Raw genomic sequence first — 46,581 nt, 5'->3', positions numbered from 1 at the left:
TTTTAAATAAAAAAGAAACCCCTTATCCCCTCATGAATGAGGGGCAGGGGAGCTGAAGTGTCGAAGACACTTTTTTATGTTATTACAAGCACAGTTTAGGTTACATAATTATACTTATGTAACCTAAATGGAAATGAGCATTTTTATCTACATATCACCAAAGGTGATCTGGAATGGATTTTGACCAAGTTACTGTTCACAGTAACGATTTTATCATTTGACATCCCATCCCCAAACGTTTATAATATGACTGTCAATAAAATTAATTTACATTTTGCCGGAAAATTCAGTATTGATCATAACCGAATTCCTGGCAGAAAGTACGAAACAATTACAATATTTCTAATGCAAAGGCAGGTGAACAGAATGGATAGTTGTGATTCTCACGGGCGAAGTAGTAACACAGGATGGAAGAGAATAATAGTTTGTGATTTCATAACAGGTCACATTCTGTTTTAATCTTTATATTTTTCTATTTTTTTCTCTTTTTATCCTGTTTATCAAAATCCCTGAACACAATTTACAATCAAAACTAATTGACATTGACATGCTCTAAAAAGATCATGCCTTGTTTTGGTGTGCTCTTTTTTAAACAACAGTGAAAAGGAGAAAACAGGATGGAAAACAGAACACAGAATTATGCAAAAGAAATTCTGGATATCATCAAAAGCAATGTATCTCCTGCAGTTCTTTCCAAACGTCTGCAGGATTTCCATGAAAATGACCTTGCTGAGGTGTTACCGGAACTGTCTTCCGCAGAACGAAGCAAGCTTTACCGGATCTTTGATCTGGATACCTTATCTGATATTCTGGAATATACAGATGAGGAGACAGCAGTAACTTATCTTGAAGAAATGAATCTCAAGAAGGCTGCCGCAATTCTTTCCCGTATAGAGACAAATGTATTATCCGATATCCTGCAGCATTTTGACAAAGAAAAACGCAGACTTCTGATCGAACTTCTGGATGACGATGTACGTCATGATGTAGAAATGATCAATACTTTTGACGATGAAGAAATCGGAAGCCGGATGACCACAAACTGCATCATAATAAACAATCATCTTTCCGTAAAAGGTGCGATGAGCGCTCTGGTATCCCAGGCAGCTCAGAATGACAATATCTCTACGATTTTTGTGGTAAATGATAATCAGGAATTCTATGGAGCGATCGATCTGAAGGATCTTATCATTGCACGTCAGGATCATCCTCTTGATGAGCTGGTAGTCACCTCATATCCGTATGTATACGGAACTGCTCTGATCGATGACTGCATAGAAGACCTCAAGGATTATTCCGAAGACTCTATTCCGGTTCTTGACAATGATAATCGCCTGATCGGAGTCATTACCTCGGCAAACATTGTAGACCTGGTTGACGATGAGATGGGAGAGGACTACGCGAAATTCGCCGGTCTGACTGCCGAAGAAGATCTCCAGGAACCATTGAAGGAGAGTATGAAGAAACGAATGCCATGGCTGATCATTCTCCTCGGTCTTGGAATGATCGTTTCTTCTGTTGTAGGTATCTTTGAGAAAGTAGTAACTAACTTACCGATCATCATGTGCTTCCAGTCACTGATCCTGGATATGGCTGGTAATGTCGGAACACAGTCACTGGCTGTAACTATCCGTGTACTGATGGATGAATCCCTCACCGGCAGACAGAAACTGGAACTTGTATTTAAAGAGATGCGTATCGGTCTGTGCAACGGCGGGCTTCTTGGTCTTATGTCCTTTGTACTGATCGGTTTATATATCTGGTTATTTAAGGGCAAAACTCTTGTATTTGCCTATGCTGTTTCTGCATGTATCGGATGTTCCCTGTTACTTGCCATGCTGATTTCAAGTGCAGTCGGAACCTGTATTCCGTTATTTTTCAAAAAAATCCATATTGACCCGGCAGTTGCCTCCGGTCCATTGATCACCACCATAAATGACCTTGTGGCCGTTATCTCTTATTATGGAATGAGCTGGATCTTCCTTATCGAGATTCTGCATCTGGCAGGGTAAATGACAAGGACGTGTAAAAATGACTTTTCATGTTTACACGTCCTTTATTATATTTCCTTCTCAATCCTCACGCAGCCTGACAGCTTTTGCAGCCTGGCGGCGTCTTGCATCATCAATTGCCGCATAGTGTTTTTTTGTAGTATTCACGTCTTTATGGCCAAGAACATCCGCAACCAGATAAATATCACCTGTTTCCTGATAAAGTGTCGTGCCATAGGTACTGCGGAGCTTATGCGGCGTGATCTTTTTGGTAGTTGTGATCTGACTCGCATATTTTTTGACAAGATTCTCAACTGCCTGCACACCGATCCGACGACGCTGCGCAGAGTAGAAGAGAGCGTGCTCATGACCTTCCAGAGGAATGATATTTTCACGGACTTCAATATAACGCTTCAGTGCTTTCTCAACCTCCGGACCAAAGTATACAACCATTTCATTGCCACCTTTTCGGGTGACCTTAATTCCATTGTTTTTGAAATCCACATCCTCAATATCAAGCCCCACACATTCCGAAACTCGAATTCCGGTTCCAAGCAGGAGAGTAACGATTGCCAGATCGCGCTCCTTTGTCTTTTCATAATATACACGTTTCTGACCGGTCAGCTGATCCCCGCAATGTTCAATGTAATCAAGCAGAAGAGCAACCTCATCTGTATCAAGCCGGATGATGCTTTTGTCATGGATTTTGGGAACATCGATCAATACGGTAGGATTTGTCTCGATCATTTCCCTTTTGTAAAAATATGCATAAAAACTTCGAAGTGCTGAAATTTTTCTTTTCAGCCCGCGTTCTCCATTGGTTTCTGTTTTTTCACCAGCCTGATAAACCTTAAGATATTCCTGATATTCCTCAAGATCAAGAGCCTTGATCTGATCCAGAACATCAACCGTAAAATCTGTCATTTTATAATTCTTAAATGCGGGATTTTCATCGAGAAGAAACTGGAAGAAAATCCGGATATCATATGCATAGGAAATTCTGGTTTTGGTTGTTGTCGTTGTGTCAATGGCACGGAAATAATCCCTGCAGAACGGAGGCAGCGTTGTAAGGACTTCTCTGAGACGCAGAATATTTTCAACATCTTTTTGTTCATGATAGGTTGTTTTTTTCTCCATAATAATTAACTCCTTAATGATAAAATTGCCAAACAGCAGTTATCTCTATCTATACGACAAACCGTAGTTTTTCATATAGATAGATGTAGATTTCAGCCAGCACCGTAGATTTTCATTTTCAGCCTTTATTCTTCAAATTCCGCTGTTACAATAAATCCTCTCGGTGTATGTTCAATTTTTTTGATCACACCTGTTTTGGCTTTGATACGTTCAGAGTTTTTGTAACATCCGGACATTGCAACCGCCGGTTCAATAATATAACTGTAATTCATATAGGACTGAAACTCTGAGATCTCTACAACATCGCCGACCTGGATCAGTCCCTGACGTTCCATTTTAAATTGTTCCTGTCGCATAAAAATCCTTCTTTCTGTATTTATTATTCATTTTCCGGAAGATCCGCCCTTAATTTGATCATACTTCGAATACTTCTGGATGTTTCATCTATATAATCGCGTTTATAGCGCTTCAGATTATCCGGTGTGATACCCATTTCTTCTGCAACCCCTGTTGTGTCGGCACCGTACGCAAACATCGTATAGATACAGGAATTACGAAGCTGCTGTGCACTGTAGTTATGGATTCCTGCCTTTGCGGTATATTTTTTCAGCATACGGCTGATATACATGGTATTCAGCTGATTTCCATATTTATTATAAAACAAATATTCGTTCGGTTCACGTTCTGACATATACAACTCCAGAATTTTATAGACATCCTCCGGAATAAAATTAGCCTTGTCGCGTTTTGACATAAAGGCATAGGCTCCATTATTATACAGGCAGATATTTTCCGGCTTCATGTCGATGATCTCTGTAGAAGAAAAACCCATACGGTAAAGCAAAATTACGATACAATATACCATGTGATTTTCCTGTGCAGCTACAAGCAGCCTGTCGATATCCTCAACAGGAACTGCATTTGCATACATACTGACTTTCTGAACTTTTTTGACATAATCTGCAAAATGATTCGTATAATTATCACTAACACCAAATTCCAGGCGATTCTCATAGATATAATTTGCCAGTGAATTCAGTTCTCTGATCTTTTTGGCACAGGTACTCGGCGCCAGTGCCTTCTCTTCTGTTTTCTTTTCAAGATTTCTGTAAAATTCTGCTACATCTTCCGCATGAATATCCAGGAAATCTTTCTTCGTAAACCTTATAAATTCCAAAAAATCACTCTGATAGGATGCAATACTTTCTTCCTGGAACTGTCTGATAAAATGCTTCCATATTGTTCTGGTCTTTTCGCTAAAAGGATAATTTTCCATGAATGCCCTCCTTTCCTGATTACGCGAAGCATATGTGAGGTTTGTTATGTGTTTTTATATACTATAACATAAAAAGAGAAGAACTGCAACTACAGCAGTTCTCCGTCTTTGATTACTTTCTGAACATGAAGTTCCTGATCCATCAATACGATATGTGCTTTCTTTCCTGGACAGATTGAACCATATTCTGCATCAATTCCAAGGCTTTTGGCCGGATTGATCGTCGCACAGGCAACTGCCGTTTCAAGCGGTATTTTCATGGCTTTAACCGCTGTTTTCATGCAGTCCATAAGATTCGTCGCCGAACCCGCTATCGTCCCGTCTGAGGCCAGTGTAGCGCGATTTCCGACCACATTCACATCCAGCCCTCCAAGAGTATATGAACCATCCGGCATTCCTGTCGCCCGCATACTGTCACTGATCAGAATCATCCGATCTTCCCCGAGCATCTCAAAGGTTGCCCGTACTGCTGCCGGATGAATATGCACTCCATCACAGATGATCTCAGCCATCACATGCTTACTGTCATACACAGCTCCGATCACCCCCGGCTCCCTGTGTACAAACGGAGGCATCGCATTATAAAGATGCACCGCATGATCTGCCCCTGCCTCAAAAGCCTTCATTGCCGTATCATAATCCGCATTTGTATGTGCAAGAGAAACATTCACGCGATCTTTGACTGCCCGGATAAAAGAAACAGAATCCTCGCTCTCCTCCGGAGCGATCCCTATAAACTTTACCAGCCCCTCTGAGGCCCTTAAGAAACGGTCACAGACCTCCGTATCACATGGGATGATATTCCTCTCATCCTGAGCGCCCTTCTTGACACGGCTGATAAAAGGGCCTTCCATGTTAACACCGACAAGATCTGCCTCCTTCTTGCTGTGCACTCCGTTTTTGTAGGCTGCTGCCACACAAAGGATATGCTCCAGCTCCTCCACCGGAAGTGTCATCGTTGCCGGTGCAATCGCAGTCACCCCCACAGAAGCCTCATACTCCGCAATTCTTTTAAGAGCTTCCCTGTCACCGTCGCAGAAATCATCCCCCATACAGCCATGAAAATGCAGATCAATAAGCCCCGGTATCGCATACATTCCCTGTCCATCCAGGATTTCCTCTCCATCTGTTGCCGGACAATTCCCCTCTGTATAAACCTCAGCGATTCTGCCGTCCTTTATGACGATCCCGCCATCTGTAAACTTTTTATCCTCTGTAAATACCCTCACATGATCAAGAATCATTGTTCCTGCCTCCCATTCTTATATAACAAAACAATTCGTGCTGCTGTTCACTGTATTCGGAATAGTTACAACAATTTTTTATAAAATATGTTCATCCAGAATAACCGTAAACGGTCCGTCATTGATCAGAGAAACCTTCATATCCGCTCCAAAACTTCCATGCTGCACAACCGGAACCGTTTTTTTCGCCTCTGCGATCATATATTCATATAAAGCTTCTGCCTCTGCCGGGTCCCCCGCCTCAATAAAGCTTGGTCTGTTTCCCTTCTTACAGTTCGCATACAATGTAAACTGAGAGACCAGAAGCACTTCTCCGTCCACATCCTTGAGAGAAAGATTTGTCTTGCCGTTTTCGTCTTCAAAAATACGAAGTCCCAGCAGTTTTTTGAGATATTTATCCGCAATTTCTTTTGTATCTTCCTTCCCGACACCGACAAACACCAAAAGTCCTCTGTTTATCTTTCCTATACTCTGTCCATCCACCTGTACTTCTGCCTGAAGTACCCTCTGTACAACCAGTTTCATAAAATTTCTCCTGTTCTCTCTTTTGTTTTTTCGTTTTATTTATACACACCAGAAACAGATCTTCACTTTCTTTCCTTCCGCCTCCAGTGCATCAATCAGCTGCAGTGCCAGTTTCTTTTTCTTCTCACGCTCAATATGAAGTGCTGTATAATTTTCATTTAAGGCATTTCCAAAAAAGAAATTTATCTCCGTGGCCTCTGCGAACAACACCCGAAACAATTCTGCTGCCCCGTCCTTCTTTTTGATGATACGATTATAGCACAGTCTGTCTTCTTTAAACTCCTCATAATAATCAATCACCTTCTGAAGAGTCAGAAGTCCCTCTGTCACAAGATCAATTCCTTTGATCTTGGACATGGCAGGAACCTCTTTCGTTCCGGAATCCGCAATCCCGATCACCTTTTCCTTCAGATAGTCTGCAACCAGCTTTGCCGTAGTTCCTCCGCATACCACCCGCATCCCTTCCTTCTGAAAAAAGGTTTCAAAATAGCTGCGGTCATCTTCACGGTCCGCCGGAGGACCAACCATAATATTGACCACATTTTTCTGCATTCCTGTCAGAGTCAGTACCGTAAGGTCATCGTCTGTCTCGTCCAGATTCAGATCCTGTCCCGCGTTTGCGATGATCGACGACATCTCCTGGGCACTCATTCCCTTTCGATAACGCTGTTCACAGAATTTTACCACTTCTTCCCGTCCCCAGCCGCCATAGGTAGTTTTGCCCATTCCGGCATTAGTGACACCGTCACTCATAAGTATCAGCATATCTCCTGTCTGAAACCGCAGATAACTCTGATGGATCTCTTTCTCTCCGAAGATAAGGATCTCCCTTTGATATTCCACATTTTTTCCGTTCCGCAGCAAAACAGCATCCGGATTATCATACTGCAGCAGACAGATTTCCTCACCTTTTGCCACCAGCACCGTAAATGTAGCATAGGCCAGATTACGGACACTACATATCGGAAGCGTATCCGCAACAGCCTTTACTGCGGTCTGGATATCCATATTCCTTGCGATCATGATACTAAGCATCTGGGCTGTCAGCGTAGCCAGGATATTAGCCTTTACACCACTTCCCAGTCCGTCTGAGAGCACCAGTACCGTAGAATCCTGGTCTGTGATCACTGTATAGTAATCCCCACAAATTTTTTCTTTCTTTTTGTTCAGACTGACCCTTCCAAATCCCGTAGGGATCTCGCCTATCTTTTGTATCGTTTTGTATCTTTTCTCTTCCATCTTACTTTATCTCCTGCAGAATGGTCTGTTTCAGTTCCTCAATGACCACCTTGGTATCTGCTGCCGTTTCTCCCAGAAGACTGGCAATCTCATGTACGATCCGAAGCTGTTCCTCTGCCAGCTTATCGGCCATCCGAACCGCATCTGCCTTGGCACGGTTTTCCCTCTTTTCCCGCTCCTTTTCCTTTGTTACATCCTTCATGATGCACAGGATCAGTTTATTCTTTCTGTCATTGGTCAGTACACGTTCTATATATCTCTTCTGTTCTCCAAGATAAATGCAGTCCTGTATGATCTCCCTGTTAAAAGCGATCATATTTATCATAGAATAATCATCCATGATCTCCCCTACCGGCTTTCCAAGAAGATGCTTCTTTCTGGAAATATCAAACAGATCCTGTGCTGCTTTATTCATCTGTATGATATTAAAGTCATAATCAATGGTAACCAGCAGTCCCGGCATGGCATCAATGATGATATTGGCATAGTTTTCCTGTTTTTCTCTCATATAAGGAATGCACATGGACACCTCTGCCTTGCCCTGAATAACGGCGATCGCCTTTGCTCTGCAGGTATCATAACCACAAGCGCCACAGTTCAGCTCGTCTTCCTTTGTATATTTACCCATTTCATGCAGAACATGTGTTAATTGTTCTTTTGTGATTGCCTTTCCGGGATACAGTTCCTCCTGTATAAACCTTCTTTCCGGTATCTCCGGCACCTCCATATGATAATCCTTCTGATAATCCGGCTCTCCATCCTCCATGGAAAGCTCCTTTATGGCAATGAGTGCATCCAGAAGCTTTTTCTCCTGGTTCAGAGAGTATGAACCGCCACCGATGCAGCCATTCGTACAGGCATTCATTTCTATGAAATAATCTTCATATTCCCCTGTCTTTAGTTCCTTAAGGATCTTTTTGCATTGCTCTATACCGTCTACTGCCAGATATTTCTGTCCCTCTACAGGCTGCATTGCCTGGATCAGCCCTCCGCTTACTGCAGTCATTCTGGAAAGATATACCTCTCCTTTTTCTCCCGTACTTCGCTTTGGCTTCTCAGAAACATCCTTCATCCAGTTATTCAGTTCCCGGAATGTGATCACATAATCCATCTGTGCCTGACCTTCTTCTGCATCTGCCATCACTGAGATACACGGACTGATGTATACCAAAACAGCATCTGGATACTGCTCCTTGAGATAGACCGCGTGCATCTGTTTGATAGAATAAACAGGCATCAGATGCTCTGTCAGATGCGGATATTTCTTTTCTATCAATCTCACGACCACCGGACAGTTAGATGATATCCGCATTGTCTTCTGCTGCTGGTTCTTCAGAAACTGCGTATATTTTTCCTTCATCATAGCCGCACCCTCTGCTGCATCAACCACCTTCCAGAAGCCCATCTTCTTAAGACACTGTTCCAGATCATCAATGCTTTTCCATCCATATCTGGCAAAATACGCCGGATGTACGGATGCGATGACCTTTTTCCCGGAAGCGATCACTTTCTGGAGGTCCGGGATATCATTGTGCTCAACCTTTGCATGCTGAGGACAGACAGCAATACATTTTTCACAGAGGATACACTGTTCTTCTATGATCTGTGCCTGCTGGTTTGTTACCTTGATTGCCTTTACAGGACAGTTACGAATGCACTTATAACAGTTTTTACAATTGGCAGTACGAAACTGCAGGATTGATGTGTGATTCATGGTGATCTTCCCCCTAAGTCATTAACCTCTTTCGTGGAAACAGCGTTTTTTATCTGTATCCCGGACAAAGCGAACAAGTCCTCTGACACACATCAGAGGACTCACTTTCAAATTTTATTTATTTTTACTTTCATCAAAAATCTTGATTGCTTCTATGATTGTTTTTACACTGTTTTCGATGCCAAGCTTACCACTGTCAACACAGAGATCATAGCTCTTGGCAGCTCCCCACTTCTTATTGGTATAATAATTGTAGTAGCTTGCACGGCTCTTATCTGTCTTGTTGATCATATCCCTGGCTTCTTTTGGCGACTTATTGTGCTTTGCGGCGATGCGGCTGATACGGCAGTCAATATCTGCATGTACAAACACGCTGAAGCAGTCCTTCCAGTCTGCCAGTGCATAATCTGCACAGCGACCTACCATAACACATGGACCCTCATCTGCCAGCTTCTTGATCGCATCAAACTGTGCCAGAAAGATCTTGTGATTCATCGGCATATCCGAAAATCCTGCTGAAGAATATCCAAAGGAGTAAGTATCCATAACCAGAGAATACAGAAAACTGTTTGTCGGCTTCTCATCATGATTCTCAAAAAGCTCCTTGCAGATGCCACTGTCGTTTGCAGCATGCTCCAAGAGCTCCTTGTCATAACACTTGATCCCGAAATACTTGGCGATCTCCTGCCCGATCTGTCTTCCTCCACTTCCGTATTCACGTCCGATTGTAATGATTGAACTTGTACTATTCATAAGCTGTACACTCCCTTCTGCAAAACTATAAAACTATTATACATGATTTCAATAAAAAATGCCAATTATTTGTTACTGTAGATGCTTATTTTCGCAATTTTTCCAGTAGTTTCTCAAAATATTCCGGGAGCGGTGCAGTAAATTCCATATATTCTCCGGTTGCAGGATGACGGAACCCAAGGATCATGGCATGAAGAGCCTGTCCCTGCAGATGATAGGGGTTTTTGGATGAACCATAGACCGTATCCCCAAGCAGCGGATGCCCCAGGCTTGCCATATGCACGCGGATCTGGTGCGTACGTCCGGTTTCCAGACGGCATTCTATATACGTTGCATTCCCAAAACGCTCCAGCACCTTATAATGGGTCACGGCTTCCTTGCCGTTCTTATGATTGATGGCCATTTTTTTACGGTCGATCGGGTGCCTTCCGACAGGAGCGTCCACCGTTCCCTCGTCCTCCTTAAGATTCCCCTGCACAACTGCACGGTATCTTCGCTTAATGCTGTGTTCCTTGAGCTGCTCTGCAAGGTCTCTGTGGGCTCCGTCTTCTTTACAGATAAGAAGCGCCCCTGTCGTATCCTTGTCGATCCTGTGCACGATTCCGGGTCTTAAAACGCCATTGATCCCGGAAAGGTGCTCCCCGCAATGTGCCATAACCGCATTTACCAGAGTGCCCTCCATATGTCCGGCACTTGGATGTACCACCATATCCTTGGGTTTATTCACTACCAGAAGCCATTCATCCTCATACAGGATATCCAGAGCAATGTCCTCCGGCTGAATGTCAGGAGTCTGCATATCCGGCACCTGAAGCATGATCTCATCGCCTGTCTGCGTCTTATAGTTTGCCCTGACCGCCTTCCCATTTACAGAAACCATCTGTTCTTTCAGAAGCTTCTGAAGGTATGATCTGGAAAAATCCGGACATACATCCGCAAGATAACGGTCAATGCGAACTCCGGATCTCTCTGTATCCGCAACAAATTTCATTATTTCCATAAATTATTTATCCTTTTTATTTCTGTACAGAAAATCAAAATCTTCATCTTTATATTTAAAGATAACCAAAAGTACCAGTGCGATCCCACCACAGACCACATAAATGTCCGCAATATTAAACACCGGAAAATCAATCAGTGAGAAGTAAATAAAATCCACCACATAACCACAGTGCAGTCTGTCAATAAAATTCCCGACAGCTCCGGAAAACAGTACGCCTCCTGTGATGACAAGCGGCAGATAATATCGATTCTTTGGAAGTCTGACAAAAATCCAGACCAGTGCAATGCAGAACAGGACGCAGATTCCTATAAACAGAAACTGTCTGCCCTCAAGCATTCCAAATGCCATCCCCCGGTTTTCCACATAGGAAAGTTCCAGCACTCCCGGGATCAGAGGTATACTGTCCTGATGTCTCAGATGCAGAAATGCCTCATGCTTGGTGAACTGATCCAGAAAAAGCAGAAGCAGGATCAGACTGATCCAGAGCACTGCTGCCATTCCCGTCGAAAAGGTATTCTGCTTTTTCATTTAAGAATCTCCCTGATACCGGCAAGCATCTCCTCATCACTTACTGTATGATCGATAAAGCTGCCTCCGATTCCCTTCATCAACACAAACTTGACCTGTCCCTGTTCCATTTTCTTGTCTTTTCTGGTAGCGGCAAGAACTGCGGTCTCCTCCAGACCATCCACATGGATCGGAAGTTCATACAGAAGACAACCCTCTTTAATCTTGTTGTATTCATCCTCTGTAAGGAGTCCTCTCTGGTATGAGATATAAGCAGCTGCCACCAGACCGATCGCCACACACTGTCCGTGCAGGAGTTTGAAATCCTTAAGCTTCTCCACGGCATGTCCGATCGTATGACCCAGATTCAGAAGTGCACGTTCTCCCTTTTCCTTTGGATCACGTTCTACCACACCCGCTTTGATCTCACAGCAGCGGCGGATCATCCTTGCCAGGGCTTTGGTATCCAGTGCACGGATTGCTTTATGCTCAGCAAGTACATACTCATAGAAATCAGCGTCGCAGATCAGCCCGGTCTTTAAGACTTCTCCCATTCCACAGGCAAACTCTACCGGCGGCAGAGTTCTCAGTGTATTCATGTTCATATAGACCAGACGCGGCTGATGAAAAGCACCGACCATATTTTTATACTGATCAAAGTCCACACCCGTCTTGCCCCCGACACTGCTGTCTACCTGGGAGAGAAGAGTCGTCGGAATCTGGATAAAGTCGATCCCGCGAAGATAAGTAGCCGCTCCAAAGCCTGAGAGATCACCGACAACACCTCCGCCAAGTGCAACGACAAGGCTCTTACGGTCAAGCTGATTCTCGATCAATGCCTTGTATAGCTGCTGTACCGTATTCAGATTCTTGTTCTTTTCACCCGCTTCAAAGACAAAAACAGAGACCTTTGCTGCTACTCTTGTCAGAACACGCTTTACTTCTTCTGCATAGAGAGGCTCCACATGCGTATCCGTTACAATGCAGAGGTTCCGTCCTTCCAGTCCTTCTGTCCGTATCGCATCCTTTAGTCTGTCAAATCCCTCTTCAAAATAGATCGGATAATAAAATTCTCCACTTCTTTTTACCTGTAAAATTTCTTCTGTCATTTCTGCCTCCTGTGATATTTACTGGTAACGGCGCAGCCTGACACTGTTCCGCCCTTTTTTTGTCTGCCGGGAAACTCCGTCAAAGATAAAACGGCCTCTGCCGCGGACTGATATGATATCTCCCTCCTTCGGCTCATAGCCATTGGAAGTCACCAGCTTTCCATTTACAAATACCTGTCCATTCTCAATAAAAGAAACCATACTGCTTCTGGAGGCCTGAAAAGCAAGTGCGATCAGTGCATCCAGACGGACGGAAGAACAGGTTCCTGTGACCGGCATAAATGCAGGCTCCGGGTAATGTTCCGGATTATCCACTGCCGACAGTCTGACTGCGGTGTGCCGGACCCTGTCAAGATTCTCGATGAGAAAATCCGCGATCTTGTTATGACAGAAGATCCATGCGACATGATCCTGTATCAGAATATCCCCGATCACAGAGCGATCGATCCCAAGATTGAGTATCGCACCCAGATAATCCCTGTGACCCAGATCCTCCGAAAATTTCTTTGCCTTTGGTTCTGCCTTAAGACAGGTGATCGGATATTCCCAGGTAAAAGCAAGAGCATCAGGATGAAACGCTATCATCTGACGCTCTGCTTGCTCATAACCGCCGAAGCCTTCCGCCACTACACCAGGAATCTGATTCTTTCGGTTGTTTACAATATTTTGTTCGTTTAAATTAAGGAAATCCGAAAATGTGACAATATCTCTCCGATAGGAGAGATTTGCCAGTTCCCGGATTCTCTTAATGAAAAATTCTTCTTTTTCCATATTTATCAATAACCTGCTCTTACAGACGGAGTGGAAGAACTTCCAAGGATATTCTGAAGATCCCCTGTAATATCCACACCTTCCGGTCCAAGAATAAAGATATAGCTGGATACCTTCTGAAGGCTTCCGCCCAGAGAGTAGCATGCACCTGATGTAAAATCGATGATTCTCTGTGCAAGCTCTACGTCAATTCCCTCCAGATTCAGCACAACAGTAGATCTGTCAACAAGGGTATCCGCGATCTCACGGGTATCTTCCATAGAAGAAGGTCTGATCACACAGACTTCCATATTTACCGGAATGTTGGCTTTTCTGCTGCTTCTCATCGGTGTGATCTTGGAAGAAGTACGAACCGGCTTGTCCTGACGTACTGTCGCAGAAGCTTTCACGGATGCTTTCGGTGCAGGCTGCTTTGTCTCAGCCTTTACCGGCTCCTCGATCTCATCTTCCTCGTCATCATCCAGGAAATCATCCTCGTCTTTCTTCTTACCGAATTTCTGAAAGAATTTCTTTACTGGTTTCTCTTCATCGTCATCATCCAGGAAATCATCTTCGTCGTCTAAGATATCATCATCTAAGAAATCCTCATCATCATAATCATCATTCAGCTTTACAACATCCAAAAGTTTATCTAAAACGCCCATCTTATTCTCCAATCTTATTTGTCCTGTGCCTGCTTCGAATAATCTCGCTCACCAAATATTCCAGTCCCAACACGCACCATTGTAGCGCCCTCCTGCACAGCGACCTGATAATCCCCGGTCATTCCCATGCTCAAAACACTCATAGTAACATTATTAATGTTTTTGGCTGCAATGTCAACACTTAATTTTTTTAATTGACGAAAAACTGGTCTGTTTTCTTCTGGATTTTGTACATAAGGTGCAATTGTCATAAGTCCCTGTATCTTTATATGCGGAAACTCTGCGACAGATTCCACCAGCGGAAGAACTTCCTCCATCTTAAGACCGAATTTTGTTTCTTCCTGTGCCACATTGACTTCAAGAAGGATCGGGACACATACATCATGCTTTGCCGCTTCCTGCTCGATCGTCTGGGCAAGTCTCAGAGAATCTACCGAATGGATCATGGATACCTTATCCACAATGTATTTTACCTTATTTCTCTGAAGATGTCCGATCATGTGCCACTGAATATCCTCTGGAAGCTGCGGATATTTATCCACGATCTCCTGGACCTTGTTCTCACCAAACACTCTTGCCCCTGCATTATAGGCCTCCAAAAGCATAGACACCGGCTTTGTCTTACTGACAGCGATCAGCGTTACTTCCTTCGGATCACGCCCTGATACCTCACATGCCTCCTGTATGTTTTTTCTGACCTGATTCAGATTTTCTGTTATCATAAATATCAGCCTCCCTGATTCATATAATCTTTTAATGTAACTGTTCAGTACCCTCACAGTTACGAATCAAAATGCATTCCAATCAATACAAAATTTCCTGTTCACTTACCTTATCGGCATTTCTCACAATATGATCATATCTGGAAAGTCCGTAACGTGTTTCCTTGGATACAACCGCATATTCCTCATTCTGATCAAGAATCTCGATCCGGCGAAATACTGCGTACCCCTGATTGATGCAGTATGTTCCTTCAAGAACTCCAACCTCCCTGATCACATATTTACTCTGATCTTTGGGGTTGACTGCCACATCCCCTTCTTTGAAATTACTCATGTCAATATAGTAAATACTTTCGGAAGTTTTTTTATCGTCTTCTGCTTCCTGAGTGTCTTCCCCGTAAATCGTTGCCTTGACAAAAGTCTGGGAAGCATTCCCGTTCTTGTCTGTCTTCTGGATCATCACTCCAGCCTCCTGAGAATCATTGGTTGTCAGATACTCGGAAGGAAGTTTATAAAATTCTTTGGTTACAACCGATGACAGTGGGATCTTAAGCCCGGTAACTGTATTTGTTACCAGTTCGATTTCGAGGAAACGATCCGCAGCATAACGGATCAGACCTTTATTAAAATCTATCTTTCCATATTTGGCCTTATCGATCTCTACAATACTGAAATCTCCGCTCTGCGTCATACCGTCCTTCAGAAATTTGACTCTGACAGAAGTACGGTCTTTCAGCTTCGCTGCCTGCTTACCGCTGAGAGGGATCAAAAGACTCCAGTTTTCATCTGTCACCAGCGTATACATCGTATCTCCAGCACTGACAGTTCCCTGATTCTTAAGATCCGTCTCCACATAGGCATTCTGATCGAAATCCTGTGCTGTCAGATCATTCAGGGTCTTTCCCTCATATCCATCCACGCAATACAGTACAACACCATCCGAAGCTGCCTTATTCAGAGTCTGACCAGCATAAGATACCGGTGCCGGAGTAGGAGAAACAGTACTGTCCGCATCTTCGTCCGATGAAGTCACAACAGAAGTACTTCCTGGAGCCGTTGCATACTGGAGGATATCACCCTCAAGTTCATATTTAAAACTATAGGTACTGTTAAAATTACTGGAACTGAATCCCTTTGAAAAACTAAGCATGTTATTTCGGATCTGAGATAACTGCTCTGCACTCAATTCTTCTGTATTCTCCGTCGGCGCAGTACTGCTGATCCCATAGACCACGCCATTGGCATTGATCTTATTTCCCTCTCGTGCATAATAACTTACATATCCTCCGGTTTCTGCCTGGTAGACAGATTCCTCTCTGAGTGCAAGTCCTGTATAAGTTTCATTTCTTGACAAAGGTCCGGAAATGACCAGATAGGACTCTATATTCGTAGAGGTAAGATAAAGTACTGCACTGAACAACATATAAATCAAAAGACATCCAAACAGCATGGTTCCAATATTCAGACCAAAAATCTTTCGTATCTTAACCAGTGCTCCTGGATGATTCCCGGAATTTTTTGGATTATCAGGCAAAAAAATGCCTCCTTTATATCAGTCTTTGTATTTTACACCTGACTATTGTACCATTTTCCTCCCATAATGACAAGAAAAAGCATAGAATTTCTGTAACTGTCCAAATATTTTGTAACTGATCACCGAAAATATCCCGTGAATATTACGAACATATTTTCCGAATATTTGTTTGCTATTTCAAACAAATTATGTTATACTAGATTTATATATATTAAAGTATCGTGAACCCGGAGGTATCATTATGGCTTATGGCAGAATCAGTTCAAAACAGCAGGAGATTCTGGATTATATCAAAAACGAAATCCTGAACAGAGGCTTCCCTCCTGCCGTAAGAGAAATTTGTGAAGCAGTTCATCTGAAATCCACATCTTCTGTGCATTCTCATCTGGAAGCCCTTGAGAAGAACGGATATATCCGCAGGGATGCAACCAAGCCCAGAGCAATCGAGATCATCGACGATAATTTCAATCTTGCCCGCAGAGAGGTTGTCAATGTACCGCTTGTTGGTACTGTAGCAGCGGGACAGCCGATCCTCGCAGTAGAGAATATCGAGACTTATTTCCCTGTTCCGGCAGAATTCATGCCGAATGAGCAGAGTTTTATGCTCCGTGTCAAGGGGGACAGTATGGTCAACGCCGGTATCTTTGATGGTGATCAGGTTCTTGTCAAACAGCAGACATCTGCCGAGAACGGTGATATCGTAGTTGCTCTCGTGGAGGATTCCGCCACTGTCAAGACTTTTTATAAAGAAGACGGTTACTATCGTCTCCAGCCGGAGAACGATTACATGGATCCAATCTTGGTTCAGGACAATCTTCAGATCCTTGGTAAGGTTTTTGGTGTATTCCGCTTCTTTCAGTAAATCTTCAGGAACATTACAGAGTAATCTCCAACAAAGCCAAAAACGTCCCTTGTCTTTTCCAACCAGGGACGTTTCTCTTTGCTTCTCTTTGTTTACATAATATATTTATGGTAAACAATTATTTCAAGAATTCTTCTGCATCCACTTCTTTTCCATCTCTCCAGATTCTCTCCAGATCATAGAAAAGACGGTTTTCTTCATCAAACACATGGATGATGAGATCGCCATAATCCATAAGGATCCAGTTGGAACCTCTTGTTCCTTCCACCTGTTTCGGTTCATAACCGGCTCTTCCAAGCTGTTCTTCTACGTTATCTACCATTGCCTGTACCTGGTTTAAATTGCTTCCGCTCGCGATCACAAAGTAATCTGCAATCACAGAAACCTCATGGATATCGATCACTTTTATATCCAGAGCCTTTTTTTCATCCAGGGCCTTGCAGGCAAGACGTACCATTTCCAGTTCTTTGCTCATAAATTCCATTCCTTTCTGCATCAGGCCTGTTCTTCTGCAAACCTGTTCTTATGCAAAACGCTGTAATATTCAAATGCTTCTTTTGTTGCAGCATCAACGTCCTTTGGGTTTTCTTCAAAATAAGAAAGGGTATCTTTAAGAATCTCATACATACATTCATCCAGATCTTCAAAGGCAAGCTTGCGCACCTTTGTAAGATTCGGTGCTTTATTTCTTGCCGGCTCGATATAATCCGCAATATATACGATTTTTTCCAGGACAGACATCTCTGGCTTTCCTGTTGTATGATACGTAATGGAAGAAAGGATTTCCCTGTTCCTGATTCCATATTTAGCTTCTGCAACATATGCTCCTAATTTCGCATGAAGAAGAAACGGATGTGTTTTTTCAAATTCCGTAACCGGGATTTTATGTTCTTCACACATTTTAAGTTTTTTCTTATTTGGGATACATTTAGCACTGTCATGAAGCAGACCAGCAACCTGTGCATCTTTGAGGTCATAACCATGGACCATAGCCAGAGAAGCGCAGGTATACATAACTCCAAGTGTATGTGCAAAACGATCTTCATCAAGATATTTTGCCAGTTTCTTTTGCATTTTTATAAAATCATAATCTGCCATCTTTATAGTATCTCCCTCTGTCTGGTCAAAAACCGGTCCCATCTCAGAGAAGTGATAAATCTGATGCTTCTCAATGTAATCCACAACCGCCTCGGGCACATAATAATGAATGCTTTTACCTTCCTGGTGCCACTGGCGCAAAAGCTGGCTGGAAATATCAATATTCAGAGTATTCAGCCGTATAAAACATCCTCCGTATTGTCTGGAAAGATAAGTCATCTCCTGATCCAGATTCTTTACAGGCACATGATCTCTGGTCGCAACAACGATCGTACATGCCCTGCAGATCCGGGATGGCTCCATCCATGTTGTAAAATTATAGAGGGAATCCGCCCCTATGATAAAATAATAATCTGTATCAGGATTCTGCTCTTTTAATCTTTCCAAGGTACGGTAGGTATAGGTAAACCCCTCTGCATTCATTTCGATCAGAGAAAGTTCAAAGTGTGGATTTCCTTCAATCGCCAGTCTTACCATCTCTGTTCTCTGCTCATCTGTTGCTCTTCCGTTACGGTTCCGTTTATGCGGCGGATTTCCTGCCGGCATAAACAGAATCTTATCAAGCCCCAGCTGCTCATAGGCTTTTTCACCAAGAATCAGATGACCGACATGGATCGGATCAAAGGTTCCGCCCATGATGCCGATTTTTTTTCGTCTGTTCTCCATCCCTGTTCCTCCAGAAAATTACGGAAGAATGATTTTTTTCTTGTCTTTTTTGCCTTCTCGATACAGAACAATCTTTCTTCCGATCACCTGTACAACCTGGGCATGTGTTCTTTCTGCAAGGACTTCTGCCATCTGACGCGGATCATCCAGACAGTTCTGAAGCACACTGATCTTAATCAGTTCTCTTGCTGCAAGTGCCTCGTCAACAGCCGCTGTATTCTCCGGTGTGACAGAACCCTTGCCAAGCTGCATGATCGGTTCCATTTTCATTGCAAGCCCTTTCAGGTATGCTCTCTGTTTGCTTGTCATAAATTCAGACCTTTCTATTTATAATAATCAAAGTCAAAGCCGTACATACGGACTGTATTTCCTTCTTCAATACCGGCTTTCTCCAGTTCTTCCAGAATTCCGCCTTCTTTGAGGAAGCGCTGGAAGAAAGCAAAGCCCTTCTCAGAATCAAGATTTGTATATCCGAGCATCTTTTCGATCTTCGGTCCCTCCACGATAAAGAGTTCCGGATCCTCCGGATCCCTCTCCACTGTAAATGGAAGGTTCTCTGCAAACAGTTCCTCCTCCGGGAAGAATTCCTGTTCAAATACGATTTTCTCTGCCGGCACGCTGTCCAGAAGTTCCTTGATACCATAAAGAAGCTCTTTAAGTCCCTGGCCTGTTACTGCTGAGATCGGATAAACACGGATTCCCTGCGGCTCAAACTCAGCTTTGAGACGATCGATCGGATTCTCTTCACCGTCATCAAAAATACAGTCGATCTTATTTGCTGCGATCAGCTGTGGTCTGGCTGCGATTTCCGGATTATAGGCCTCCAGTTCCCTGTTGATCTTGTGGATATCATCCACCGGATCACGTCCCTCTGTAGATGCCGCATCTACAATGTGAACCAGAACACGGGTACGTTCAATATGTCTGAGGAATTCGTGTCCAAGTCCGACGCCCTCGGAAGCACCCTCGATCAGTCCCGGAATATCAGCAATGACAAAACCGCCGTTTTCCGTATCTACTACACCAAGATTCGGACTCAGTGTCGTAAAATGATAATTGGCGATCTTTGGCTGTGCATTGGTCACTCTGGAAAGGAACGTAGATTTACCCACGTTTGGAAATCCCACAAGACCTACGTCCGCGATCACCTTGAGTTCAAGCTGAACTTCCAGCTCCTGTGCAGGCTGGCCTGGCTGTGCATACTTCGGAACCTGCATGGTAGCTGTGGCGTAATGCTGGTTTCCCTTACCGCCTCTTCCACCTTTGAGCACGATCTGTCTGCGGTTTTCACCTGACATATCCGCAATGACTTTACGGGACTGTGCTTCCATAATAACAGTTCCCTCCGGAACCTTCAGGACAATATCCTCTCCATCTGCTCCGTGGCAGCGCTTCTTGCCGCCTTCCTGACCGTCCTGTGCTTTAAATTTTCTTTTGTGACGGTATTCTCCAAGCGTATTCTGACCTTCATCTACTTCAAAGATCACGTCCCCGCCTCTTCCGCCATCTCCGCCGTCAGGACCGCCATTCGGCACGTACAGCTCTCGGCGGAAGCTTACATGTCCATCTCCGCCCTTTCCTGAACGGATGATAATTTTTGCTCTGTCTGCAAACATATATGTCGCTCCTCTTTCTACTCTATTTTTAATTCAAAGAAAGGCTCCAAACCTGAACGATTTGAAGCCTTACGCTGAACTTGATTATTCTGCCTCTACCGGAACGATAGAAACCTGTTTCTTATCGCGTCCTTTTCTGGTGAATCTTACTACACCATCTGTCAGTGCAAATAATGTATAGTCTTTACCGCAGCCTACATTTTCACCTGGGTGAATCTTTGTTCCACGCTGTCTGTAAAGGATGTTTCCAGCTTTAACAAACTGTCCGTCTGCTCTTTTGGCACCTAATCTCTTAGATTCAGAGTCACGACCGTTCTTTGTAGAACCAACACCTTTTTTATGTGCGAATAACTGAAGGTTCATTTTCATCATGTCATTACACCTCCCTGACTTTTACTTTTAAATAACGTTTTGAATAACTATGCTCAATTTCTGTCAGTCCAAGAACAAGCGAATCCATCAGAAGAGTTCCTCCCTCTGAGATCGGACTGGTGAAAGTGAAAGATACGAAACCGTCACTCTCCTCCGCCTCTATCTGATCCTTCGTCAGCTGATCCAGAGAATTGACCGTGTTGATCACGAGGGCAGAAACAGCGGCACAAATAATGTCGTATCCCTCCTCCGCATATCCGGCATGTCCTTTGGATGTAAAACTGATATAAGAATTGTTCTTCTTACTGACTGTCACTGTAATCATGCAAACACCAGATTAAGCGTTGATCTTTTCGATTTTAACTTTAGTGAACTGCTGTCTGTGACCGTTTTTCTTGTGATATCCAGTTTTTCTTTTGTATTTGTAAACGATAACTTTTTTAGCTTTTCCGTTTTCAACTACAGAAGCGGTAACACTGGCATTAGCTACATCTGCTCCAACCTTTAAACCTTCATTGCTAACTGCAAGAACGTTATCAAAAGTAACGGTTTCACCAGCTTCAACACCGAGTTTCTCAACTCTGATTACGTCGCCCTCGGCAACTTTGTACTGTTTACCACCTGTTGCAATAATTGCGTACATCTGTGGCACCTCCTATAAACTTTACTCGCCAGATATGGTGGAATGAAGATTTTTGATTAAAATCTCATGCTCTTAAACCTCTCTGTGCGGCATCTTTTGTATATTAGCATGGGTTGTTTTTTTTGTCAAGTTTTTTAAGGAAATTTATTTTATAAAAATGCCAAAAATATACGAGGGGGAATACCTCAGAGTTGCGAACGGCCGGAATTCCCCCTCGCGCTCCCCCTTTTTGGCCACCGATGAAATCGTGTTTGGTTTACATAGTAAATGTTATGTTAATCATGTTAAAGATCTTTGAGTTCTTCGATCAGGGGGCGGCGAATTTTCTGGCGGGTCATTTCCAGGATGTGTAAAGGAGTGATATCTATGGCTTTGGACTTGACCGGATCTTTACGCAGATGTTTCTTGAGAACGTGAAACAGTTCGTCCTGATGGTCGGGATTCTGCATGTTAATGAAATCGATCAGAATGATTCCTGAAAGATTCCGCAGGCGAAGCTGTCTGGCAATTTCCCCTGCTGCTTCAAGATTGATCTTTCGATAGGTTTCTTCGGCCTTTTTCTTGCCGGTGTATTTCCCACTGTTGACATCTATGGAGACGAAAGCTTCTGTCTGCTGAATGACAAGGAAGCCGCCGCTTTTGAGCCAGATTTTTTCATGCTGGATTTCTTCTATGGCACCTTCCAGATTATAGAGCTTATATAATGGAAGGAGTTTATCCTCATACAGGCGCAAAAGGGTCTGTTTTTCTGGCTGGAACTCTGCCAGATAGTCCTGGATTCTGCTATGGATCTCCGGAATGTCCGTAACGATTTCTTCCAGATCTCTGGTATAAATATCGCGGACTGCTGCCAGATAAAATGCCTCAGCCTCATAGAGAAGACTGAAACAGGTTCGGTTTCTTCCGTTTACCGCCACTTTCTGATACTGTTTTTTGAGAAGTTCCAGTTCATAGAGGAAATCCTCTTTGGAGGCATCTGCCGCATTTGTACGGACGATCAGCCCATACTCTCTCTCCGAAAGATTCCTCTCTTCTTCCAGCCATTTATTCAGAAGCGTACTCTCTTCTTTCGTCAGTTTATTAGAGAAGCCGATTTTTTTGTTCCCTGTAGTCAAAACCAGATACTTCCCTGAAAAATTCAGATTGGCTGTCAGTGCGGGAAGTTTTCCCTTCATGGCTTCACGGTTGATCTGAACCAGAAGTTCATCGCCCGGGCGAAGGATGGAATCTCCCTTCCGTCCACTTGTAAAAATAGCCTCTTTTGCCTGCTCCAGCGGAAGATAGCCATTGATTCCATCCCCGATCCGCACAAAAGCGGCCTGAATGTTCGCGGCTGTCTTTTCTATCTGCCCCACATAAATGTTATTTAAGGTATTCTTCTTATCGGAAGGTTCCAGACGGAGTTCCATGATCTTCTGTTCTTCTGCTGCTGCACAGACAATGCATTTACGTCCGCGGATCACCATCTCGGTGAGGATCAGCTTACTCAACTTCATCACCCAGTGCTTCCAGCGTTACAAGCCTGCGGTCTTCTTCCGTTCCCTTGTTTGCATAAACTTCACGGCGTTCGATCATATAGGCAAAAGGAAGCGGCTCCTCACCCATCCACTGAAGAAAAGTGTCCATAACCAGCTCCGGTTTGGTATAGTTGGAGCTCGCAGAGGCAAGCTGCATAAAAACACCTTCTCCATCTAAGTGCATTTCATATATATACGGACGAATGTCCACCGTCTTTTCACTGCGCTTCGTCTTCTTGGTTACGATGATCTCCTTCTGAGAAAGAAACGCATCCAATCTGGAACGCCAGTCAGCAGCAGGCTCTTTTCCCTCACGGAACTGTACAGAATAATCTGCTGCTGCCACAAGAGACATGGCTGTGCTGGCCTTGCCATCCTCTACCTGACGGGCAGAACATACGGAAACACCATCCACCATAACTGCGTTCAAACGGTTTTCAATCTCTTTGGTTGGAACGGTTTCAGTAAGTTCCATATCAAAGTACTCACCAAGACTGGTTGTACCAACACCAAGTGGTGCTGCAAAGGACATGATCATGTGTGGGCTGTATCCACCAGAGAAAGCAATCGGAAGCCCGGCACGGCGGACTGCCTTCTGGAAGTAACGCATCGTATCCAGATGTCCCACAAATTTCATATGACCGGTTTTGGCAAATTTAATTCTTACTTTCACAGCACACACCTCCTTTGTATTTAAGCACACCGCAGCCGGAACATTTCTGGCGGCAGTTCGGTGTCACAGTTTCTGCTTTGGCCTGCTCCCACTCACGGATCAGGAATTTCTTTGTCACGCCTGCATCAATGAAATCCCACGGAAGGATTTCATCCGTGCTGCGTTCACGTAAGGTGTAAAATTCAATGTCCACACCGGTTTCTCTGAATGCTTCTTTCCAGATATCATAATCAAAGCTTTCGGACCATGCATCGTAGAGAGCACCCTTTTCATATGCTCTTAAGATCACTTCTGAACAGCGGCGGTCACCTCTTGCAAGGAAACCTTCCAGGACAGTAACATCCGGCTCATGCCAGTTGTAACGGATACTTCTCTGGTTCAGCTGGGAACGGATCTCATTCTTAACCACTTTGGCCTTCTCGATGAAGTCTCCCTCGCGGAACATCGGTGCCCACTGGAACGGGGTAAACGGCTTCGGCACAAAGAAGGATGTACTGACATTGATCTGTACCTTGCCTTTTCTCTGTTCCTTCGGAACGACTTCATAGTAAGTTTCCGCAATCTTCTGTGCAAGATGCGCAATTCCCTTCATGTCATCCTCAGTTTCTGTAGGAAGACCAAGCATGAAATAAAGTTTTACCTGATTCCATCCACCCTTGAAAGCTTCTCCGGCACCGTGCAGGATATCCTCCTCGGTAAGTCCCTTGTTGATGACATTACGCAGACGCTGAGAACCTGCCTCCGGCGCAAAAGTCAGACTGCTTTTTTTGACATCCTGTACTTTACTCATAACATCCAGTGCAAAGGCGTCGATTCGAAGAGACGGCAGAGAAATATTTACTGCCTCCTCACGGAATTCATCGATCAGAAAATTTACGATCTCCTTGAGGTCACTGTAATCACTGGAACTTAAAGAACTTAAGGAAATTTCCTCATGTCCTGTGTTCTGAAGCATGATCCTTGCAGATTCCTTCAGAGTCTCCACATCACGCTCTCTTGTCGGCCGGTAGATCATGCCCGCCTGACAGAAACGACAGCCGCGGATACAGCCTCTCTGGATCTCCAGAGTGACACGATCCTGAGTCGCCTTGATATGCGGCACAACTGGTGCTTCCAGTTTGTTATAATCTTTGTCCATATCGATGACGAGCTGTTTTTCCACCTTTTGAGGCACTCCTTCGTATTTCGGACAGAAAGATTCAATCGTACCATCTTCTTTATAGGTAACTTCATAGAGAGACGGCACATAGATTCCCGGGATCTGTGCTGCTTTCAGAAGAAAATCCTGTCTGCTGCCACCATTCTTCTTATTGGCCTTATATGCATCAAACAGAGCATCATAGACAGTTTCTCCCTCTCCAATATAAAAGAGATCAAAAAACTCTGCCAGCGGTTCCGGATTGTAGGCGCATGCACCGCCGCCAATCACCAGCGGATCATCCTCAGTACGCTGTACTGCCCGAAGCGGGATTCCGCCAAGATCCAGAAGCTGAAGAACGTTTGTGTAACACATCTCATAGCCCAGTGTGATCCCGAGGAAATCAAATTCCTTCACCGGATCCTGGGATTCCAGAGTAAACAGAGGAATTTTCTCCTCTCTCATAATCTTATCAAGATCTGTCCACGGCGAAAAGAGACGCTCGCACCATACGTCGTCTCTTTTATTGAACATATCGTATAAGATCATCATGCCAAGGTTTGACATACCGATCTCATAGACATCCGGAAATGCCATCGCAAAGCGGATATCTACATCATCTTTGTTTTTCATGATTGCATTGACCTCGCCGCCGATGTAACGCGCGGCCTTGTCAATCTGCAGCAGTATCTCATCGCGTAATGCTAATTTTCTCATAGTTTTCCTTTCGTTAGTTGTATATATTGTACAAACTAATCGAATTAGTAAGCAGTCTGTACAATATGTAACTGATATTAAATAATACGTCATTTTACCTGCTCAAAACCCTCTGCAAAAAAGGCTGTTCAGGGCATTTGGTCAAAAAATGGGTTTTCTGCAAATACTTGACAATAAATATCACGTTTGGTGAATTCCCTTAAAAATCAATTATCATGCAGGGTGAAAATTTGACATATATCTTTTGCTATTATAAACGCATCAACAGGTAAATTCAAGATTATATGTCATAATACCCTGCTACATCCGTCATATCCAGTGAATGAGCATTTTTAGATTCAGGAATGACTTCGTCTACAAACGGCCGCATCATGGAAGCAGGATCATAGAAATCGTCCCCCAGATATTCTTTTAGTTCATCATAATGTCTGCGTTGAAGAATGATTTCATCAATTACAAAGTCGGCTAACGGCACTTCTCTGACGCCGTTATGAGTTTGGGTACGTTTTTCCTGCGTTAATAAGCTCTATCCTGGGACTCCGTCATTAGTGATTGTACATTTACGCTTTTTCTGGATTCCAGTCCATTACATTGAATCTTCCATTTTTCTTTTTTCCTTTAAAAATGATCTCTTTTTTAAAGACTTCACCCTGAATTTTGTAGCTATCCCAATCTAAGGACTCGTATACTGCCGGCATAATGATGTTTCCATTAAAATCGATAGCTCCATATCCATTTTTTCCCTTTACAACAACAAATTCTTCGAGATACCCTCCTGAGATCTCAGAGAACTCTTCAAATTCTTTGATAACCTGCACGGAAGCAGTTTCATCCGATTCATTTGAATATCGAAGCAGTAATACATGTCCATTTCGTACTGCCATTCCTGTGGATGCGATGAACGGAAGCTTGCCGATTGATTCACACTTGTCAATAAGCACGGTGCCATTTTTGTCAATAATTGCCCATCCCTCAGATGTCTTTACTCTCGCCACTGTTCCATTGCGTTCTAATGGATTGGCTTCTTCATAGGTACCGGTCATATAACTTCCGTCTTCAGAAATAAAATAAAACCCGTTTCCTTCACTGACACAGGATGAGTGGTCTGACATGGGCGAAGCGTCTGTATATTTTGGTTTAATAACTACTTTCCCGTCCGTCTTTGAGATAAATCCGATCAGCCCTTCATTATCTATAACACGGCAATAATCGGAAAATGGATCCTTTTCGATTGCCCTGTAAACATCGGACAATATCCTTTTCCCTTTCATTAAATACGCTCCGTCATTATCATATACAATGCGGGTTCCATTTTGGGAAACGGTCATGGAATCGTCATACTTGTATTTCGTGCAGTTCATCATATAAAAATATCCGGCCGCAACAATACTTATAAATATAACCGCAAGGATTAGTATTGTAAAAAAATGACCCTTGTAGTCTGTATCCTCCGTCTCTTCCGTGTAATCCTCATCATTCAAACTGATAGCTTTTAATAATTTTTCAATCATATCTTCTTCTCCTTATGACATTTACTGGGGTTACAGTTACAAATCATGCCGGCATACTTAATGGTACCTGTGAAGAAACCCATGACTGAAGTCAGGGGTTCTTCACGATAAAAGTATACTATAGAAGTTTTTGTTATTTCGATGTCAATACATTAAGAAATGCGAAATGTCTGTTTTCATAAGATATATCCATTTCCATTGTTTTCTTTGTTTTAGGCTGTCCGGTGATCCAGGCTTCCATGGTCATCATTCGCAGCGGGTTAATGTAGATCTGAAAACTGATAGGAGTATCTGCCGGATAACTCCTGCCGAATTTTACTGTCCTTGTAGCTATCCTGCGGTTTGGGAGGTTCTTTGTTTTACCCCTTCCAAGGAACATTTCAATACCCAGGGAGCTTGTTGCCTTATCCAGTTTATACTTGTCACGGATCTCTTCCGATTTATAAGGAAGTTCAGTACCTGCCGGAATCAGCTGGCTTACATACTCGCCTCGTAATCCGAGGTTAATGGTATCGTTTAAAATGGTGCTGGTATTAAATGCAATGACTGGATGCAGAGCACTGGTGCATACGTTTGTTTTTTCAGAAGATGATGGATCTTCCAGCTTACGTACATTATATTTGTGGAGGCAGTAATGGTAATATACAGCTCCCCTTGCTACGGATAAATCGGGATCACTGGTTGTCAGTGGTTCGAACCCGAAGAAATCCTTTAAACGTTTTGGGATAAGATAAAACTTGGTCATGCCTCCATTTAAAATAACCGCGTCTATTTTTGTATCTTTCCCGCATTTATCGAGGACATCAAGAACAGGGTAGATGATGTTATTTACGTCCTTTTCCGCCATATGCTGGATTTTTGATGCATCCTCCAGCTTATACTTATATCCCATAAGTGGGGATATAATCCTTTCTACATCCGATCTGGTATAAGTGTCGGCATAAGCATAAGAATCATAAAGATCAATATCCACAACTTCCAGTTCATAATCTTCTGGAAGATCAATGTCAGACATTCTGGCACTGTCATAGGCCTGGGACAGGTCTACTTTTAATTTTTCAGCCAGTTTTCTTAATTTGCACATGACCTCTTCTTTTCGTTTAATGCTAACTTTAACGCCATTGCTCTCTTCAAAACGTCTTAGCATGTCCGTGGCCAGCAGTTCATCAAAATTATCACCGCCAAGAAGCGTATATCTGCTGATTGCCAGGTCTTTGATGTTGAGGATCCCTTTTTCTGTATAACCTACCCGGTGGATTGTAACATCGAGGGTTCCGCCCCCAAGGTCAAATACAAGGACGTTTTTTTCTGTATCCAGTGACAGCAGGTCAGAAGGGATCTCCCCACATTCCTGCATCCGCATGAAATTATAAATAACTGCTTTAGGCTCATAAAGCAGGACATCATGCATATTTTCCACATTGATTCCTGCCTTCCGTGCGGCATCGAGAGTAGCCTGGCACTGGTCTGAATCAAAGGAAGCCGGTACGGTTATAATGACATCACTTAATTCATTCTGAAACAGCCGCTTTTTGGCAGAATTGATCATGAAAGAAAGAATCTGTGCAGAAACATCAGAAGGGGTCTTGTCCGGGATTTCATCAACAAGGGGTACCTGGTCGCTGGTACCCATTAATGATTTTACAGACTTGCATACATAACCGCTGCGGGTTCCGTATCTGCTTTTCGCATAATCCCCGATATCGGCAGTCATTTTTCCGTCACTGTTCTTGTAATAGAATACAATGGAGGGAAGAAGGGGATTTCTTGACTTGCTTCCTGTATCATTTTTGCGGTCAAGCTCCACTCCAGTACGATTGGTTTCATGGTATTGTTCTGCATGTTTCCATAAGCGATAACGGAATTAGTCGTTCCAAGATCAATGGCAGTGTAATATTGTTTTTCAGACATAATCGATTCTCCTATTCTTCTTTTTCGCGTACTGTTGGAAGGGAAATAAATAATGGTATTTTCATATTTCCATCCAGGTTTTTCTACAGTAACAGGCTTCTTTTCACCTTCATAGCTGAATGGCTCGCCAATGTATGTGTATCCTGACAGGTCCTCTGCTTCTGCCATAAGTTCACGTCTGGTAGAGTCAAGTGGGTGAATACCGCTGTCTTTGATAAAACGAAGCAGCTGTTTGAATACAATCGTCAGGGGAAGAACCTGTGGCGGAATCTTTACTTTGTTTTCTTTTAATGAGACAAGTCTTCTGTCCACCAGTTCAATACTGTCCAGAAGATGTCCGTAAAATTCAGAGTTCATGCTGGTATAAAAAGATGCAATGGCCATGTCTTTTGCTTCCGCTGCGGTTTCATCGATGGTTTCATTTAATTCATCCAGCATGGCCTGTACCAGTTCCAGGGAATTCCTGCAGTTATCGTATTTGAACTGAAGCTGCTCGTATTTATCTCCGGAAGCCATCCCTTCCGCTTTGGCTGATTCAGAAAGCACATGCTCTGTTTCCTGAAGGACATCTTTGGCAGATTTACCACCGCCTGCACTGCTGACTAGAGACGGTGGTTTTTTTCGGTGTTAAATAAAAACAGCACTACATTTCAATCAAATGTTTTTGACATTCTTCCAGTGCTTTTTGCACATTATCGTAGGAAGATTTATCATTTTGATTTACCAATGCTTGAATCTTCCAATATATTTCAGAAGAATGGCTGTCTAAATACTGCGTAAATTCTTCTTCGGCAGTCTTATAGTCCCCGTTTTCCATTTTGACATAGGCATCCTGGACTATGGAATAACTTCTCTGCTGTGCGTTATCGGACTGGTAAACGAAGAATAAGCAGATGAGAAACACAATCATAAAGAGCCGTTTCTTTTTAATTGATACATTTTTCCAAAAAGCCATCGATTTATTTCACCTCCTGTTTTCTGTTTCCCAATCGTACCAGCATTTCCTTGTAAAAAGAATATCCCCCATAAGAAGAAAAAGGCTGTTCTTTACGGTGTCTGTCAGAAGCCACGCTTGGTACCAGGTCATATTCTTTTGCAAGTTTGCGTAGGCTCTCCTGCTGCTCCTTAGTATATTCCAGGTAATACACTTCAAGGCCTCCAGTATCACCTGTTTGTTCTTTAAAACTGCTAATCAAAGTGATGATTTCCTTTTCCGTCAGTGCATGGTAGGAATATGGATGGGCCAGAATTGGGAATCCTGACTGGGACTGGATCCTTTCAACTACGGTTTCAAGGGAAGCGTAAGGAATGTAGTTAGTGGCAGGTATGTAATATGGGCTGTAGTTACCAATGTAACGGTCCATGATTTCTTCAACAGTCTTTCCATAACCCAATTTTACCATTAAACTGGCGATATGGAAACGTCCAATGTAGCCGGTAGAGCGCTTTTCCGCCATAACCTCTTCCATGCTCAGGTCAATTCCAAGGTTGTGAAGGCTTTCCAGGATTGCTTTCACATACTTTTGTTTTCCTTCATCAATTGAACTGAACAGATCAGCAAAAGCTTCTGGTGCTACACCTTTTGGAAAAATACCGATTACATGGATTTCTTCTTTCTTGCCGGAAGGAAATGTGAAGGTTGTGGAAAATTCACAGCCCGGAAGTACTTCCAGGAAATTTCCATTTGTTCCGACGATATATTTGCTTGATATGGCAAAGTAATTATGGTCGGTCAACGCAATTACACGGAGATGTTCTCTGTTTAGAGCCAGCTCTACAATTTCTTTCACACTGTTTTCACCATCCGAATTGCAACTATGAATATGAAAATCAGTCCGTTCGTTCAGTAACTGTTTGGTTCTCATAGTTAAGTTCCCCTTTCATTTTTATACTCATAGAATAATACTTCTGACACATTAGTACAATTATGTAAAATGAATTAATTAAGAATTATTCGTGATTTAAAAATGTTGATTAACAATAATTAACACGAATATAGAAGCATTTTAACTAAACAAATTAAAATTACAGCACAATGTGGTATCCGTTTCCAGCCAAGAAAAAGAGGTATCCTATTTTTAGAATACTCCCTCGCAGTCGATCCAGGCAACCTGGTGGCTTTTCTTTTGCCACAACATTGGAGAATATCTGTCCGAATCTGAGTGCATTAATCATCCAGATAATCTTTTAATCTTTTTCTCCGCTTTAAACAACAGGGAACCCTCTCTATTTTCCGTTCGAGCATACAAACCCGTTCATATGTCATTCCGAGTCTGTCCCCAATTTCTTTTCTAGGGACAGGTTCCCCAGTTAATATTCCATATTTTAAAAGAATCACTTTTTGTTCAAGTGCAGAACCTCTTAAAACACGCTCCAGCATGCGCCCCATAGAAAAAAACGGATATAAATAATCAATACTGTGCAGTTTTTCCAACTGGCTTCCATATCTGCCATATAGAATCTGCAGGATTTCTGGGTTTAACTTTTTCACAAAGTCTTGAATATCAATATCTGTGTCAGTGCTGTATTCAGGCAGCTTCGTTTCTTCAGTCATAAATGGTGCCTCCCTCTTTTTTCTTATATCATAAAGCACCTGTCAAGGACAAATCAGAATCCAGGAAATGACTGTTCATAAGCGGCACAGCTTGCTTTCCACAAACATTCCAGGGACAACTGGAAATATTCTGCATGCAGGAATTCATTACAGATTTTTAACAGTCTGCTCCTGGCGATTAAAAATTTATCAACATCTTCTTCAACAGGTCTGTTCCAGTTTTGTATATGGCACCATACCAGAACACAGAACTCAACCCGGCAGGTTTTCTTTCTACTTATCGTTCCATTCATCCATCGTCTTATGTTTTTTGGATAACAGCTATGAGTAATTTTTCTTTCAGATGGATATATTGGAGAGTATATAGGCTGATAGTCTGACTGCGGCATTTCAAATAATTCTGTATATTGTGTGATCAGAGAACAAAATAAATCTGCATTTTCGTTTCTTAAAACAGCATACTCCTGCATACTGGAATAGACCTGTTCCGACCCCTCTGCAAAAAGGTCCAGTTCCTTTGCCCTGTTCGGAAACAGATCAGATATGCAGGTAAATACTTGGTTTACAAATTTTGTATAAGCTTTCATAGTAATCCCCCATATTTCCTTAGACAAATTATGGCCGAATTATACCATGCGGACACAAAAAGAGCCACACCATTTCTGGCATGGCTGTAAGACAGATTAATTCCAGCACGTTTTTTCGTATGCCCGCTTAATACTGAATAAATATGTTTCACTCATGTTATTCAGACAATTTACAGCCGTTACAATAGCTTCATAAGTTGAGGGTCTCTGCTTTTTTAGTGCAGTTGGATCCAGGCAGTATTCTTTATAAAACTCTGCAAAATATTCTGAACTGTCCTTTGTGTTATATGGCTTGTTTGGAGACATCATTAACAGCTTTTCTTTTTCATATATACTTCTGAATTCTGCAGTTTTATCCCTGCTACCGCTGATTCAAGCACTGATAATATTGTCCGAGCTATAGCTGCACTTTTCCATTGGGTCATTCAATGCATAGGCAGTCTGACGGTATACAGATTCGTAATATGGAAAATCCTTTGAGAGGGATTTCAGGAAAGCCATGGCTGTATAAAATTTTTCTGATACAAGCATGTCCTGATATTCCGCGTTATATTTCTGCTTATCTCCGTATAAATACTGGATATTTACCACTGGGGCTGGCAGCTACCGTCAGGATATCTGCATTGTACATCGATTTCTTTTTCATATTGTTCTCCTTACTGTTTTACCTTACTATTGACTTTTGGTTTATTTTAACTTATGATACCATACATAGCAATGTTTATTTATTGTTAATAATATATTTTATGCATCTTTTTATTGTTAATTAACATCTTTTAACATCAACCAGGAGGATAGTTAAGTATGGCAAAAAATGCAGCATCTTTAACAAAAAACGAAGCAAAAAATTGTGGTGCCAATTTAAAGTATCTTATTGATTGCGTATTCCCATCTGGAACAATCCCATCTAAGAGATATATACCAAACGAGACAATTCCAGGTTTAAATATTTCACTTAGCACATTAGGCAACGCCAGACGAGGGGCATATGTTTCTGAAGATACAGCCAATAAAATTGCTACTGCATTTTCCTTTTATCATATTGGGGGATCAGTAGGAAAAATAACACTGGAAGATCTGTTGATGGAGCCTGATAATTTTCAAAAACGGTTTCCCAAAGACGAATTTAAAACAATAAAAGAAAAAGAAAAGGTCACAAAGCTTCCACTATTTACAAATAAAGTATACCGCGGATACTATATGCTCCCTAATTCTTCCTATAAAGCATATATGGCATATTTCTGGTTTTTTTTCGATGATAAAGGAAAATATAGCGCGGCAATGTTACGTGGAATATCTGATTTTAATGATGTAAACTCACCATTCAGAAACATTAAGTTTGAAGATATTAATGCTATAAAAGATTCTTTCCATAACTGTGCAGATACATATATGAGAAAAAAGAGCACCTCATCTATACACCTTTATTTGGCAGAAGATAAGAATATCCGCTGCTCTCCTAACTGCATTCAGATTAACTTTCATACAGAAGGAACCAGTATTCGTCATTCTACAATGTACTGGAACATTGATATTATAGCAAGATCTAATCAGTCATCTTACGCAGGAGGATCAGCTTTAATGGTAGACACAAACGAAGGTGCCCGTGGCAAAGATATCTGCGCTTTCAAATTTGGATTGGAATGTGAAGAAACGATTAAAGAAGAAAAACCCCTTAACAATACTGCTCCACAGGTAATAGCAGAACTTATGCCTAAAACAAGAAATGGGATTTTGCTCATTGACAATGCAGATGATGCGAACTGGTATCGATTTATAACTGAAAAAGCATTCCGAGACAACACTCCGAACGCTTTTGGATCGATAGATCCATACGATTTTATAATGAAACTGGCCAATCTGGAAAATAGATATACTTCAAAGTATGAAGAACTGAACGACTTAGTAAAACAACTTGACGGAATTATAAATCCTGATAAAAAAAGCGAATAACATTCTCAAATATGCTAACAAATATCACCTCCTCAATTAATGAGGTTCACACAAAAAGGGCAGGTCATGTAACCTGCCCGAAATATAAACTAAAATTCTGCTTGATGGCAGATGCATACGGAGTAAAATGCTGTTTGGCATAGGAAAGCACCTGTTTCTTCTGACTGTCTGTCCATCCGTCTTTGAACATGCCTGCTATCATAATTTATCCATAACTTCCAGCTCATAATCTTCTGGAAGTCCAACATCAGACATTCTAGCATTGTCATAAGCCTGTGATAAATCTACTTTCAGCCAGCTTTCTCAATTTACACATAACTTCTTCTTTTCGTTTAATACTGACTTTTATACCATTGATTTCTTCAAAACGTTTTAACATATCTGCCGCCAGCAGTTCATCAAAATTGTCACCGCCAAGATCAAACACGAGGACATTCTTCTCCATATCCAACGGTAACAGATCAGAAGGAATTTCACCACATTCCTGCACCCACATGAAGTCATAAATAACTGCTTTCGGCTCGTAGAGCAGGACATCGTGCATATTTTCGACATTGATTCCCGCCTTTCGTGCAGCATCAATTGTTGCCTGACACTGATCAGAATCAAAAGAAGCCGGCACGTGTCCCGTATCTGCTTTTAGCATAATCACCAATATCTGTAACAATTTTGCCTTCATTGTTTTTGTAATAGAATACAACGGAAGGCAGCAGAGGATTCCTGGACTTGCTGCCCATATCATTTTTTCTGTCAAGTTCCAGTACGATAGGACGCATCATATTACTCTATTCTCCCCAGCATAGCTTGAGGATTAGATCTTTCATTTACTCTCGTATATTTTATCAAATTCTTCAAGAGATATCTGTGTTTTATCTCTCAACTCATTTCCATAATGACTGACTGTCACACCTGTCACTTCGTCTTCTGTATACACAAAAGTCTGTTCTTCTTTAGACCTTTACAAGCTGCTTTTTGTTGTGTCCTATTGATCTGGTTGGATTTCATTTACACTCCGGCAGGATTCCAGGAATTATTATCCAGCTTGTTCAGCATCTCCTTCAGCTCAACTGTATATGCCACCTTTACGTCGCTGTCTTTTTTGATGATAAATTCAGAGAGGCCATATTCTGAGCCGTTGTCTGCCCAGTCATATGTATATCCCAATCTCGTCCATGGATATTTCCCATCAAAATAACTGGAGATAATATTTGAATCAAACCATTCTTTATAGTCCTCATCAACTTCATCCGAAAATGCATCTGTCATTTCTGTTGTTCCGATATCTGAGACATATGCCGGGCGGAAAACGTCTTCCGGTTTTACCCACATAGCCGTAAAATACTCGGATTCGTTATCCGGGCGCAGACCGATGAGTTCTTTTATTCTTGTCTGCCAGTCTGTCACATCCTCTTTATTCTTCTGATACCATTCTTCCAGTTCGCCGCCTGTAAACGTCCATACATTTCCCCATTCCAGTTTTACATCTGCACCATCCGGATAACTGTCCGGATATTTATGGAAGGTATAAAGAAGAATCCTGCCATCCTGATCGTAAACGGCATATGGCTGTCCCTCCTCCAGACTTACTACAGGAAGGATTTCATCCTTGTCAATGATCATTGCATCTTCAACCGCATCGTCGAAGAGGGTCTGCTGATCTGTCTCACTTTCTGCTGAAAGATCTGTTTCTTCTGCCTGAACGCTTACCGTTGTTTTACCTGACAGTGTAATTGCTGAAATCAGAATACTGTTCACGATCATTACTTTCCATAATTTGTTTTTCATATATTATCTTTCCTTTCTATTTCATAAGACAACCTGCTCCCACCACTTAAATCACAGCTTTTGAAGCAGGGGAGTTATCTGCCTCCGTTAACTGTTATATTTCTCTACATCCAGTAGATTTTCTGATTTTGCCACTATAAGGGATACCGCCACATCTCCGGCTGAATTTACAGCAGTCCTGAACATTCCCAGCAGGGAATCAATTCCCATTACCAGACTCAGTGCCTCAGCCGGAACGCCAATCTGCGTCAGAAGCACAGACAGACAAACCAGTCCTGCTCCTGGTATTCCCGGTGCACCGATGGAAAGAACTATGATTGAAAATACCATTGAAAATAATTCCGAACCACCCATATCAACTCCAAAAACTTTAGCCAGGAATAATCCTGCCACTGCCATATATATGCAAGAACCATCCATATTTACCGTCGCTCCTAACGGTATGGAAAATGAAGATATCCTGGAAGAGATTCCCAGTCGATGGCATGATTTTATATTAAATGGCATTGCCGCATTGGAGGATGCCAGGCTGAAACTTGCCATCATTGCAGATGCATGCTTTTTTAACAGGATGATCGGATTTAATCTGGCTATCATAAATACCAGCACACAATAAGCCAATAACATCACTGCCAGTGCCAGCACAAATGTTCCGAAGAAGCTCATAATGGCCAGCAGTGTCTCTGTTCCTGTAAGCATGACAAGAGAGGTCATGGAGCACAATACTGCCAGTGGTATGAATTTTACGATCAGCGTGGTAATTTTCAGAAAAAGTATGTTGAAGCTCTCAAAAAGTGTCTTCAGTCCTTTTGAATAATCACCGATCATTCCAACTGCTGCACCGCAAATAATTGCTATAAAAATGATCTGCAGCATATCCGCTTCCAAAAATGGTTTTACAATATTAGACGGCACAATATTTACAACGGTATCTAATAATGAAATATTTGTATTGCCGGCAGTCTCAATCGTCTTCGATGCTGCATCTGTTACATACTGTGAGAGTGACGCATCTCCCGGCTGTATCAGTTCAAACACACCGATGCCAATGGTCACTGCCAGAAGTGTGGTAAACAGATACATTCCCATCACTTTCAGACCGATTTTCCCCAGATCCCGAATACTGTCAAATTGTGACAGACAGGTAACTATGGAAAAGAATACTACCGGTCCGACAATCATCTTTAACGCATTTAAAAACATTACCTTTACGGGTGTCAGTAAGTACTCATTTAACATATTCTGGGCTGATACTGGTAATGATAATTTAAAAATAATTCCCAGAATTACAGCAAGCAGCATTGCTCCTAAGGTTAAATATAACTGCATTCTCTCTGACCGTTTTACGACCAGACGTATGGTGTTTTGGTGCAGTCTGTTTTTATATTGAAATATATCTGACTGAGAACGAATGATCAGATTTCGAATGGCTGCCTCTGCATCTCCACTCACTCCCTCAAAATCCATATCACCGATGAGTACGCTCTCTTCAGACACATTAAAAGCTTCACCCCGTGCACTTATGTTTAAAGAAATGTTACCGAACAGCTTCTTAAACACGATCTCTATCTTTTCCTGCTCTTCTGTATGACTCATCATACACACAAGACTTTCTTCTGCCATAAGCATGGTCATGGTGGCTTCTCTTCTGTTCAGATTATATTTTTTTAACTCTTCTTCTACATATTGTAATGCTTTCTGAAGCTCCTGTCTGTCATTATGTATAATCATTTATTTTCTCCCATATCTTACAATCTTTTTTCCATCCATAATCTGTTTTGCTGATTCACATACTCGTACTTCATTTCATCCATATTCTTCTTGACCAGGTAAATGCCCAAACCGCCGATCTTTCTTTCTTCTGAAGATGACGTAATATCAGGATCTTCTGTATCCAGCGGATTATAGGGGATGCCATTGTCGGTAAATGTCAGAAAGACTGCTTTCGGTGTATTCCCGGACTCCACTCTGACTGTTACGGCTCCAACAGAATCTTTGTATGCATAATGACAAATATTTCCAAATATTTCATCGATGACAATATTGATCTGTATCCTGGACTTCATGGGGCAGGCTATTTGATCCAGAAAATCATCCACAAACGCTGTCACTGTATTCATATTTTCTATCATAGCATCTACTGTTATTTCTTTCACAGGTTACCCCTCCATTTTTTTGGTATACTCCAGACACAACATGGTGATATCATCAGACTGATTATTGTCGCCTGCAAACGCATCTATATCTGCCTTCACGAGTTCCAGGGTCTTCTCAGGACCACATGTCTGACATTGCTGATTCAGGATATGATGCAGTCTGTCCATTCCATATAGCTGGTTGTCTTTATTCATCGCCTCTGTGACTCCATCTGTATACTGAAATACTTTATCTCCTATATCCAGCTGGATCATCTGTTCTTTATATCTGATATTTTCCATACCCGCCAGAACAAATCCCGGACGGATCTTATATGCTTCATATCCTTTGCCTTTGCGATAGATAAAGGGTTTCTCATGTCCTGCATTCACATACCGGAACTCGCCCGTCACAAGATCCAGAACGCCTTCAAATGCGGTAATGAACATTCCGTTATCGTTTGATTCACACAAAATATTGTTTACTTCTGTAAAAACCTCTCCCAGATCACGTCCTGGCTTGGTATGATCTTTTATCAGAGTTTTGCCGATCACCATAAATAAAGCTGCCGGGACACCTTTTCCTGAAACATCTGCCATTACAATGGCAATATGTCTTTTATCCACCATAAAAAAATCGTAGAAATCGCCGCCGACTTCTTTTGCCGGTGTCATAGTTGCATAGATATCCAACTCATTTCTGTCTGGAAACGCCGGAAAAATGCATGGCAGCATAGAAGACTGAATATGGGTCGCAACATTAAGCTCCGTGCCGATGCGTTCTTTTTCTGCTGTGACAGCAGTCAGGTTCTCAATATAAGTTTCCAGTTTTTTCAACATGACATTAAAGGAGTTTCCGAGATCTTCAATTTCATCTTTCGTACTGATGACTATTTCCTGTTTTTTAAAATCTCCGGATTGTATGATTTCTGTAGTAAATCTGGAAAGTTTTTCTACCGGGTTTAATACCATCCATTTCACTAACATCATATACAACAGTAATGCAATACATATTATAGAGCATGAAATTCCAAGCATCGTATATAAAAAGGAATTCAAATGATCTCGAACCTTCTGCATGTCCAGAATATATTGTATTTCAGCGATTGCCTCGCCTTTTTCATCCAGGATCGGAGAAACAGCCGTATAATTGTATCCATAGCTGTTATCTGTCACAAGCGGCTTATCCGTACCTTTATTTTCGGCATACAGATCCCATACATCATAATATTTCTGCAGATCGATCTCATCATATGCCGCTTCTGTGTATAATACATTCGTTCCATAAGCCAGTTTATTCGCAGGGTCATCCCCCAGTTCCTGTACACAGGTGTCAATATAAAAGGTTACACTGTCTTCATCCGGGATCACCAGTGACAGATATGTGATGTCCCCATCCTTCTTTAACGTGTTCAACATAGCTTCCACACGTCTGTATTCCTCGCTGTTTTCACCGCCAGGGCCAAGAATCCTGCGTACATCCGTTATATCCAGCATAGCTGCCACGCTTTTGCTCCCACTGATGACTCTCTGAGCATACATCTCTTCCAGATACTCTTTTGAAGAAAGATAGCTGAACAAAGAAATCGTAACCGTTAGAGCAACCCCCAGCACTCCCAGGGACAATACGAATTTCGGCAGTAATTTTAATTTCATTGTTCTACATTCCTCTCTGACCTTTTGAAATACTTTCTCCTCTACAGGTGTATATTTTAACTCCCATGGAAATTGCCGCTTCATCGCCTGTCATCTGCTCATGAAGTTTGTCAAAGTTTTGATTCACCCATTCCCAGTCATGCTGATATTTTTTACTTTCTTTTCCAAGCAGCAATAAATCTTCCGGCAGAAAAGAGCAGTAGGTTTCAAAAATCTGTTCTTTCTTTTCTTTCTCTTTCCCCGAAGAACATACTTTTGAGCATTCGCATTTTATATCTGCATATCCACTGTCTGATAACAGCTGAGGCAGATGTGCTCCTATTGTCCTTTTTCCGGCGTATGGATCATTTAAAAGTAATTCGAGAAATTTTTGAAACAGACCTTTTGTGTCAGGAACCATTGAACTTTCCATATCATCTGCTTCTATTACAATAAGCTTTCCGTCCTCTGCCAGAAACGGTCTCAGTTTTTTCAAAATATCCTCTGGTCTTTCCGTATGCATCAGCACAAACGAACAATGAATAATATCAAATGCATCGATCTTTTCCTGCTGCATGATTCGCCGGAGATTTTCTGTAAAATCTGCATCTATAACATCACAGGTATAAAAAGAAAATACGTTGTCTTTTAATTCTATTTGTGCCTGTTCGATGAGCGGATTTAAACAATCTATCCCTATGATCTTCTTGAAATTTTCACTCAGAAAACGCATTTTTGTTTTCCATCCATTGTTGCATCCCACATCCAGGAGTGTCAGTCCACTTCTTCCACTCATTACTTTCTGATATACCGGCTGTTCATATTCTGAGAGCAGTTTACCCTGTACGGCCAGTCTGTCCATCTCTGCCTGTCCTAAAAAAAGACCGTTATATGGTTGAATCAGAATCTCTCTTTGTGCAATACGATACGGTGTTCTTTCTCTGATAACCTTTCTGCATTCCTGAAATGTCTGATCTAATTTTTCTTTTAGCTCCAGTACACCCTGGTATACATTTTCATCCGACCGGTCCACTATCATAACAAGGGAATCTTCATTTACATTTAACTGGCGGATTGCCTGATGTTTTTTGAATTCCATCTTGCTGTATTCATTATCAATCATTTCTGCATCATACAGAAACTGTAAATTTCTGTCCGCTGCAATGTCAAGTTCATCTGCTAGGCGAATCAGGGCTGCCAGATAGGGCAGATGAATCTTATTTCCGTTTGGAAGGCAGATTTCCTCCGGATATTCTTTTGTATCCCACAGATCTGTTTTTCTGTGTCCCCGTGCAACCTGTACGATCGCAAAAAGATGTTCCTGTGACGGTATATCAAAAATCTCTGTGTACTTTTTGATATACTCGCCACTGAATTCCTGATGGAAATCTCTGATAATATCCGGAATATTCTCCTGATCGTGGGTGTCAAAATAATCTCCGAAGTCAATTTTTTTTCGAAAATTCTCATAATCAGCCATGGTGATCCCCATTCCGCTGTCATGAAGATAGGCTCCCATCAAAAGCACATAGATTTCATCCGCATTCATCTGATCAATATTTTTGCCTATAAGACGATTACAAAAATCAATGATATTTATCGAATGCAGTGCTGTGTGATCTGTATAAGTGGGAAAAATATTCTGATATTTTACCAGCATCCGCTCTACACAAACCACACTGTCTGCAACTCTTTTATGTAACTGTGGATTTTCTCTTTTCAATTTCTGTTCACACAAATAATTCGTATCCATCATTTTTCTCCCTCATCTCACACATTTCGGTCAGAAAAATTTCTGTTTCTACTCAATGGTCAGAATATCAGAAAATCCCGTAACCTCAAATACTTCGGCTACGATTTCATTTACGTTCTTTACAACCATACTTCCCTGCTTATTCATGATTTTCTGTGCTGCAAGCAAAATACGAAGACCAGCTGAAGATATATATTCCAGTTTCTCAAAATCGAATACCAGCTCTGTAACGCCCTCGATGGACTGCTTCAGTTCTGCCTCCAGCATAGGCGAAGTTGTGGTATCCAGTCTCCCCTCCAGTAAAAGTTCTAATTTTGCTGCTTCCAGTTTTTTATTAATTGTCATTTCTATTCCTCCATTCCCTTAATCTGCACAATTTTAAAAAAATTAATGAAACTGTTTTTCTAGTAATTATACTTTATTATTGGTTTTAAACAACAGATTTGGCACAAACTAACTGTTTTTGGCACGAAATGTCAAAAAACAGTGTCTGGTCACTGCCATCGTTATCTGTCATATTCACTACATTTCGGTCTTTTCTTTTTCCGTTTACTTTCCACTCCTAATCATGTATCATAGATATAATGTATTTGTATTAATACTGGAAATTTTATCTGGAGGAAGCAAAAAAATTCTATGAGTCGCACAAATGATCTTGGACGGGATGAGATACCCCGTCTGGTAGTAAGGCTGGCCATTCCAACTATGCTGGCACAGCTGGTAAATGTTTTATATTCCATTGTAGACCGCATGTATATCGGTACCGGCGTGGGCGATCTGGCACTGGCAGGCGTCGGTATCTGTTCACCGATCGTTACTCTGCTGGCATCCTTTGGTTCCATGGTCGGTCAGGGCGGGGCACCTGTTATGGCTATGAAAATGGGAAGCGGCAAAAAAAAAGAAGCCCGTCAGGTCTTAAATAACGGCTTCCTGATGCTGCTGATCTTGTCCGCAGTCCTCACCAGTCTGTTTCTGCTCAGCAAAAATTCTCTGCTTATGTGGTTCGGAGCCAGTGAAACAACCTTTTCCTACGCCAATACCTATGTCACAATTTATACCGCCGGTACTTTCTTTGCATTAATCTCCGGCGGCATGAACAGTTTTCTGATCGCCCAGGGATTTTCCGGTCTTGGTATGGCTACGGTGGTGATTGGAGCAGTCCTGAATATCCTTCTCGATCCGCTTTTTATCTTCGTTTTCCATATGGGCGTTGCCGGTGCAGCCATTGCAACAGTCATCTCTCAGATTGTCTCCTGTCTGTTTGTCCTTGGCTGTCTGTTCAGCAAACGGATGCCTGTGCGTCTTGGATGGGGAGATTTTCACCTGCATGTCATGAAACGGATTGTCACTTTCGGTTTCTCTCCGTTCCTCATTCTTGCCAGTGACAGCATTCTGCTCATCGTCCTGAACACTGTGCTGCAGCGTTACGGCGGTCCCGGTGAAGGTGATACGCTGGTCACCTGTGCAACCATTGTACAGAGTTATCTTCTGCTCATCACCATGCCTATGGGCGGCATCACCCTGGGAAGCCAGCCGGTAGTCAGCTTCAATTATGGAAAAGGTGATGCACAGAGAATCAAAAAAGCGATTCTGTACATCACCGGATTGTGTGTTTCCTTCTGTATTCTGATGACTGTTGTGACCTGGACAATATCTCCGGTCTATGTACGGCTCTTCACAGAAGATCCTGAGATTTTGCACCGTTCCATCACCTATATTAAGCGGTTCACCTTTATGATCATCCCGCTGGCCGTACAATATCCACTGGTAGATGAGACTACTGCTCTCGGCAAAGTGAAGCTGGCACTCTTCTGCTCTGCCTTTCGGAAATTTATCTTCCTTGCCGGACTGATCTTCCTGCCTGCACTGTTCACTGCAGATGCTGCATTCTTCTCAGAACCGGTGGCCGATGTGGTATCAGCCACTATGACCAGCTGCCTTTTCTTTCATTTCTTTCCGAAGATCCTCAAAGAACGGGAACATGTTACCATCTAAGCTGAATTAATCTTGCTGCCCTATAGTTTCTGCCAATATCGACAGCAGCCTGTCAACCTGGATTGGCTTTGAGATATGACCATTCATCCCGGCTGCAATAGCCTCTCTCTTATCCTCCTCAAAAGCATTTGCGGTCATGGCAACAATTGGGATATTCGCCTTTTCTTCATCAGCGAACTGACGGATCAGCTTTGTTGCCTGATATCCATCCATATTCGGCATCTGAATATCCATAAGAATCAAATCATAAGTTCCTGCCGGCATCTGATTGATCTGATCCACACACTGTACGCCATCCGCAGCCCGGTCAATCAGCAGCCCTTCATTCTCCAAAATGGTTGTTGTGATCTCTGCATTCAGATCATTATCCTCTGCAAGTAAAATTCGCTTCCCTTTTAACACTTTTTTCGATACGACTTGTTTTGGACTTGATTTTTTCTCATAGTAGCTGTCATCTGCAAGTCTGTGCTGAAGAATCACAGTGAAACTACTTCCCTTTCCAAGTTCACTGTTCACTTCGATCGTTCCGCCCATCATATCAACCAGCCGTTTCACGATAGACATGCCAAGTCCTGTCCCACCGATTTTTCCAATTGTCGTGCTGCGTTCACGACTGAATGAATCAAACATGATCGGGATATAATCTTTGCTCATACCAATCCCTGTGTCAGTCACTTCTGTTTTTATCTTTACATACCCCTCTTTATCTCCCGGAAGCTCCTGTGCTTTAATCGTCACAGTCCCACCATCTGGCGTATATTTCAGTGCATTGCTTACAAGATTGACCAAAATCTCTCTGACTTTTGTTCCGTCACATACAACATTCTTATGTGTTATGTACATTTCGCTCCTGAGCTGTATATTCTTTTCTTTTGCAGCAGATGCGAACACTCCATCAATTTCTTCCAATATATCATCCATTCTTTCAACATTCTCATCAATTTCCATCTTACCACTCTCAATGCGGGCCATATCAAGAACATTGTTGATAATGGATAACAAAAGCTTTCCTGACTGCTCTATTTTTTTCTGATAGTCAATATCTTCCTTCATCAATTGATTATATCCCAGAATAACATTCATTGGTGTACGAATATCATGAGACATATTGTTAAGGAAATTGGTTTTTGCAAGACTGGCATCCTCTGCTTTTTTCAAAGCAATTTCCAGCTTGTCATTAAGCTTTTGTGTATCATTTGCCGCAAGCTTTGCGACAGCTTCTGCCTTCCTTGCCTTTCGTAAAAGCATAAGGATAATACCAATGATGCCAAGTACAAAGAATCCTGTAGTGGCCAGAAAAACAAGCAGATTGTCTTTTACAAAATCATAAAATGTCACCTTATCTGGCATATTGTCATAGATAGCAAGTGTGCTTGTAAGCATGTCAGACGGCATGGTCTTCAGGGTTTTATTCAGTATTGACAAAAGGGAAGCTTCTCCACCTCTTACTGCAAAGCATGCCTCCATTGTTTTGGTAAGTGGAATACTTTTGAAATCTTGATGGTTATCATACTTCAACGCCAGACTGTTTCCCATGAGGAAACAGTCTGCTTTTTCATGAACGACCATATCTGTCGCATCAGCAAGGGAATCGTAATCTACCAGCTTCCATTGAGGATAACTGAAAATAATATGCTGTTTTAAGGCTTCCTTATCCTTTGGCACAGCTACGGTATATGCCTCATTCTCATTAAAAGATTTCTCATCAGTTACCGCCATCAGACTGTAAGTCCAGGCTGTATTTGTAAGTGCATAGCCTTTTTCTTCTGCAAAATCAGGATTTCTGCTGGCATAAAAAATCATGTCAATTTTACGCTCCTGTAATGCCTGAAGCATTTCGTCATAATCATCATATGCCTGCATATCAAATTCCAGTGTCTGGTTTTTCAGACAGTCTTTGGCATAAGAGATATATTCTGTCAGCGTACCGCCAAGTTTTCCGGTCTCTTCGTCCATGGAAAATACCGCCGGAGCATTGTTCAGAAATCCTATCCTGATGCTACCATGTTCTTCCAGCCATGACTTTTCTTCGCCTGTAAGAATCTGGCTGTAATCAAGAGAAAAATACTTCTTATACAGATCTGCTTTAAAAAAAGGACTATCCTGATCCAGCTGCCGCATAGCACGGTCCAGCTCCGTCTTGATATCACTGCGCTCTTTGTTTATTACAAAATATATGCCTGATTTACCGACAGTGGTAACAGATGATATTCCCTGTTCAGACCAGATGGATTCTTCCAGAGATACAAAACAGTCGATCTCATGATTCGCCAGTTTTTTTTCGACATCGTCATTGTTATAAACATTTACATGTTCCGTATGTATGCCATTCTTATTTTCCCATTCTGTCAGCATGATCTCAGGTTCTGTATCCATAAGCACACCTACACGTTTTTCATCCAGAGACTTGAAATCAGAGGTCGTAATATCCATATTTGACAAATCTGCATAAAGGATATATTTTTCCTCACCCATCGGTTCCTCTGAAAAAAGCATCTTTTGTGCACGTTCATCGGTGTAGGAGATATCGCCCATGATATCAATCTCACCGTTTTCAAGCATATCAAAACAGTTGGACCAGTCACATTTCACATACTCAAATTTCCATCCGGTATAGCCTGCCAGAGTCTGCAAAAGTTCGTAACCATATCCTCGTCTGAGACCGTTTTCATCGACATAGTCGAAGGTATCCTCAAATGAGCCGACACGGATGATCTTCTGCTGCTGCGTTGCTTCATTTTGTCCCACCGTCTGTGACTGCTTTTCATCATTATTCGTCTCAGCAGCCCGGCAATGTACGGACAATATCATCCACATTCCCAGAGCCATAAATATAGCTACACATAATACGGCTAGCTTTTTCTTACTTTTGTACATTCTTCTTTTCTCCAAAACTTACCAGGTTTTACCCGGCACTGATTTTTCATTTACCGTCTCCTCTTTGGATTCATCATTTTCTTCTTTTGTTTTATTTCTTCTGCTCGTGTAGTTTTTATATCAATCGGTTTCGAAATAAAACTTATGCAAAAAACTGGTTTTATTATACCCTAATGTTCCGCTGTCCACAAGAAAAACAGCACCACTTTAACGCCTGAAAAACAAAAAAGAACAGGCAACTGGCACATGAAGGAGATTGTCCTTAAAAATATGCACGATTTACTATTCTCAGTTTCCACTTCACTGTGCTATACTGGGAAAGTATGTTTATCGTTACTTTAACAAAGCTTAGCAAGAATTCTCCTACCTCTTCAGGTAGTGAGATGAATTGTGGAGCTGAGCATAAATGCTCAA

General features: G+C 42.1%; 48 protein-coding genes and 1 pseudogene. 4 read left to right on the top strand and 45 right to left on the bottom strand.

Going from position 1 to position 46,581, the window contains the following annotated elements; genetic code table 11:
* Positions 1 to 617 precede the first annotated feature (617 nt).
* A complete protein-coding gene (mgtE, locus tag GT674_RS11695) occupies positions 618 to 2,012 on the top strand; it encodes a magnesium transporter (RefSeq protein WP_161285858.1) in 1,395 nt (464 codons plus the stop codon).
* A 60-nt stretch (positions 2,013 to 2,072) separates the two neighbouring features.
* Here the strand turns inward: mgtE and GT674_RS11690 are convergent, their stop codons facing one another.
* From GT674_RS11690 to GT674_RS11620, 15 genes are all read right to left on the bottom strand, one after another.
* Positions 2,073 to 3,128, bottom strand: coding sequence for a tyrosine-type recombinase/integrase (locus GT674_RS11690; RefSeq protein WP_161285857.1), 1,056 nt, complete (start codon positions 3,126 to 3,128; stop codon positions 2,073 to 2,075).
* A 125-nt stretch (positions 3,129 to 3,253) separates the two neighbouring features.
* Complete coding sequence (locus GT674_RS11685; protein ID WP_161285856.1) at positions 3,254 to 3,484, bottom strand: hypothetical protein; 231 nt, start codon at positions 3,482 to 3,484, stop codon at positions 3,254 to 3,256.
* 23 nt (positions 3,485 to 3,507) lie between these two features.
* On the bottom strand, positions 3,508 to 4,404 hold the full coding sequence (locus GT674_RS11680; RefSeq protein ID WP_161285855.1) for a tyrosine-type recombinase/integrase: 897 nt from the start codon (positions 4,402 to 4,404) through the stop codon (positions 3,508 to 3,510).
* An 89-nt stretch (positions 4,405 to 4,493) separates the two neighbouring features.
* The gene (gene nagA, locus GT674_RS11675; protein WP_161285854.1) at positions 4,494 to 5,648 is read right to left on the bottom strand and encodes an N-acetylglucosamine-6-phosphate deacetylase; all 1,155 of its coding nucleotides are present in this window, start codon (positions 5,646 to 5,648) and stop codon (positions 4,494 to 4,496) included.
* Positions 5,649 to 5,726: 78 nt separating this feature from the next.
* Positions 5,727 to 6,173 (bottom strand): D-aminoacyl-tRNA deacylase, encoded by a 447-nt coding sequence (gene dtd / locus GT674_RS11670; RefSeq protein ID WP_161285853.1) that lies wholly within the window; start codon positions 6,171 to 6,173, stop codon positions 5,727 to 5,729.
* A gap of 39 nt (positions 6,174 to 6,212) precedes the next feature.
* Entirely contained in the window at positions 6,213 to 7,412 is a 1,200-nt protein-coding gene (locus tag GT674_RS11665; protein ID WP_161285852.1) for a SpoIIE family protein phosphatase, read from the bottom strand.
* Between the two features lies 1 nt (position 7,413).
* Positions 7,414 to 9,126, bottom strand: coding sequence for a [Fe-Fe] hydrogenase large subunit C-terminal domain-containing protein (locus tag GT674_RS11660; protein ID WP_161285851.1), 1,713 nt, complete (start codon positions 9,124 to 9,126; stop codon positions 7,414 to 7,416).
* A 114-nt stretch (positions 9,127 to 9,240) separates the two neighbouring features.
* Positions 9,241 to 9,879, bottom strand: coding sequence for a cytidylate kinase-like family protein (locus GT674_RS11655; protein ID WP_161285850.1), 639 nt, complete (start codon positions 9,877 to 9,879; stop codon positions 9,241 to 9,243).
* An 85-nt stretch (positions 9,880 to 9,964) separates the two neighbouring features.
* Positions 9,965 to 10,879 (bottom strand): RluA family pseudouridine synthase, encoded by a 915-nt coding sequence (locus tag GT674_RS11650; RefSeq protein ID WP_161285849.1) that lies wholly within the window; start codon positions 10,877 to 10,879, stop codon positions 9,965 to 9,967.
* 3 nt (positions 10,880 to 10,882) lie between these two features.
* The gene (gene lspA, locus GT674_RS11645; RefSeq protein ID WP_161285848.1) at positions 10,883 to 11,410 is read right to left on the bottom strand and encodes a signal peptidase II; all 528 of its coding nucleotides are present in this window, start codon (positions 11,408 to 11,410) and stop codon (positions 10,883 to 10,885) included.
* A complete protein-coding gene (aroB, locus tag GT674_RS11640; RefSeq protein WP_161285847.1) occupies positions 11,407 to 12,498 on the bottom strand; it encodes a 3-dehydroquinate synthase in 1,092 nt (363 codons plus the stop codon). Before aroB ends, lspA begins: the two co-directional genes overlap by 4 nt.
* An 18-nt stretch (positions 12,499 to 12,516) precedes the next feature.
* On the bottom strand, positions 12,517 to 13,269 hold the full coding sequence (locus GT674_RS11635; RefSeq protein ID WP_161285846.1) for a YlmH family RNA-binding protein: 753 nt from the start codon (positions 13,267 to 13,269) through the stop codon (positions 12,517 to 12,519).
* 5 nt (positions 13,270 to 13,274) lie between these two features.
* Positions 13,275 to 13,913 (bottom strand): cell division protein SepF, encoded by a 639-nt coding sequence (locus GT674_RS11630; RefSeq protein WP_161285845.1) that lies wholly within the window; start codon positions 13,911 to 13,913, stop codon positions 13,275 to 13,277.
* 14 nt (positions 13,914 to 13,927) lie between these two features.
* Complete coding sequence (locus GT674_RS11625) at positions 13,928 to 14,635, bottom strand: YggS family pyridoxal phosphate-dependent enzyme (RefSeq protein WP_161285844.1); 708 nt, start codon at positions 14,633 to 14,635, stop codon at positions 13,928 to 13,930.
* Positions 14,636 to 14,717: 82 nt separating this feature from the next.
* A complete protein-coding gene (locus GT674_RS11620; protein ID WP_243149112.1) occupies positions 14,718 to 16,169 on the bottom strand; it encodes an HlyD family efflux transporter periplasmic adaptor subunit in 1,452 nt (483 codons plus the stop codon).
* Between the two features lie 241 nt (positions 16,170 to 16,410).
* Between GT674_RS11620 and lexA the strand changes: the two genes are divergently transcribed.
* Positions 16,411 to 17,031: a transcriptional repressor LexA gene (lexA, locus tag GT674_RS11615; protein WP_161285843.1), complete on the top strand. Its 621-nt coding sequence runs from the start codon at positions 16,411 to 16,413 to the stop codon at positions 17,029 to 17,031.
* Between the two features lie 118 nt (positions 17,032 to 17,149).
* Here lexA and rsfS read toward each other — a convergent pair whose 3' ends face one another.
* The 20 genes and pseudogenes from rsfS to GT674_RS18260 form a co-directional block, all read right to left on the bottom strand.
* On the bottom strand, positions 17,150 to 17,506 hold the full coding sequence (gene rsfS / locus GT674_RS11610) for a ribosome silencing factor (protein WP_161285861.1): 357 nt from the start codon (positions 17,504 to 17,506) through the stop codon (positions 17,150 to 17,152).
* 20 nt (positions 17,507 to 17,526) lie between these two features.
* Entirely contained in the window at positions 17,527 to 18,129 is a 603-nt protein-coding gene (gene yqeK, locus GT674_RS17920; RefSeq protein ID WP_161285860.1) for a bis(5'-nucleosyl)-tetraphosphatase (symmetrical) YqeK, read from the bottom strand.
* 63 nt (positions 18,130 to 18,192) lie between these two features.
* A pseudogene (gene nadD, locus GT674_RS17915) lies at positions 18,193 to 18,795 on the bottom strand (nicotinate-nucleotide adenylyltransferase); the annotation flags it as partial.
* Positions 18,796 to 18,813: 18 nt separating this feature from the next.
* Positions 18,814 to 19,104, bottom strand: a complete 291-nt coding sequence (gene yhbY, locus GT674_RS11595) for a ribosome assembly RNA-binding protein YhbY (protein WP_161285842.1) — start codon at positions 19,102 to 19,104, stop codon at positions 18,814 to 18,816.
* 14 nt (positions 19,105 to 19,118) lie between these two features.
* Complete coding sequence (gene obgE, locus GT674_RS11590) at positions 19,119 to 20,411, bottom strand: GTPase ObgE (RefSeq protein ID WP_161285841.1); 1,293 nt, start codon at positions 20,409 to 20,411, stop codon at positions 19,119 to 19,121.
* An 84-nt stretch (positions 20,412 to 20,495) separates the two neighbouring features.
* Positions 20,496 to 20,783, bottom strand: a complete 288-nt coding sequence (gene rpmA / locus GT674_RS11585; protein WP_005422790.1) for a 50S ribosomal protein L27 — start codon at positions 20,781 to 20,783, stop codon at positions 20,496 to 20,498.
* Between the two features lie 4 nt (positions 20,784 to 20,787).
* Entirely contained in the window at positions 20,788 to 21,108 is a 321-nt protein-coding gene (locus GT674_RS11580; protein ID WP_161285840.1) for a ribosomal-processing cysteine protease Prp, read from the bottom strand.
* Positions 21,109 to 21,120: 12 nt separating this feature from the next.
* Positions 21,121 to 21,426, bottom strand: a complete 306-nt coding sequence (gene rplU / locus GT674_RS11575) for a 50S ribosomal protein L21 (RefSeq protein ID WP_005422792.1) — start codon at positions 21,424 to 21,426, stop codon at positions 21,121 to 21,123.
* A gap of 284 nt (positions 21,427 to 21,710) precedes the next feature.
* Positions 21,711 to 22,922 carry a ribonuclease E/G gene (locus tag GT674_RS11570; RefSeq protein WP_192926027.1) on the bottom strand — a complete coding sequence of 404 codons (1,212 nt, stop codon included), beginning with the start codon at positions 22,920 to 22,922 and terminating at the stop codon, positions 21,711 to 21,713.
* Positions 22,909 to 23,616, bottom strand: coding sequence for a TIGR03936 family radical SAM-associated protein (locus GT674_RS11565; RefSeq protein ID WP_161285839.1), 708 nt, complete (start codon positions 23,614 to 23,616; stop codon positions 22,909 to 22,911). The genes GT674_RS11570 and GT674_RS11565 overlap by 14 nt, the downstream gene beginning before the upstream one ends.
* Positions 23,600 to 25,471, bottom strand: coding sequence for a TIGR03960 family B12-binding radical SAM protein (locus tag GT674_RS11560; RefSeq protein ID WP_161285838.1), 1,872 nt, complete (start codon positions 25,469 to 25,471; stop codon positions 23,600 to 23,602). The genes GT674_RS11565 and GT674_RS11560 overlap by 17 nt, the downstream gene beginning before the upstream one ends.
* Positions 25,472 to 25,751: 280 nt before the next feature.
* Entirely contained in the window at positions 25,752 to 25,946 is a 195-nt protein-coding gene (locus GT674_RS11555) for a hypothetical protein (protein WP_161285837.1), read from the bottom strand.
* An 85-nt stretch (positions 25,947 to 26,031) separates the two neighbouring features.
* Entirely contained in the window at positions 26,032 to 26,982 is a 951-nt protein-coding gene (locus GT674_RS11550; protein WP_161285836.1) for a WG repeat-containing protein, read from the bottom strand.
* 133 nt (positions 26,983 to 27,115) lie between these two features.
* Complete coding sequence (locus tag GT674_RS11545; protein ID WP_161285835.1) at positions 27,116 to 28,696, bottom strand: Hsp70 family protein; 1,581 nt, start codon at positions 28,694 to 28,696, stop codon at positions 27,116 to 27,118.
* Entirely contained in the window at positions 28,693 to 29,439 is a 747-nt protein-coding gene (locus GT674_RS11540) for a hypothetical protein (protein WP_161285834.1), read from the bottom strand. The genes GT674_RS11545 and GT674_RS11540 overlap by 4 nt, the downstream gene beginning before the upstream one ends.
* Before the next feature lie 97 nt (positions 29,440 to 29,536).
* Positions 29,537 to 29,848, bottom strand: a complete 312-nt coding sequence (locus GT674_RS11535; protein WP_161285833.1) for a hypothetical protein — start codon at positions 29,846 to 29,848, stop codon at positions 29,537 to 29,539.
* A 4-nt stretch (positions 29,849 to 29,852) separates the two neighbouring features.
* The gene (locus tag GT674_RS11530) at positions 29,853 to 30,758 is read right to left on the bottom strand and encodes a PHP domain-containing protein (protein WP_161285832.1); all 906 of its coding nucleotides are present in this window, start codon (positions 30,756 to 30,758) and stop codon (positions 29,853 to 29,855) included.
* Between the two features lie 302 nt (positions 30,759 to 31,060).
* On the bottom strand, positions 31,061 to 31,447 hold the full coding sequence (locus tag GT674_RS11525) for a sigma factor-like helix-turn-helix DNA-binding protein (protein ID WP_161285831.1): 387 nt from the start codon (positions 31,445 to 31,447) through the stop codon (positions 31,061 to 31,063).
* Positions 31,448 to 31,500: 53 nt separating this feature from the next.
* Entirely contained in the window at positions 31,501 to 31,917 is a 417-nt protein-coding gene (locus tag GT674_RS11520) for a hypothetical protein (RefSeq protein ID WP_161285830.1), read from the bottom strand.
* 213 nt (positions 31,918 to 32,130) lie between these two features.
* The gene (locus GT674_RS18260) at positions 32,131 to 32,406 is read right to left on the bottom strand and encodes an anthrax toxin lethal factor-related metalloendopeptidase (protein ID WP_373091412.1); all 276 of its coding nucleotides are present in this window, start codon (positions 32,404 to 32,406) and stop codon (positions 32,131 to 32,133) included.
* Between the two features lie 432 nt (positions 32,407 to 32,838).
* On the opposite strand from GT674_RS18260, the gene GT674_RS11515 reads away from it, so the two are divergent.
* The gene (locus GT674_RS11515) at positions 32,839 to 33,987 is read left to right on the top strand and encodes a hypothetical protein (RefSeq protein ID WP_161285829.1); all 1,149 of its coding nucleotides are present in this window, start codon (positions 32,839 to 32,841) and stop codon (positions 33,985 to 33,987) included.
* Positions 33,988 to 34,051: 64 nt separating this feature from the next.
* On the opposite strand, the gene GT674_RS11510 is transcribed toward GT674_RS11515, so the two are convergent.
* The 9 genes from GT674_RS11510 to GT674_RS11470 all read right to left on the bottom strand — a co-directional run bounded on the left by GT674_RS11510 (position 34,052) and on the right by GT674_RS11470 (position 41,640).
* Positions 34,052 to 34,189, bottom strand: a complete 138-nt coding sequence (locus GT674_RS11510; protein WP_161285828.1) for a hypothetical protein — start codon at positions 34,187 to 34,189, stop codon at positions 34,052 to 34,054.
* A 63-nt stretch (positions 34,190 to 34,252) separates the two neighbouring features.
* Positions 34,253 to 34,633: an Hsp70 family protein gene (locus GT674_RS11505; RefSeq protein WP_161285827.1), complete on the bottom strand. Its 381-nt coding sequence runs from the start codon at positions 34,631 to 34,633 to the stop codon at positions 34,253 to 34,255.
* Positions 34,593 to 34,766: a hypothetical protein gene (locus GT674_RS11500; RefSeq protein WP_161285826.1), complete on the bottom strand. Its 174-nt coding sequence runs from the start codon at positions 34,764 to 34,766 to the stop codon at positions 34,593 to 34,595. The genes GT674_RS11505 and GT674_RS11500 overlap by 41 nt, the downstream gene beginning before the upstream one ends.
* A gap of 226 nt (positions 34,767 to 34,992) precedes the next feature.
* Positions 34,993 to 35,772 carry a hypothetical protein gene (locus tag GT674_RS11495; protein WP_161285825.1) on the bottom strand — a complete coding sequence of 260 codons (780 nt, stop codon included), beginning with the start codon at positions 35,770 to 35,772 and terminating at the stop codon, positions 34,993 to 34,995.
* Positions 35,773 to 35,859: 87 nt separating this feature from the next.
* Positions 35,860 to 37,503 (bottom strand): dicarboxylate/amino acid:cation symporter, encoded by a 1,644-nt coding sequence (locus tag GT674_RS11490; RefSeq protein ID WP_161285824.1) that lies wholly within the window; start codon positions 37,501 to 37,503, stop codon positions 35,860 to 35,862.
* A 17-nt stretch (positions 37,504 to 37,520) separates the two neighbouring features.
* Positions 37,521 to 37,928 carry an ATP-binding protein gene (locus tag GT674_RS11485; protein ID WP_161285823.1) on the bottom strand — a complete coding sequence of 136 codons (408 nt, stop codon included), beginning with the start codon at positions 37,926 to 37,928 and terminating at the stop codon, positions 37,521 to 37,523.
* A gap of 3 nt (positions 37,929 to 37,931) precedes the next feature.
* Complete coding sequence (locus GT674_RS11480; RefSeq protein ID WP_243149111.1) at positions 37,932 to 39,563, bottom strand: SpoIIE family protein phosphatase; 1,632 nt, start codon at positions 39,561 to 39,563, stop codon at positions 37,932 to 37,934.
* Between the two features lie 4 nt (positions 39,564 to 39,567).
* Positions 39,568 to 41,298, bottom strand: coding sequence for a class I SAM-dependent methyltransferase (locus tag GT674_RS11475; protein ID WP_161285821.1), 1,731 nt, complete (start codon positions 41,296 to 41,298; stop codon positions 39,568 to 39,570).
* 45 nt (positions 41,299 to 41,343) lie between these two features.
* Positions 41,344 to 41,640 (bottom strand): STAS domain-containing protein, encoded by a 297-nt coding sequence (locus tag GT674_RS11470; protein ID WP_161285820.1) that lies wholly within the window; start codon positions 41,638 to 41,640, stop codon positions 41,344 to 41,346.
* Positions 41,641 to 41,931: 291 nt separating this feature from the next.
* On the opposite strand from GT674_RS11470, the gene GT674_RS11465 reads away from it, so the two are divergent.
* Entirely contained in the window at positions 41,932 to 43,290 is a 1,359-nt protein-coding gene (locus tag GT674_RS11465) for an MATE family efflux transporter (protein WP_161285819.1), read from the top strand.
* 6 nt (positions 43,291 to 43,296) lie between these two features.
* Here the strand turns inward: GT674_RS11465 and GT674_RS11460 are convergent, their stop codons facing one another.
* Entirely contained in the window at positions 43,297 to 46,167 is a 2,871-nt protein-coding gene (locus tag GT674_RS11460) for an ATP-binding protein (protein ID WP_161285818.1), read from the bottom strand.
* Positions 46,168 to 46,581 lie beyond the last annotated feature (414 nt).

The sequence above is a fragment of the Blautia sp. BIOML-A1 genome (assembly GCF_009883055.1).
Taxonomy (GTDB): Bacteria; Bacillota; Clostridia; order Lachnospirales; family Lachnospiraceae; genus Blautia_A.
This window is presented reverse-complemented; position numbering and strand designations above follow the sequence as displayed.

Bases quoted from the DNA above. Each gene is read 5' to 3' on its own strand.
- GT674_RS11495 (WP_161285825.1), bottom strand. From the start codon at position 35,772: ATGAAAAACAAATTATGGAAAGTAATGATCGTGAACAGTATTCTGATT.
- GT674_RS11505 (WP_161285827.1), bottom strand. From the start codon at position 34,633: ATGCTAAAAGCAGATACGGGACACGTGCCGGCTTCTTTTGATTCTGAT.
- GT674_RS11500 (WP_161285826.1), bottom strand. From the start codon at position 34,766: ATGATGCGTCCTATCGTACTGGAACTTGACAGAAAAAATGATATGGGC.
- dtd (WP_161285853.1), bottom strand. From the start codon at position 6,173: ATGAAACTGGTTGTACAGAGGGTACTTCAGGCAGAAGTACAGGTGGAT.
- GT674_RS11560 (WP_161285838.1), bottom strand. From the start codon at position 25,471: ATGAGAAAATTAGCATTACGCGATGAGATACTGCTGCAGATTGACAAG.
- GT674_RS11465 (WP_161285819.1), top strand. From the start codon at position 41,932: ATGAGTCGCACAAATGATCTTGGACGGGATGAGATACCCCGTCTGGTA.
- GT674_RS11680 (WP_161285855.1), bottom strand. From the start codon at position 4,404: ATGGAAAATTATCCTTTTAGCGAAAAGACCAGAACAATATGGAAGCAT.
- GT674_RS11635 (WP_161285846.1), bottom strand. From the start codon at position 13,269: ATGGAAAAAGAAGAATTTTTCATTAAGAGAATCCGGGAACTGGCAAAT.
- obgE (WP_161285841.1), bottom strand. From the start codon at position 20,411: ATGTTTGCAGACAGAGCAAAAATTATCATCCGTTCAGGAAAGGGCGGA.
- GT674_RS11685 (WP_161285856.1), bottom strand. From the start codon at position 3,484: ATGCGACAGGAACAATTTAAAATGGAACGTCAGGGACTGATCCAGGTC.
- mgtE (WP_161285858.1), top strand. From the start codon at position 618: ATGGAAAACAGAACACAGAATTATGCAAAAGAAATTCTGGATATCATC.
- GT674_RS11690 (WP_161285857.1), bottom strand. From the start codon at position 3,128: ATGGAGAAAAAAACAACCTATCATGAACAAAAAGATGTTGAAAATATT.
- yqeK (WP_161285860.1), bottom strand. From the start codon at position 18,129: ATGGCAGATTATGATTTTATAAAAATGCAAAAGAAACTGGCAAAATAT.
- GT674_RS11520 (WP_161285830.1), bottom strand. From the start codon at position 31,917: ATGCAGGAGTATGCTGTTTTAAGAAACGAAAATGCAGATTTATTTTGT.
- GT674_RS11480 (WP_243149111.1), bottom strand. From the start codon at position 39,563: ATGAAATTAAAATTACTGCCGAAATTCGTATTGTCCCTGGGAGTGCTG.
- GT674_RS11550 (WP_161285836.1), bottom strand. From the start codon at position 26,982: ATGATTGAAAAATTATTAAAAGCTATCAGTTTGAATGATGAGGATTAC.
- GT674_RS11625 (WP_161285844.1), bottom strand. From the start codon at position 14,635: ATGATAACAGAAAATCTGAATCAGGTCAGAAAAAACATACAGGAGGCA.
- GT674_RS11650 (WP_161285849.1), bottom strand. From the start codon at position 10,879: ATGGAAATAATGAAATTTGTTGCGGATACAGAGAGATCCGGAGTTCGC.
- GT674_RS11545 (WP_161285835.1), bottom strand. From the start codon at position 28,696: ATGACTGCCGATATCGGGGATTATGCGAAAAGCAGATACGGAACCCGC.
- GT674_RS11460 (WP_161285818.1), bottom strand. From the start codon at position 46,167: ATGTACAAAAGTAAGAAAAAGCTAGCCGTATTATGTGTAGCTATATTT.
- GT674_RS11570 (WP_192926027.1), bottom strand. From the start codon at position 22,922: ATGAAGTTGAGTAAGCTGATCCTCACCGAGATGGTGATCCGCGGACGT.
- lexA (WP_161285843.1), top strand. From the start codon at position 16,411: ATGGCTTATGGCAGAATCAGTTCAAAACAGCAGGAGATTCTGGATTAT.
- GT674_RS11530 (WP_161285832.1), bottom strand. From the start codon at position 30,758: ATGAGAACCAAACAGTTACTGAACGAACGGACTGATTTTCATATTCAT.
- rplU (WP_005422792.1), bottom strand. From the start codon at position 21,426: ATGTACGCAATTATTGCAACAGGTGGTAAACAGTACAAAGTTGCCGAG.
- GT674_RS11475 (WP_161285821.1), bottom strand. From the start codon at position 41,298: ATGATGGATACGAATTATTTGTGTGAACAGAAATTGAAAAGAGAAAAT.
- GT674_RS11655 (WP_161285850.1), bottom strand. From the start codon at position 9,879: ATGAATAGTACAAGTTCAATCATTACAATCGGACGTGAATACGGAAGT.
- rpmA (WP_005422790.1), bottom strand. From the start codon at position 20,783: ATGATGAAAATGAACCTTCAGTTATTCGCACATAAAAAAGGTGTTGGT.
- GT674_RS11665 (WP_161285852.1), bottom strand. From the start codon at position 7,412: ATGGAAGAGAAAAGATACAAAACGATACAAAAGATAGGCGAGATCCCT.
- GT674_RS11490 (WP_161285824.1), bottom strand. From the start codon at position 37,503: ATGATTATACATAATGACAGACAGGAGCTTCAGAAAGCATTACAATAT.
- GT674_RS11660 (WP_161285851.1), bottom strand. From the start codon at position 9,126: ATGAATCACACATCAATCCTGCAGTTTCGTACTGCCAATTGTAAAAAC.
- nagA (WP_161285854.1), bottom strand. From the start codon at position 5,648: ATGATTCTTGATCATGTGAGGGTATTTACAGAGGATAAAAAGTTTACA.
- yhbY (WP_161285842.1), bottom strand. From the start codon at position 19,104: ATGACAAGCAAACAGAGAGCATACCTGAAAGGGCTTGCAATGAAAATG.
- lspA (WP_161285848.1), bottom strand. From the start codon at position 11,410: ATGAAAAAGCAGAATACCTTTTCGACGGGAATGGCAGCAGTGCTCTGG.
- rsfS (WP_161285861.1), bottom strand. From the start codon at position 17,506: ATGAGCAAAGAACTGGAAATGGTACGTCTTGCCTGCAAGGCCCTGGAT.
- aroB (WP_161285847.1), bottom strand. From the start codon at position 12,498: ATGACAGAAGAAATTTTACAGGTAAAAAGAAGTGGAGAATTTTATTAT.
- GT674_RS11525 (WP_161285831.1), bottom strand. From the start codon at position 31,447: ATGACTGAAGAAACGAAGCTGCCTGAATACAGCACTGACACAGATATT.
- GT674_RS11580 (WP_161285840.1), bottom strand. From the start codon at position 21,108: ATGATTACAGTGACAGTCAGTAAGAAGAACAATTCTTATATCAGTTTT.
- GT674_RS11510 (WP_161285828.1), bottom strand. From the start codon at position 34,189: ATGATAGCAGGCATGTTCAAAGACGGATGGACAGACAGTCAGAAGAAA.
- GT674_RS11515 (WP_161285829.1), top strand. From the start codon at position 32,839: ATGGCAAAAAATGCAGCATCTTTAACAAAAAACGAAGCAAAAAATTGT.
- GT674_RS11535 (WP_161285833.1), bottom strand. From the start codon at position 29,848: ATGGCTTTTTGGAAAAATGTATCAATTAAAAAGAAACGGCTCTTTATG.
- GT674_RS11470 (WP_161285820.1), bottom strand. From the start codon at position 41,640: ATGACAATTAATAAAAAACTGGAAGCAGCAAAATTAGAACTTTTACTG.
- GT674_RS11630 (WP_161285845.1), bottom strand. From the start codon at position 13,913: ATGGGCGTTTTAGATAAACTTTTGGATGTTGTAAAGCTGAATGATGAT.